Here is a 42,840-nt window from a genome sequence, read left to right as displayed (position 1 = left end):
TCGGTGCTGTCCTGTCTCAACTCCGGCCTGTACACCGCCTCACGCATGGCGTTCTCGCTGGCCCGGCGCAGCGACGCCCCCGCCTCCTTCGGCCGCACCACGCGGCGCGGCGTTCCGCAGGCGGCCATCCTGGCCTCGGTGGTCTTCGGCTTCGTCGCGGTCGCCTTCAACTACCTGTGGCCGGACACGGTCTTCCAGTTCCTGCTCAACTCCTCCGGTGCGATCGCCCTGTTCGTGTGGCTGGTGATCTGCTTCTCGCAGCTGCGGATGCGCAGGATCATCGAGCGGGAGACCCCGGAGAAGCTCGTCGTCAGGATGTGGCTCTACCCCTACCTGACCTGGGCCACCATCGCCCTGATCACCTTCGTCCTCGGCTACATGCTCACCGACACGGCCGACGGCGGCGGACGCGACCAGGTGGTCCTGTCCACCCTGGTGGCGCTCGCTGTGGTCGTCTTCGCGCTGGCCCGCGAGCGGGTGGGCCGGAAGCGGGACGCGCTGGTCTCGTCGTAGGACCGGGCACTTGCGGGTGGTATCGGGCCGTCTCAGGGCCCGGTGCCACCCTCTGCCAGCTCCTTGATCGCCTGCAGGCGGTCCTCCCAGCGGGCGGCGAGTTCGTCCATCCAGCGCGTGGCCTGCTTGAGCGGCTCCAGGTGGGCCTCGTAGCGGACCTCACGCCCGGCCCGGTGCGCGCGGACCAGTCCCGCACGGTCCAGGACGGACAGGTGCTTGGCCACCGCCTGCCGGGTGACGGGCAGGCCGGCCGCCAGGGACGTCGGCGTCGCGCCGCCGTCGCGGGTGAGAGCGGCAAGGATCTCCCGGCGGATCGGGTCGGCCACGGCCACCAGGACGTCGTCCGGGGCCGGAAGACCCTCGGCGGTATGCGTCACGCCTCGGCCCGCTCGCAGTCCGCGCGCAACTGGTCCAGCTTGCCGGGCCAGTTGCCGCTGTTGGCCCGATGACGCACGGCCGCCTCGTCGGCGGGCAGGCCCAGCCGCGCGAAGCCGCTCTCGACCATGATCAGCCGGGTGCCCGCCGAGGACTCGTCCTCGGTCAGGGTGAACTCGACCAGGGTGGCGTTGGTGTCGTCCGGTTCTTCGCCCGCGGCGCCCTGGGACCACCGCCAGGAGAGGCGGCGCGGCGGCTCCACCGCCTCGACGCGGGCCGGGATGACTCCATGCACCCCGTGGTCGAAGACGAGCAGGCCGCCCGGGCGGAGATCGACCTTGACCGGCTCACCGTTGCCGAACCAGCGGCCGAGGAAGGCGGGTTCCGTGAGCACGGTCCAGACCCTCTCCCGGGGTGCGCCGATCACGATGGAACGTTCGATCATGTCGGGGATCACGGCAGCCTCGTCTCCTTCGGATCATCTGGATCATCCGGATCGGACGCCCCGGATGCGCAACCCAACGGTTGCACATCGTCACCCAACGCGCAACTGGCTGGTTGCACATCTGCTCTACGCCACCACCTCGACCGGCGCCGCACCCCCCTCGCCGTCCCGCTCCGCGCCGTTGCGCTCCTCGAACTGCGTCCGATGAAGCTCCGCATACCTCCCGCCGGCCAGCAGCAGTTCCTCGTGCGTGCCCCGTTCCACGATCAGCCCGCCCTCGATCACCAGGATCACGTCCGCCGCCCGCACCGTGGACAGCCGGTGGGCGATCACGACCGCGGTGCGACCCTCCAGCGCTTCGGCCAGGGCCTCCTGGACGGCGGCCTCCGAGGTGTTGTCGAGGTGGGCGGTGGCCTCGTCGAGGATGACCACGCGCTGACGGGCCAGCAGCAGCCGGGCGATGGTCATGCGCTGGCGTTCGCCTCCGGAGAGACGGTAGCCGCGTTCGCCGACGACCGTGTCGAGACCGTCCGGCAGGGACCGTACGAGATCGTCGAGACGGGAGCGGCGCAGGGCGTCCCACAGTTCCGCCTCGGTGGCGGTGGGGGCGGCGAGCAGGAGGTTGGCGCGCACCGTGTCGTGGAAGAGGTGGCCGTCCTGGGTGACCATGCCGAGGGTGGCGCGCAGGGAGGCGGCGGTCAGGTCGCGGACGTCGGTGCCGCCGACGCGTACGGCGCCCCCGTCGACGTCGTAGAGGCGCGGAAGCAGTCCGGCGATGGTCGACTTGCCCGCGCCGGAGGAGCCGACGAGTGCGACGGTCTGGCCCGGTTCGGCGCGGAAGGAGATGCCGTGCAGGACCTCGGCGCCGCCCCGGGTGTCCAGACTCGCGACCTCCTCCAGGGAGGCCAGGGAGACCTTGTCGGCGGACGGGTAGGCGAAGCGGACGTCGTCGAACTCGACGGAGACCGGGCCTTCGGGCACGGCGCGCGCGTCCGGTTTCTCCTCGATCAGGGGCTTGAGGTCGAGCACCTCGAAGACCCGCTCGAAGCTGACCAGGGCGCTCATCACCTCGACGCGCGCCCCGGCGAGCGCGGTCAGCGGCGCGTACATGCGGGTCAGCAGCAGCGCCAGCGACACGACCGCGCCCGGTTCCAGGCTGCCGCGCAGCGCGAACCAGCCACCCAGGCCGTAGACCAGGGCGAGGGCCAGGGAGGAGACCAGGGTCAGGGCCGTGATGAACACCGACTGGGCCGTCGCGGTGCGCACGCCGATCTCCGCGACCCGGCGGGCGCGGGCCGCGAACTCCACCGACTCCTCCTCCGGCCGCCCGAAGAGCTTGACGAGCGTGGCTCCCGGGGCGGAGAACCGCTCGGTCATCCGGGTGCCCATCGCCGCGTTGAGGGTGGCCGCCTCCCGCTGCATACGGGCCATGCGGCTGCCCATGCGCCGGGCGGGGATCACGAACACCGGCAGCAGCACCAGCGCGAGCAGGGTGATCTGCCAGGACAGCGTGAGCATGACGGCGAGCGTGAGCAGCAGGGTGACCAGATTGCTGACCACTCCGGACAGGGTGTTGCTGAACGCACGCTGCGCGCCGATGACGTCGTTGTTGAGACGGGAGACCAGCGCTCCCGTACGTGTGCGTGTGAAGAACGCGACCGGCATCCGCTGCACATGATCGAACACAGCCGTGCGCAGATCGAGGATGAGTCCCTCCCCGAGCGTCGCCGAAAGCCTCCTGCCCAGGATGCCGAGGGCCGCCTCCGCGACCGCGATGAGCGCGATGAGCAGGGCGAGGCGTACGACCTTGGCCTCGTCGCCGCCCGACACGATCGCGTTCACGACACGCCCGGCCAGTACGGGGGTCGCGACGGCGAGCAGCGCGGTCACCACCCCGAGCACCACGAACTGCGCCATGCGGGCGCGGTGCGGGCGGGCGAAGGCGGCGATGCGGCGCAGCGTGGCGCGCGCCAGAGGGCGCCGCTCCTGCTCGGCGTTCATGACACTGTGCAACTGCATCCAGGCGGTGGTCTCCATGCTCATGAGAGAGACCGTAGGACCTCAAGCAACATTGAGGTCAATGTTTTCCTGGCCTCCCCCGCGAAGGACCCGATGACCGTACGCAAGCCGCTGTCCCCGCTTCAGCCGCTGTCCCCGCTTCCGCAACCCGCCGTTGGCGCGGCCTGGAAACCCTCTGCGGATGTGACTGCGGTACACCTTCCCCAAGGGCCACTCCCCCGAGGACGATTCCCCAGACGCGTCCCGGCCCGTGTGCTCCGGCAGATCCTGTGTCTGCTGCCGCTGCTGCTCGTGTCCGTCGTGGCCGTGCAGCACCGCTCGGTCCTCGTCGAGGGCTTCGGCCATCTGCGGGCCGCCGAGTGGCCCTGGCTGCTGGCTGCGGCCGGCGCCACCTGTCTGACCTGGGTGGCGGCCGCCTTCACCCGGCAGGGCGCGGTCGTCGACCGGCTGCCCAAGCGGCGGCTGCTCGCCACGCAGTTCGCGGCGGGCTCGGCCAACCACCTGCTGCCGACCGGCCTCGGCGCGGGCGCGGTGAACCTGCGCTTCATGACCGTGTGCGGGATTCCGCTCGCCCGTTCCTCCGCCGCGCTGGCGCTGTATCTGCTGGCTGAGTCGGTCACCCGGGTCGGCCTGCTGGTCGCACTGCTGCTCGCCTTCCCCGACGCGCTGCGGTTCGGCAACCTGCTGCCCGAGGGCTCCGTGGGGCCGCTGCTGCTCACGGTCGGCGCGGTCGCGGCCGTGGCCGCGGGGCTCCTGCTGCTCGTCCGCCGGGTGCGGACGGCCGCAATGTCCTTCCTGCGCACGGCACTGTGCGAGCTGCGCTCGGTGCACACCCGTCCGTCCCGGGCGCTGGCCCTGTGGGGCGGTTCGCTCGCCTTCCCCGCGCTGCAGGCGGCGGGGCTGGTCCTGGTCGGTCTTTCGCTGGGGCTGCCGGTGCCGCCCGTGCACATGGCGGTCGCGTATCTGGCGGCGACGGTCGCCGTCGCGCTGGTGCCGACGCCGGGCGGGCTCGGCTCGGTGGAGGCGGCGCTGGTCGTGGCGCTGGTGGCGGCGGGCGGTCCGGTGGCCGTGGCGACGGCGGTGGTGCTCGCCTACCGGATCATCACGGTGTGGCTCCCGCTGCTGCCGGGCGCGCTGACGCTGGGTGCGCTGGTACGGCTGAAGGTGATCTGAACCGGCTCCCGGAGCTCACCAGGGAATCGGTTTCCCGTCCCGGAAGAACCCACCGGTCGGCCCGGCGTCAGGCAGCGTGGCCGCCCACACGATCCCGGCGGCCCCTTCGGCGACGGGGCGTCCGCCATGGCTGCCCATGTCGGTGGCCACCCAGCCGGGACAGATCGCGTTGACCAGGATGCGATGCCGGCGCAACTCCCCGGCCAGCAGGCAGGTCAGGGCGTTGAGCGCGGCCTTGGAGACGCTGTAGGCAGGAGTGCCGCCGCTCATCGACTGCAGCGAACCGCCCTCGCTGCTCACCATCACGACCCGCGGATGCGGGCTTCGCTGCAGCAGCGGCAGCAGCGCCTGGGTGACCCGCCAGGCCCCGAACAGATTGGTGTCCAGGGCCCGTTGGACCTCACCGAGATCGGCCGATCGGGCCTGCGCCCAGGTGTCGTACAGGATCGCCGCGTTGTTGACGACCACGTCCACGCGCCCCAGGTTCCCGCTCACCCAGTCGGCCATGGCGGCCACGCTCGCCGCGTCGGAGACATCGAGCTGCACCGCGCTCACCCGCTCGCCGCCCGGGTCGATGCGCGCGGCGGCGGAGCGCCCCTTGGCGAGGTCGCGGGAACCGAGCACCACGTGGTGGCCGCGGCCGGCGAGCTGCCGTACCACCTCGTACCCGATACCGCGGTTGGCGCCGGTCACGAGGGCGACCGGCGCCGCGCCCGCATGTGCAGCTGCCATCAGGAACACTCCCTCTGTACGGTGTTCCAGCCTCGCACAGCCGTTCCACGAACGCCCCGCCGGTCGCCGCCCGCGCCGGCACTGTCGGAGAAAGGTGCTGCAGCATGCCGGTCCGTACCGAACGCCAGGGACACGTCACGACGGTCGTCCTCTCCCGCCCGGACGTGCGCAACGCGGTGGACGGTCCGACGGCCGCCGAACTCGTCGCCGCCTTCCGGGAGTTCGAGGCGGACGACGAGGCGCGGGTGGCGGTGCTGTGGGGCGAGGGCGGCACGTTCTGCGCGGGCGCCGATCTCAAGGCACTCGGCACCGACCGCGGCAACCTGGTCGCGGAGGACGGCGACGGCCCGATGGGACCGACGCGGCTTCGGCTGTCCAAGCCGGTGATCGCCGCCGTCGCGGGGCATGCCGTGGCCGGTGGCCTCGAGCTGGCGCTCTGGTGCGATCTGCGGGTCGCCGAGGAGGACGCCGTCTTCGGCGTGTTCTGCCGCCGCTGGGGCGTCCCGCTGATCGACGGCGGCACGGTACGGCTGCCCCGGCTGATCGGGCAGAGCCGCGCCCTGGACATGATCCTCACGGGGCGGGCCGTGCAGGCCCGGGAGGCGTACGACATGGGGCTGGCCAACCGGCTCGTCCCCACCGGCACGGCACGCACCGAGGCGGAGACCCTGGCCGCCGAGATCGCCCGCTTCCCGCAGGCATGCCTGCGGGGCGACCGGGCGTCGGTACTGGAGCAGGACGGGTTGGCAGAGGAGGAGGCCATGCGCGGCGAACTCCGTTACAGCATGGGGGTGTTGGCGGAGGGTCTGGAAGGGGCGGCGCGGTTCGCGGCGGGTGCGGGGAGGGGCGGGTCGTTCACGGACGTGTGACGGATGAACCTGCGGTGGAGCCGGAGACGTGCGGCTTCGAAGACGTGACGAAGTCGTAGAGCCGCGTCCGGGATGCCTCTCGCTCCTGATCGAGCTCCGTGCGTGTCTCCGCGCGGTTGATTCGGTCGATCGACTTCAGCGCATGCCGACTGGCTGCGACCAGCCCTGGCTCATCGGTGAGCAGTTCCACCCGGAACATCGCCTCCAACGCGGCGGCCCTCAACCTCTGTTCCTCCCTCCGCAGGCCACGCAGATCGGATTCGGCCTGCTGCTCGTGCTTCGCGAACCAGAGGTCCAGCTGGCCACGGCGATAGTTCGCGAGCGCACCCGCGAAGGCGCAGTAGGCGTCGATTCGCTCCTGCCGCAGCCGCTCGCTCCGCGTGAACTGCTCGGCCCGGCCGGCAGTGCGCCGCTGGAACAGGTACGTCAGCCCGGACCCCAGGAGCGTGCCGAGCACGGCTATGACGCTCGTCGCAACAACTTCCATGTCCTACAGATACATCGAGAGCGGTCGCGAAGGTCCCATGGATCATGTGCGGACCTTCACCGTAACCGGCCCACCCGTCGGATCGACCCGGCCGTTCCAGCGGGCCGTCAGTCTGATGGGGCGGTTCGGGACGGCCGTGTGGAGGCGTTGGCGGTGCAGTACGTTGCCATTCTGGGTGATGTGGAGGATCGGGGGGTACAGCAGCGTCGTCGTGCGCAGGACGTACGGGTGGCGGTCGGTGGAGCTCACGCGGTTCGGGGCTATCCAGCGCAAGGGCGGCTCCACGGCCAAGGGCACGCCGACCGGCCAATCGGCGCCCGCGAGCCACTCCCGGAGGGCCGCGGCCACATGCGCACCCTCGCCCTCGGCCGTCGCCGGACTCTCCACGGCGTGCAGCACGCTGCCGACGGCGAGTCCTCGGGCAGGCGAACAGAAGCGGCGCTGGTGGCAGCGACCCCGCTGACAGCGCACACCGCCGCGGGGCCACGAACAGCGTGAGCGCCGCTGGACAGAACAGGCTGTGAACACGGCTTGACGTAGGTCATCCAGGTATGTTCGCGACCTTCATCCATCGCGGGCCGTGAGTTCACTCTTGCCTTGCAGGACTGTCCGGGCCACGCAGGCCTGGCGTGTCGGCGTGGCCAGGAGGGTAGAGCTCTCTCGGACGTGCCGTTGGCCCGGGGGTGCATGTGGACGCGCAATTATGGCTGGGCCTGGTGGGCGCGCTGATAGCCGTCGGCGGGTTGTACTACGCGTGGCGTGCATTGGACCAGGCTGTCGTCGGAGAGTCTCGAGCGTCCTTCGTCAAGGAACGGACGGACCTCCGTCAACGGTTCGGGCAGCTGTGTGAGATGGCCGCTGACATGCATGTTCTCGCCCGCCCTTCACTGGAGCGGATCGGCGGTACCTCGTTGCTGTGGGAGGAGAGCATGCGCCCGCCGGCTCCTGTTCCGTTGTCGGCGGTGATGTTGGAATGGCAGGACACGCCGCCTCCCGCCAACCTGCCGTTGCTCCAGGCGGCACGGCGTTGCCTGCCCAAGGAGTCGAAAGCGAACCGTTACGAACGCTATTCGTCGGCCATGGGAGCCCTGGCGCGTCCCACCCTCTTCGAAGATCGCCCGTCCTTTCGCCTTGTGCGGACCGACTGGTCTCATCCGGGAGGGCCTCGTCTGGTCTTCGGCAGCGGTCAGTACTTCGATCTCATCGATCAGAACGAGGCTGTGGCTCACGAACTTGCCGTAGCCACGAGACGGACGCCCGAAGAGAGACCTCCCTGGCGAGCGGTACCAATGCGCAGGCTCCTGGCCGACGATCCGCTTTCGCTCGCGAAACGGGTCGTTCTCCCTGCCGTCGGCACACTGACTCTGCGCCGTACTCCCGATGGCCAGGGCACGTTCTTTCTCCTCTACCGAGGGGCCGGGCAGGTAGCCACGGGAGAAGGCACCTATGGGCCACTCCCCGCCGGCATGGTTCAGCCTGCGTCGTTCTCGCCTCTGGCGCACCGTCGGGACCTGGATCTCTGGCGGACCATCATGCGTGAATACAACGAGGAGTTACTAGGAGCGCCAGAGGCCAAAGGGGACTCGGGCACCGAAGTGGACTACGGGCAGCCTCCGTACAGCTCACTCAATGCTGCTCTGACGGACGGCTCGTTGCGTGTGTGGTGTCTGGGAATGGCGTTGGAGCCTTTGAACCTTGCTGTCTGCCTTCTGACCGTGGCGGTATTCGAAGCGGACACATTCGACAGGATCTTCGCTGAGGCGGTCGAGAGCAACGACGAAGGCCGTGTCATCAGCGGACCACGTTCAAACGGGACCATCACCGGACTGCCGCTCGACGATGCCAGCGTCAACGATCTCCCGTCGAACCGTATGTCGTCTCCCGCCGCAGGGTTGCTCCAACTGGCATTGCAACACAGGGACGTTCTGCTGGCGGCTCCCGATCCTTTCCAAGCATGAAGGGGCTGTCGACAGAGACGGCCGCCTGGGAGGAGCGCGGGTGGCTGGTCAGGGGAAGACGGACAGCGCTGCTGAGTTGTGAGATGAGAGGCTCTGGACGTTCAGTCGAACGCCACAACCAGGCGGACACCGTCATCACCGAAGCGGCCTGCCATGGCCTTCATCACGGCGAAGACATGTGGCCAGTGCGTTTCAGGGCCCAGGACGGCGCCGACGGTCAGCGGTTCGTATGTGCACATCACTTCGTCGGTGGTCCACTCCACGCGGCCTGTCGCGCTGTGCAGGTCCGCGGGTGGCGTGCCTACCGCGGACAGAGTCTCCGGTGGCCAGGAATCGGACACGAGTTGTTGGTGCAGTGTCGATGGCAGCGATTTCGTGCGCCAGGTGAGCCGGCCGATGAACTGATCGGGCGGGGTCGCGAGATCCATCGAAGCGAGCTCCGCCCAGGTGACCCAGGTCGCGCCGTGCAGGTCACCCGCTGCAACCCAGGGCCCCAACTGCGAACGCATCCCGCTCGACAGATCGACGGGAAGGCCGCGCTCCGGTGCGAGTGGTGGGAAGCCCGCGTCATTGCGCACTCCGAAGAGACAGCCGAAGGCCACGCAGTCGGTCTGATCATACAGCGGCCAAAGATCCATGGCGGCTACCCACGGCTCGCCGTCGTAGTAGTCGGTGTCGACGCCGGGGTGACGAAACTCGGTGCCGCCGTGGATGTCGGTACTCACGGTGCGGCACCGTAACAGCGCCGACCTGGACAGACACTCGAGTTTGTCGGCAGGCCAGCAACGGAGGCGGGCCGTGTCCCCGTCGATGCGCAGGATGCAGTCTCTGAAGCAGGCGAACCCGGTGCCGATGACGCCGCGCTCCGGGCAGACGACCAGTGCCTTGGTGCCGGACGTGTCCTGGTCGACCGCGAGCACCGCACCTGTCGTCGCGCTTCTCCCCCTCGAACGCCTTCGTGTCCACTGCCCTCGGCGATCACTGCGCGCCAGCCTGCCGCCGTACCGCGCGCCGCGTCAAGCAATGCCGATCGGGCCGTCGCCCGGCGCTGGCCGTCGTCTGAAACCGCACCGTCCGGGCGACCACCGGGTACGAACTCATGTGCGGAATAGGGCAGGATGAGCGGCTGCACATCCCGAACTTGGAGGTAGCCGGTGAACCGAGCGCTCACCGTGGACGACCTGGTCATCGCCTCAGTCGCGCTGGCAGCGGGCCTGTTGGCCGCGTTCCTGTTGCGCATGCTGCTGCGCTGGCTGGGCAAGCACGCCGACCGCACCCGCTGGAGCGGCGACGACGTCATCGTCGACGCGCTGCGCACGGTGGTGCCGTGGGCGGCGATCGTGGGCGGCGCGGCCTCCGCGGGAGCGGCGCTGCCGCTGACCAGGACGGTCCAGAACCACGTCAACCAGGTGCTGACGGTGGTGCTCATCTTCGTCGTCACGGTGACGGCGGCCCGGGTGATCGCCGGTCTGGTGCGGGCGGTCACCACCTCCCGCTCCGGGGTCGCCGGATCGGCCACGATCTTCGTGAACATCACCCGGGTGCTGGTCCTGGCGATCGGCTTCCTCGTGGTGCTGCAGACGCTGGGCATCTCGATCGCGCCGCTGCTCACCGCCCTGGGCGTGGGCGGTCTGGCGGTCGCGCTGGCGCTGCAGGACACTCTCGCCAACCTCTTCGCGGGCATCCACATCCTCGCCTCGAAGACCGTGCAGCCCGGCGACTACATCCGGCTGAGCAGCGGCGAGGAGGGCTACGTCGAGGACATCAACTGGCGTCAGACGACCGTGCGCGCGCTCTCCAACAATCTGGTCGTCATCCCCAACGGGGAGCTGGCGAAGGCGAACATGACCAACTTCATGCGCCCCGAGCAGAAGTTGACGATCCTCGTCCAGGTCGGTGTCGCCTACGACAGCGACCTGGAGCACGTCGAGCGCGTGACCATGGACGTCATCGCCGAGGTGATGACCCGGGTCGACGGAGCGGTCCCGGATCACGAGCCGGCGATCCGCTTCCACACCTTCGGCGACTCCCGGATCGGCTTCACCGTCATCCTGGGCGTGGGCGAGTTCAGCGACCAGTTCCGCATCAAGCACGAGTTCATCAAGGCCCTGCACAGGCGCTACCGCGAGGAGGGCATCCGCATTCCGGCGCCCGCGCGGACGGTGGCACTGCAGCAGGGTTCGGTGAGCATCCCGCAGCAGCGCGGTCCGCAGGAGACGGCCGTCGAGGCGGGCGAGGTGTCCTCGGCCCGCCTCGACTGAACGACTCCCCGGGGTCGGGGAGTCAACGCCCTCAGAGGGTCGCGGAGTTCTCGTGGTAGTGCCCGCCCCGGCGGCTGTGCGGTGAGGCCAGCGCCGAGTTCACCGGCTTGACCGTCCAGTCCGGGTGGCCGGGCATCCGCGGCGTCTTCGTACCGTAGAGCCAGTCCCTGAGGAAGCCGGACTGGTCCTGGCCGGAGACCTCCGAGGCGACGGCGATGTAGTCCTCCGTCGTCGCCGCGGAGTTGCGGTACCGGTCCAGGAAGCCGCGCTCGATGGCGTGGAAGACGTCCTCACCGACGACCTGGCGCAGCGCGTACAGGACCAGGACGCCGCCCGTGTAGCGCTGGCTGTCGAAGAGGTTGACCGCGTTCGGCGCGGCGACCGGGCCCGAGTCGTGCCGCCACTGGTCGCCGAGGCCGTACGTGTACTTCATACGGTCCTCGAAGGTGCTGTAGCCGAGCGAGTCGGTCCAGCCGCGCTCGTAGCGGTACAGCAGTCCGTAGTAGTCCGCGTGGCCCTCGTTCAGCCACAGATCGGCCCAGTTGGCGGGGCTGACGAGGTTGCCGAACCAGGAGTGGACCAGCTCGTGCATCATGTGCGAGCCGATCTTCTTCTCCTCCTGGAGCAGGAAGTTCGGCTTGTACAGGGTGAGGGTCTGGGTCTCCAGGCCCGTGAAGTCGAAGGCCTTCGGGTCGTCGGAGTTGCAGGGCAGCAGGCCGTACGTCTCGAAGGGGAACGCCCCGAGCCGCTGCTCCAGCCAGTCGACCAGCCCGGGGGTGAGCGCCAGCGCCGGTTCCAGAGCGGCGGCCCGGGCGGTCGGCACGACGTCGCGCAGCGGGAGCCCGTGCGGGCCCTGCCGGTCCTTGACCACGTAGTCGCCGACCGTGATCTGCACCAGCTCGGTGGCCATCGGCTCGCGGGAGCGGTACGAGTACGCGGTGCGGCCGTCGGCGAGGGTCTCGGTGCCGGTGAGCAGGCCGTTCGCGACGCCGCGCAGACCGGCGGGGGCGGTGACGCGGAAGCTGAAGTCCGCCTTGTCCAACGGGTGGTCGTTGCACGGGAAGACCGTGTGCGCCGAGTTCGGCTGCGGGCAGATCGCGAAGCCGTCCGGGGTGACGACCCAGGCGGTGTGCGGGAGGGTCCGGCTCGGATCGGCCCCGTACTCGACGCAGATCGTCACCCGGGCCTTCGCGGGCAGCGGGCGGAGGGGGGTGATGCGGAGCTTCTCGTCCGCCTGCTCGAAGGTGGCGGTGCGGCCGCCGACGCGCACGGAGCGTATGTCCAGGCCGAGGGCGTCCAGGGAGAGCCGGGTGAGCCCCTGGGTGGTGACGATCTTCAGGATCGCGGTGCCGTCGACGAGCTTGGTCGTGGCGTCGTAGGCGAGGTCGAGGTGGTAGGCGGCGACGCGGTAACCGTCGTTGCCGAGGCTCGGGTAGACGGTGTCGCCGAGGGCCTCGGCCCCCGGCGCGCCGGTGTCCCGCGGGGCTGCATGGGCCGTACCCCCGACGGCCATTGCCGCGGCCGTACCGATCAGGGCGGCCGGGGCCGTCACTCTGGTGCGATATCTCATGGTCAGCTTTCGCTCGGGCGGCCGGGTGGTCGGTTCCGGCCGTCGATGATCAGATGCACGATCTACATCCAGGACCAGGAGATCGGCCGTTTGGTTGCACCCCGCTGAGGCATTTCGGGTCCCGGAGTGTGGGACGTGTGGCCGGACCCCTGTCGAGCCCGCCTCGATCAGGAGATATCTTGATGTCGAGCAATGTTGCAGACGTGGAGCGGAGCACCCGGTGACTGACTCGACCATCTTCTATACGCACACTGACGAGGCCCCGGCCCTGGCGACGTATTCCTTCCTGCCGGTGGTCCAGGCGTACGCCTCGCAGGCGGGTGTCGCTGTGGAGACCCGTGACATCTCGCTGGCCGGGCGCATCATCGCCCTGTTCCCGGAGTACCTGACCGAGGACCAGCGGATCCCGGACGCCCTCCACGAGCTGGGCGAGCTGGCCAAGACGCCCGAGGCCAACATCATCAAGCTGCCGAATATCTCGGCGTCGATCCCGCAGCTGAAGGCCGCGATCGCCGAGCTGCAGGGCCAGGGTTACGCGCTGCCGAACTACCCGGACGACCCCAAGACCGACGAGGAGCGGGACGTCCAGGCCCGCTACGACAAGGTCAAGGGCTCCGCCGTGAACCCGGTGCTGCGTGAGGGCAACTCCGACCGGCGCGCCCCCGCCTCGGTCAAGAACTACGCCAAGACCCACCCGCACCGCATGGGCGCCTGGTCCGCGGACTCCCAGACCAACGTGGCGACCATGGGCGAGAACGACTTCCGCTCCACCGAGAAGTCCACGGTGATCTCCGAGGCCGGCGCGCTGCGCATCGAGCTGCTCGGCGAGGACGGCACCACCACGGTGCTGCGCGAGTCCGTACCGGTGCTCGCGGGCGAGGTCGTCGACGCCTCCGTGATGCGCGCCGCCGCGCTCAACGAGTTCCTCGCCGCGCAGGTCGCCCGCGCCAAGGCCGAGGGCGTGCTGTTCTCCGTGCACCTCAAGGCCACGATGATGAAGGTCTCCGACCCGATCGTCTTCGGTCACGTGGTGCGCGCCTTCTTCCCGAAGACCTTCGCGAAGTACGGCGAGACCCTCGCCGCGGCCGGTCTGTCCCCGAACGACGGTCTGGGCGGCATCTACAAGGGCCTGGAGGCCCTGCCGGAGGGTGCCGAGATCAAGGCCTCCTTCGACGCCGAGCTCGCCGAGGGCCCGGCCCTTGCGATGGTCGACTCCGACAAGGGCATCACCAACCTGCACGTGCCGTCCGACGTGATCGTCGACGCCTCGATGCCGGCCATGATCCGCACCTCCGGCCACATGTGGGGCCCGGACGGCCAGGAGGCCGACACCCTCGCGGTCCTGCCGGACTCCTCCTACTCCGGCGTCTACCAGGCCGTCATCGACGACTGCCGTGCCAACGGCGCCTACGACCCCGCCACCATGGGCTCGGTCCCGAACGTCGGCCTGATGGCGCAGAAGGCCGAGGAGTACGGCTCCCACGACAAGACCTTCGAGATCAAGAAGGCCGGCACGGTCCGTCTGGTCGACCAGGCCGGCAATGTCGTCCTGGAGCAGCCGGTCGCCCCCGGCGACATCTTCCGCGCCTGCCAGACCAAGGACGCGCCGATCCGCGACTGGGTGAAGCTGGCCGTCACCCGCGCCCGCGCCACCGGCGACCCGGCGGTGTTCTGGCTGGACGAGACCCGCGGCCACGACGCCGTGATCATCGAGAAGGTCAAGCAGTACCTGCCGGAGCACGACACCGAGGGCCTGGACATCCGTATCCTCGCCCCGGTCGAGGCGACCAAGCTGTCGATCGAGCGCATCCGCCGCGGCGAGAACACGATCTCGGTGACCGGCAACGTGCTGCGTGACTACCTCACCGACCTCTTCCCCATCCTGGAGCTCGGCACCAGCGCCAAGATGCTGTCGGTCGTCCCGCTGATGGCGGGCGGCGGCCTGTTCGAGACGGGCGCCGGCGGCTCCGCGCCGAAGCACGTCCAGCAGCTGGTCAAGGAGAACTACCTGCGCTGGGACTCGCTGGGCGAGTTCTTCGCGCTGGTGCCGTCCCTGGAGCAGTACGCCACGGCCACCGGCAACACCCGCGCCAAGGTCCTGGCCGACACCCTCGACCGCGCCACGGCGACCTTCCTCAACGAGGACAAGTCCCCGACCCGCCGCGTCGGCGGCATCGACAACCGCGGCAGCCACTTCTACCTGTCCCTTTACTGGGCGCAGGAGCTGGCGGCGCAGACCGACGACGCGGACCTGGCGAAGGCCTTCGCCCCGCTCGCGGAGACGCTCACCGCCAACGAGCAGAAGATCGTCGAGGAGCTGCTCGCCGTCCAGGGCAAGCCGGCCGACATCGGCGGCTACTACCAGCCGGACCCGGCGAAGGCCGCCGCGGTCATGCGCCCCTCGGCCACCTGGAACGCGGCGCTGGCGTCCCTGAGCTGACGCCCGGGCCCGACGGGCCCGTGAGGTTCCCCGCCCCGGCAGGCATCCCGCCTGCCGGGGCGGACCCGTCCCGTGCGCCGGCCACCCCGGCCGCCCGCGGCGTGAACGGCTGAGCGCCAGCGGTGAGTTGACGGGCCGTCACCCACCCTGGTGCGGTCAGGTGCGCGTTCGGCCTCGCCTCATGCCCCGATCTCCGCCTCACCCACGCCGGCGCGCTCAGGTCCCTGGAGGACACCCGCCTGGTCATGGAGGAGGCGGCCCGGGGACTGGAGGGCACAGAGGCGCGCAGCGCCATGGGGCAGGCCTACACCCGGCTGATCACGGAGCGGCCCGACCGGCTGGCATGCAACTCCAGTCCTACGTCACCGTGGCCGCCGCCGAGGCCGCGGGCGACCACACCTTCGGCGAGGAGATCCGGGCCGCCTGGACCAGGCTCTGGGAGACGGCGCACGCGCCATTGGGTGCCGACACCACCGAGACCTCGGCCTTCATGGCCTGCGGGATGCTGCTGGGCGCCCTGACGACGATGGGGTTTCCGCCCGGCCACCGGGTGTGGGAATGGGTCGGCTCGGCCCTCAAACCTCCGGCTGTGACTCCGAGTCCGACCACCGGGCCATGGTGAACGCCACCAACGGCCTACCACGGCAGGCGACCGACGGCCCGGCTCGGTCTACTGATCAGAAGGAGAGCGAACAGAGTCGGAGGAGGCCGTCAGATGGCTGTTGTGATGTCCCTGACCTGGGCAGGGGTCACGCCCCAGCAGTACGACACCGTCCGGCAACTGGTCGACTGGGAGCAGGACCAACCGGACGGCGCCGTCCTGCACGTGGCCTGGTTCGACGGAGGCGCGCTGCACGTCACCGACGTATGGAATGCCCAGTCCGACTTCGAGCGGTTCTTCGCCGGACGGCTGGCGCCCGCCGTCAAGGAAGCCGGCATCTCCGGCGAGCCGGAGTCCACGTTCTCGCCGCTCCACCGGCGTTTCGTGGCCTCGGGGGTCAGCGGCGGCGGCTGAGGCACGCCCAGCCGGTCCCCGAACAGGGGCTGACGGTTCACCACTCCCGGGTGGCGATCAACTTCTCCGCGTCCGCGCCCTCGAAGCCGTAGGCCTGGGCGATGAACCAGAAGTCGCCGCCGATCTCCTCCCGTGCCACGGTCTCGATCTCGCTTCCCGCCGCGTCGAACTCCGCCTCCAGGACGTTGAACTCCTCCGTGGCCGCCTGCGTCAGGACATAGAGCGCGGCGAGGTCGGCGGGCCGCTCGGCCTCGATGCGCTCGCACAGGGCCAGCAGGATCGCCTTGCCGCGGTCCAGCACCTGGTCGGGAAAGTAGTCGTCCTCGTACAGCACTTCCAGAAAGGCGTGCTTGGCGACCTGCTGATTGGTGATGCGCATGCCGCTCCCCCACCGGTGCTCGTTGAACGAAGCTCGGCCACACCGTATACGCTTCGCGGACGCACGGAAATCACGCGGCGACCGGTGGCAGGCTCCTGGCAGGCTGTGGCCATGGAGTTCTTCTGTTACCACCGTGACCGGCCCGGTTCCCTCGGCCTGCGTGAGGAGTTGGTTGAGGAGCACTGGTCCTACATGGACCGGTATGCGGCGCAGCTGATCGCCCGCGGCCCGACCTTCGCCGACGGCGGCGAGACGCCCTCCGGGAGTGTGCACATCGTCGACCTGCCCGATGCCGCAGCCGCTCGCGCGTTCGCCTTCGACGAGCCCAACTACCAGGCCGGGGTGTACCGGGACGTGCTGCTGCGGCGGTGGCGGAATCTGCTGGGGCGCACCATGTGGGAGTTTCCCGGTGGGGCGAGCGGCGGAGAGCGGTATCTCGTAGTCGGCCTCGGTTCCGGACCGGCGGCCGACCTCGAAGTGCCCGCCGACCAGGCCGAGTTGATCGCGTACGGGCCACTTTTGTCCGACGACGGCGTCACCTGGCTCGGTACGGCTGCGCTGCTGCGGGCTCCGAACCCGGACAAAGCCCGCGCCGTCCTCACCGCGGAGCGCTACGCAGACATCGAGGTCCACGACTGGGAATTCGGAGGACGGCGCTGATGAACGCCGCCGTACCGTCACCCTCCTTCGCGTTGCTGCCCGGCGCGGCCCGCTCCCCCGTCATCCTGCATGTGCCGCACTCGGCGCGGGAGATCCCCCCCGAGGTGCGGGCGGCGATCTTGCTGCACGGCCCCGCGCTGGAGCGGGAGTTGGACCACATCACCGACGCGCACACCGCGGAGCTCGCCGCGGCGGCGGCCGAGCTGGCAGGAGTCGCTCCCTGGCGGTTCGTGAACCGGCTCTCCCGGCTGGTCGTCGATCCGGAGCGCTTCCCCGACGAGCGGGAGGAGATGCTCGCCGTCGGGATGGGCGCCGTGTACACGCGAACCACGCACCGCCAGGCGCTACGGAGCGACGACACCGATCCCACGCCGCTGATCGAGCGGTACTTCAGGCCGTACGCGCAGGCCGTCACGGAGGCGGTGGCCGACCGGCTGTCCGTCACCGGGCGGGCCGTGATCGTCGACGTCCACTCGTACCCGAGCGCGCCGCTCCCCTACGAGCTGCACGCGGACGGCCCCCGGCCGCCGGTCTGCCTCGGCACCGACTCCTTCCACACCCCGCCGGAGCTGGCGGCAGCGGCACGGGAGGCGTTCGCGGCGTGCGGGAAGACAGGGCTGGACAGCCCGTTCAGTGGGACGTATGTGCCGTTGGAGTTCTACGGGAAGGATCCGCGGGTGAGCGCCCTGATGGTGGAGATCCGCCGGGACACGTACATGACCGAGCCGGGCGGGCCCGCCGGACCCGGGCTGACCCGTCTGGCGGAGGCGCTGGCCGCGCTCGTCGACGCCGTGACGGCCTGAAGCACAGGTTCCCACCCTCCGGCTGGAGCACTTCCGCGCGACAGGCGCCCGGGCCGCGGTGAGGGTGGAGGGCATGACTGAGGAGACCACCACGCTGACGGAGCAGGTACCGCCCCCGGTAAGGGAGTGGCCCGCGCACGACCTGGCCGGGACGGAGTTCGACCCGGTGCTCGCGGACCTCATGCGCGAGGGTCCGCTCACCCGTATCCGGCTGCCGCACGGCGAGGGCTGGGCGTGGCTGGCCACCCGCTACGACGACGTGAAGCTGATCACCAACGATCCGCGGTTCAGCCGCACGGAGGTCACCCACCGTCAGGTGACCCGGCTCGCCCCCAACTTCGCCCCCCGGCCGGGCTCGCTCGCCTGGGCCGACCAGCCCGACCACAACCGGCTGCGCAAGCCCGTCGCGGGCGCCTTCACGGTGGGCGCGATGAAGCGGCTGCGGCCCCGCGCGCAGCAGATCCTCGACGAGCTGCTCGACGGGGTCGTACGCGACGGGCCCCCGGCCGATCTCGTCGAGCGGGTCCTCGAACCCTTCCCGATCACCGTGGTCAGCGAGGTGATGGGGGTGCCCGCCGAGGACCGGGAACAGGTGCATGCCTGGACGCGGCAGATCATCTCCACCTCCGGCGGGTCCGAGGCCGCCGATCGTGCCAAGAAGGGCATGTACGGGTGGATCACCGACACCATCCGGGCGCGGGCCCACAGCACGGCCGAGGACGTGTACGCGTTGCTCGGCGGCGCCGTCGGCCGCGGCGAGATCAGCGAGGAGGAGGCCGTCGGCCTCGCCGGGCCCCTGCAGATCGGCGGCGAGGCCGTCACCCACAACTGCGGGCAGATGCTGTTCCTGCTGCTCACCCGGCCGGAGTTGAGGGAGCGGATGCGAGAGCCGCAGGCGCGCGGGCGGGTGCTGGACGAGCTGCTGCGCTACATCCCGCACCGCACCTCGGTCGGCCTGGCCCGCATCGCCCTTGAGGACGTCGAGCTGCACGGCCACCGCATCAGCGCAGGCGACCCGGTGTACGTCTCCTACCTGGCCGCCAACCGCGACCCGGACGTCTTCCCGGACCCGGACCGGATCGACCCCGACCGAGACCCCAACCCTCATGTGGCGTTCGGCAACGGCGCGCACTACTGCACCGGTGCCGTGCTCGCCCGTCTCCAGACCGAACTGCTCGTCGACACCGTGCTGGAGCGGCTGCCGGGCCTGCGCCTCGCGGTCCCCGCCGACCAGGTCGTCTGGCGCCGCAAGACCATGATCCGCGGGCCGCAGACCCTGCCCGTCACCTGGTGAGGGCAGGGTCCCGCGTCAGGCCGTCACCCAGTCCGTGACGAGCACTCCCTCGCCGGTCCGCAGCCGTAGCGCGAAGGGACCGGCGGGGGGTTCGTCGTAGGTGAAGCGCCCCATGTCGTCGGTGGTCAGCGGCGAGCCTGCCTGCGGGCCGCTGAGCACCTCGATGCCGGCCGTCTGCGGCGGCAGCACCTGTCCCATCAGCCCCTGTGCGGTCAGTTCGATGTCGACGGTCACCCCGCCCGCGTGGAACGTGAGCATCCGCGGCACGTCCGTCGCTCCCCTGACGGGGATGGCGTCGACCACCGAGTCGAAGGTCAGCTCGGCGATGCGGGCGTCGAGGTCGTGCAGTGCGAAGGCCTCGACGGCGATCTGCCGCAGCTGGGCCGGCACCGGGTCCAGGATGGCCGCAGCCCTGCGGAGTTCCTCCTCCAACAGGTCGTACGCCACCTCGTCGATGCCGTCGATGCCGTCGATGTCGTCCAGGTCGTCGAAGTCGTCGTTGTGGTTGGCGTTGTTCCCGTTGTTGCCGTCGTTCATGTCGGTCACACCGCTCCCCGTGCTTCCAGTCGTGCCCGCAGGCGCCGCAGACAGCGCTGGCGGAGCGGTCCGATGCTGCCCACGGCGATGCCCAGCGCCGCGGACACCTCCTGGTAGCTGGGCGGCGGCGAGGCCATCAGGACGCGCAGCAACTGCCTGCAGCGATCGCCGAGTTCCGCGAACTCCTGCCACAGGTGCCGGATGCGCTCGGTCTCGGCGGCCGCCTCCTCCAGGTCGAGGAACGACTGCTCGGGCGTACGGTCCTCACTGACCCGGTCGAGCAGCTGCGGATCGTCCGTCGGGGTCAGCCGCCTTAAGCTCTTGAGGACCTTCAGGGACTCGTGGCGCGCTGTGCTCGCCAGCCACGACCCGGCCTTGTCGGGTTCGCGGATGCGCCCCAGGTGCTGGGCGAAGCGGAACCACACCGTCTGGTACACCTCGTGCGCGTCGGCGTCGGAGAGCCGGTGCGCGCGCACGACGGACCACACCAGTGGGCTCAGCCCCTCCACGAGCGCCTTCCAGGCCGCCGCGTCGCCGTCGACGGCGGACTGGACCAACGCGCCGACATCTGCTCGGTCCACGGCCCCACCCCTCGTGTACGGCAAGTCATCGTACGCCGTGGAGGGGACCGTTCCGGACCTCATGCGAGAGGTGCCAACCGCGTGACGGGCGTGGGGTGCCATGTCGGCGGACGCAGCGCCGGCACATGCGCCCCGCGCACCTCCGCGTACGCCCCGGTCTCCGCGAGGAGCTTCGTGCGGGCGGCGCGCGCATCGGCCAGCTTGTTGGCCGTCATGTAGGCGACGACCATGCCCGCGGCGACCGGGGCGGCGAACGACGTGCCGCTCCAGTGGGCGTAGCCCTCGAACATCACCTGGTCCGCCTTGCCTGCGGTGGGGGTTCCCGTCGTGCTCAGCACGCCGGTGTGCCGCGGGTACTGGCAGGTGCACGCGTACGTGAAGTGGTACCGGCACTCGTCGTAGGTGGAGTGCTGATAGAGGTACGGCACGGGTGCGTCGAAGCCGGTCAGCGTGCTGGTCAGCCGCTCTCCGGGAGCGTAGGCCTTCACCCAGGAGCCGTAGTTGGAGAAGCAGGCGCCGAACTCGCCGTCGCTGCGCAGCGCTCCGACCGACAGCACGGTGTCCTCGTAGTCCGGCAGGTCGGCGTAGGCGGCGGGCCAGAACTTCGACGCGCTGGAGTTGTTGCCGGCCGCGGCGACCAGCAGGGTGCGCTGCTGCCGCAGTTCCTGCATGAAGCTCTGCACACCGAGCAGACCGTCGTCGCGGCCGCCCGCGGTGCCGGCGGAGAGGCTGATGACATCAGGCCAGCCGTGCTCGTCGACGGCGTCGAAGAGCCGCTGCCCGAACTGGTCCTCCAGGATCGCGCCCGCGTCGTTGAGGGTGTTGCGCACAGTGATGTTCGTGTTGGGTGCGACGGCCGCGAGGACACCCGCGATGAACGTGCCGTGGCCGACGTACTGCAGCAGGTTGCCCTGGGCGTCGGTCTCGGTGCCGTGCAGGTCGCCCTGGACGTGGGCGAGCAGCGGGACCATACCGTGGTCGTGGGTGAGACCGTTGTCGATGACGAGGACGCCGACGGCGGTGTCCGCGTCGTAGCCGGCCTCGGCCGCGGCCGGGTTGGTGCCCTGGGTGAGCGGGGCGGGCACGGGCTCGTCGCCGGGACAGGAGTTGACCGCGATCGACACCACGTGGTTGCGGCTGACCAGCCGGCGCCGGGCGCGCCCCTCGTGCTCGCGCATGGCCCGCAGGGCGTGCGCGACCGCGCGGTCGCCGCGCCGGTCGCCATGGCCGGGGTCGCCGACCTGGATACGGGTGATGCCCGAGCGGTTGGTCTCCGGGCCGACCCGCCGCACATGGTCGGCGGTCAGTCCGGTCGCCTCGGTGAAGTGGCCGCGCACGGTGTCCTCGACGAGCCGCGCCTCCTCACCGTCGCGGGCCAGGACCACGCCCTTCTCATAGATGAACTCCGCTGCGTCGTCGGGTCCCATCGCCAGGGCGACGTCGGGCATCGAACGCTGGATCTGGTCGAACTGCTCGTGGAATCGCTGAGGTGCCATGGCGTGTCCTCCCCCTTGAGGCGACAGTCGTCAATCAGAGTCGCCGAGCCGTCTATTGATACAGCGCCAAACCGGTGTGGGGCGCAACCACGGGCCACTACCATCCTTTGAGTGACAGCGGGAAGCGACTCGGTTCTCGAACTGCTGCCGATGGTGTTCGCCGACCCGGGCGAGGCTCTGGCGCGGGCACAGGCCGTGCTGGACAGCGATCCGACGCCGTGGCGCGCTTCCGTCGCGCATCAGGTGATCGGCATCTGGCAGCGGGACTGGGGCGACATGCGGATCGCGCTGCACCATCTGCGTCGCGCCCGCGATCTGGCGGCGCGCGCCCAGGCGCCCGACCGGGAGGGCGACATCCTGGCCACCCTCGGCGTGGCGCTGGTGCACTCCGGCCGCACCCGCCAGGGCCTGGAGGCCCTGGAGCGGGGTGTCGCCGTGAGCAGCGGGCACACCCGCGCGCGGGTCCTGTTCCGGCGGGCCTACGCCTCCTGGGTGCTGGGCCGGCACCGGGAGGCGCTGGAGGACGTACGCAAGGCGATTCCGGTGCTTCGGCAGGCGGACGACGTCATCTGGACGGCACGGGCGCTGACCCTGCGCGCCACGGTGCATCTGGCGCTCGGCGCGGTGGACCGGGCGGAGGCGGACTTCACCGCCGCGCATGCGCAGTGGGACACCACCGGCCAGGAGCACGACAAGGCCGACGTGGTGGAGAGCCGGGGACTTGCCGCGTTCCGGTCGGGCGACATCCCCCTCGCGCTGCGGCTGCTGGACGAGGCCGAGGAGCGCTACGCCAAGCTCGGCACGCCGTCGTTCATGCTCTACATCCGGCGCTGCGAGGTCCTGATGGCCGCCGGGCTCGCCCCGGAGGCGCTCGCCGAGGCCGACACGGCCATACGGGCGCTCGACGGCATCGGCGGGCAGTCCACCCGCAAGGCGGAGCTGCTGCTGGTCGCGGCCCGCGCGGCCCGTCTGGCGGGCGATCCGCACACCGCGATCGCACGCGCGGCGCTGGCCGTGCGGCTGTTCGCCGGGCAGCGGCGCACCTGGTGGGAGACGCATGCCCGACTGGTGCTGATCGAGGCGCGGGTGGCCACAGGGCGCCGCTCGGGACGCCTGGTCGCGGATGCGGCGGCGGTGGCCGAACGGCTCGCCTCGTTCGGCGCGCCGGCCGCCCCGGAGGCCTCGCTGCTCGCCGGCCGGATCGCGCTCGGTCTCGGCTGGACGGCGGACGCGGAACGGCATCTGGCCGTCGCCGCCCGCAGTCGGCACAGCGGGCCGCCGCTGGCGCGGATGACGGGCTGGGCCGCGCAGGCGCTGCGCGCGCGGGCCGCGGGATCCGGCCGGGGCGTCCTGGAAGCGTGCCGGCGCGGCCTCGACGTGCTCGACGACCATCGGATGACGCTGGGCGCCTCCGAGCTGCGGGCCCGCGCCACCGAACAGGGCGCGGAGCTGGCCGCGATGGCCCAGCAGGCCAGCCTCGACTCGGGCAGCCCGCGCCGACTGCTGATGTGGAGCGAACGCTGGCGGGCCACCGTCCTGTCCACGCCGCCCACCCGGCCGCCCGCCGACCCGGCCCTGCTCGGCAATCTGACCGCGTTCCGGGAGATCGCCGCCCGCGCGGAGGAGGCCCGCAGCGACGGCCGCCCGATCCCCACCCTGGAGCGTGAACAGCGGCGTCTGGAGCGGGAGATCCGCTCCCGGACCCTGCACATGCGCGGCGACGCGCCCGGCACCGAGGACCGCTTCAGGCCCGGCCGGCTGCTCGAACGGCTGGGCGAGGTGCGGCTGGTGGAGCTCGCCGTGCTCGACGGGCGGGTCCAGGTGCTGCTGTGCGGGCAGGGGCGGGTGCGGCGGTTCGAGGCGGGGCTGCTCGCCGACGCCGAGACCGAGGCCGAGCATGTGCAAGCCGGGCTTCGGCGGCTGGCCCACCCGGGCGCCGAAGCCCGCCTTCCGGTGGTCGAGGCCATGGGCCGCCGCCTGGAGGAGCTGCTGCTCGGCCCGGCCGCCGCCCACCTGGGCTCGGGCCCGGTGGTGGTCGTGCCGCCAGGCCGGCTGCACCGCGTGCCGTGGGCGCTGCTGCCCTCGCTTCGGGAACGGGTGCTGAGCGTGTCGCCGTCGGCGAGCAGCTGGCTGCGCGCCCACGAGACGGAGCCGCCGCCCGGGGGCCGCCACGTCCTGGTCCGCGGGCCGGGCCTCGCCACCGGCGGCGCGGAAGTGCCCGAACTCGCCGACCGCTACGGCAGACCGACCCTCCTGGAACACGACGACGCACGCGTGCCGCGCGTCCTGGAGGAACTGGACGGCGCCGCGCTGGCCCACATCGCCGCACACGGCACCTTCCGCGCCGACAGCCCCCTGTTCTCCGCGCTGCGGATGGCCGACGGCCCGCTCATCGTCCACGACTTCGAACGCCTGGACCGCAGCCCGTACCGGATCATCCTGTCCAGCTGCGACACCGCCCGCTTCGCCTCGGTCGGCGCGGACGAACTCCTCGGCCTGGTCACCGCCCTCCTTCCGCTCGGCACAGCCGGAGTGCTGGCCAGCAGCGCACCCGTCAACGACCACGCCGTGGTGCCGCTGATGCTCGCCCTGCACAAGGGCCTGAGCGCGGGCCTGTCCCTGGCCGAGGCCCTGCGCGACGCGCGCGCCTCACTGCCGGGGGATGCACTGCATCAGGCGACGGGGTGGGCGTTCACGGCGTTCGGGGCCGCCTGAACCGGCGGCGTGCGGGGGCGAGTTCTGTACTCGGCAGCCCAGGACGACAATCACGGAATGATCACCCTCCTTACACATCCTTCACATGTCGCCTTGTGGGGCACTACGGTCACTCCACCAGAAACACCCAGGGGGGACGAGATGACCAACCCGTACACGGCACCCATACCGCCGGCGCCACGCCCGCCGGACATCCGTCCGCTGCGCAAGCGCAAGCGCGTCTGGCTCGGCGGCGCGGGCCTCCTCTTCGCGGGCGCGCTCATCGCCTCCCCCGCGAACGACGGCAAGCAGCCCGTCGAGGCCAAGGTCAAGCCCGCGACGACGATCACGGCGACCGTGACGGCCACACCCGAGCCCGGCCCGACGGTCACCGAAACCCTCAAGGCCAAGGCCAAGCCCGGCCCCACGGTCACCGTCACCAGAACGGCCGCCGCCCAAGCCGCCGGGACGGGCAGCAACACCAGCAGCAACAGCGGCAGCAGCAGCCAGGACAGCGTGGCCACCTGCTCGATCAAGTCCAACTCGGGCAACTGCTACTCGGCGGGACAGTTCTGCCGCAACAGCGACCACGGGGCCGTCACCACCACCGCCGGCGGCACGCCGATCAAGTGCACGTACAGCTCGAACGCGTGGCGCTGGAAGTACGCCTGACGGGACACGCCCGGCGCTCCCGGCAGCGGTCGGCGGCCTGACCCCTCCCCCGAATACTGGGGGTCAGACCGCCGGTTCATGGGCGTGGCTCAGGCCGGCTGCGTGTCCGGCAGCTCGACGAGCCACGGCAGTGCACCCCGGTCGCTCGCACCGAGCCGGGCGTAGGCGCTGTAGAGGTGGTTGCCGACGGTGCGGATGGACAGCGTCAGCTGTTCCGCGATCTGTCGGTTGCTCAGGCCCGCGGCCGCCAGGGTGACGATCTGCCGCTGGCGGGCGGTCAGTTCACCCAGGACCAGCCCAGACAGGGCCGGGGTCCGGGCGCCCTGGCAGCGGCGGGCGAGGGCGACGGCACGCGTGCGTGAGGTGCGTGCGGCGCGCGGGTCGCGGTGCGCGCGTACGGCCTGTGCGTGCGCCTCGGCGGCGAACAGCAGGAACCCGCGCCCCTCCAGTGCCTCCGCGGCCCGGTCCAGCGCCGGACCGTCCCCACGGGCCAGCGCCTCGGCATGCAGGGCGAACACACCGTCGGCGGGGAGGCGTTCGGCGACCTTCTCGGGGGCGCCGAGGCGTACGGCGTCGTAGAGGGCGAGCGCGCTGTCCGAGCCGCCGGCCATAGGGTCGCCGCCGTCGTCGTACCGCTGCACCATGCCGTCGGTGGCGTCGCCGATCGCCGCGAGCGCCCCGTCCAGGTCCCCGCGGGCCGCGATCAGCCATGCGGAGGGCTCGTCCAGGTCCGGGCTGCCCGCCATGGCTTCCCGGGCGGTCGCCGCGTCCCCGGACTGCGCGGCGGCCAGGGCGAGTTCGGTGCGGCAGGGCGCATCCCCCACAGCGCCCCGCAGCCCTTCCCTCGCCCAGGCCGCCGCCTCCCGCAGCTCCCCCCGAAGCCGCGAGAACCGCGCCCGTACGGCCGCGTACCCGGCGGGCACGAGGGCGCCCTCCTGTACGAGCCACTCCCCCACGGGCGTCGGCAGCGGCCGTACGTCCGCCTGCTCGATCCGGCGGGTCAGCACGGCCGACTCGGCGGCGAGGGCCGCGGCGCACTGGGCCGGTGTGCGGGCCAGCCGCCTCGCCCGTAGCCTGCCGGCCGCGGCGCGCAGCACCGGTCCGTGCAGGGGGTGGGCGAGGCGGACGGCGCCCTGGTCCCCCTGGTCGTCGATGCGGATGACGCCGTCGGCCTCGAGGTCTTCAAGGATCCGCAGGTCGAAGTCGTCCATGTGCAGGGGAAGGGGCTCTGCGAAGGCCAGGCGTTCGAGCGTCTTGCGTTCCTCGGGGCAGGGACGTTCCAGGAGCTCCGCGGTGCGCCGACGGACGGCTGGCGTCACCGGCACCGGGCCCCGCCACGCCCATTCCTCCGAGTCCGGGAGGAGACGGGTCAGCAGGCCACCCGCGCGCACCGCGGCCACCAGTTCGCGCAGCAGCCGCAGATCTCCCTGGCACAGGTGGTGGAGGCGGTTCAGGGTGAGTGGCTCCATGCTGCCTCCGACGCCCGCCGCGAGGAGCTGTTCGGTGTCCTCGCGGGGCAGCGGCTCCAGGGCGAGGCGCGGCAGCAACTCACCGGTCCACAGCCGGGAGATCGCCCCGGGGCACGGGCCGCCGTCGGCGGCGACGACGACCAGGCGGGTGCGGCCGTGCACGGCCAGCTGGTGCACGAGGGCGGCCGAGGCGTCGTCGAGCAGATGCGCGTCGTCGACCACCAGCAGCCGTACCCCGGACAGGAGTTGGACGGCGCGGTGCAGGGAGACCGCCTCGGGCAGCAGATGGGCGAACGCGGCGAAGGGGATGTGCCTGGTCTCGGGTGTCCCGGCCGCCCGGACGAGGTCGCTGCCCCGTACGGCCTCGGTGACCAGCCGGGTCTTGCCGCAACCGGCCGGGCCGGTCACCACGATGCCGTGCCGGCCTGCGGTCAGGGAGCGGCGGATCAGCTCGAGCTCGTCCTCACGTCCGGTGAACTGCCAGGGCAGTTCAAGGGCCTTCGCGTCGCGTTCGAAAGTCGTCACGGGAGTATGAGCGCGAGTACTCAACCCTGATACAGGGTGACTTGAGTAGCCCCCGACTCAGGCGCCTGTGACCCTGGCCACGGCAACCTGTGCGCATGACCGGACGCTACTGCTCCCTCGCGCAGCAGTCGGCCCCCGCTTTCACACCGGGGCTGACCGCCGAGCGGCTCAGTGCGCTCATCGGCGGACGGTCGATGTGGGTCAACGGCACCGTGCTGCACTACTGGTTCTTCGACGGCGACAACGACGGGTCGGTCATTCCCGTACCCGGAACCGGTCAGTCCCGCCGGGTGTCGTGGGTCGGTGCCAAGGAGCAGCGGGACGTGGTGCGCGAGTGCTTCCAGGAGTGGCAGGGCCTCGGCATCGGCGTGTCCTTCGTCGAGGTCGGCGACCGCTCGGAGGCCGAGCTGCGCATCGGGTTCCAGCTCGGTGACGGCTCCTGGTCGATGGTGGGCAAGGACTGTCTGCAGGCCGGGCAGAACGAACGGACCATGAACTTCGGCTGGGACCTGACCGCGCCCGGGGAGCGCGGGACCGCCCTGCACGAGATCGGGCACGCCCTCGGCATGCTGCACGAGCACCAGAGCCCGTTCGCCGGCATCCACTGGGACGACGAGGCCGTCTACGCCGATCTGGCGGGCCCGCCGAACTTCTGGAGCCGGGACAGGACGTACTTCAACATCCTGCGCAAGCTCGACCCGGACGAGGTCAACGGCTCCGTCTGGGACCCGCAGTCGATCATGGAGTATCCGTTCTCGGACGGGCTGATCCTGGAGCCGGAGCAGTTCCGCGGGGGCCTGCACCCGCCCGGCACGCTCTCGCCGGCCGACAAGGAGTTCGTGCTGCGCTGGTACCCGCCGGCCGACGTGCCGAGGCCGCCCGCGCTGGTGCCCTTCCGCTCCGCGCCGCTGGGCCTCGGCGCCGGCGAGCAGGCCGACTTCACCGTCGATCCGCCGGAGACCCGCGAGTACACCATCGGCACCTTCGGCGCGAGCGACTGCGTCGTCGTGGTCTTCGAGGAACGGGACGGGGAGCCCCGCTACCTCGCCGGCCGGGACGACGGCGGAGCACCGCACAACGCCACCATCAAGGCCCGGCTCGTCAAGGGCCGCCGCTACTTTGTCCGAGTACGTCTGTACTCCGCGTGGGGTCCGGGGGAAACAGCGGTCATGTGCTGGTGACAGCACAGATCCGCGCCCACGCGGTCAGCCGGCCCACAGTCCGGCGCCGGGGGAGCGGTCGGGGAACGGTACCTTCGGGGGAGGGAACCGTTCCCCGATCCATGTCCGGGGTCGCTGCCGCAAGGAACCGTTCCGGGGCGATGTCGGTGGTGGCATGTGAGCGGACTCGCGCAGGCGCTCGCCGAAGCGCTGGAGCCGGAGAGCGGCTGGTACGCGGACTTCACCGCGGAGGACGAGCGCGTGGTCGTCCTGGCCGGGAAGGCCACGCGGCGGCAGTCGCACATCGGATCGGTCGGTATCGGCGCGGCGGGGCGCACCGAAGCGATCGCGTACGGGCGCTCGGCGGGGACTCCCGAGCGTCAGCTCGACTGGAAGGAGTGACCCGGGCCGGGGTCAGTCGCCGCCCTTGTCCACCGCCGCGTCCAGGAGGGGGCCCAGTTCCCGGGACACGCTCGTCAGGGCGCGGACGTTCTGCTCGGCCCGGGCGATGAGGATCGCCCCCTCCAGTGCTCCGATCATGAGCGTGGCGAGCGCCCCGGCCCGGTCTTCGGGTACGCCCATGTCCGTCAGGGCCCGGGCGGCCGAGCCGGTCCACGTGCCGAACGCGGCGGCCGCCGCCTCCCGTGTCGAGGCGGTGGAATCGGCGCAGTCCACCGTGGCTGCGGCCACCGGGCAGCCGCCCGCGAATCCGGCGCTCTCGTACTCGTCGGTCCACTGGCGCACCATCTCGGCGAACAGCCCGCCGGGTGTCGGCGTGGGCAGCGCGGCGAGGAAGCGGTCGATGCGGTTGCCGGCGTATCTCCCGGCCCAGCCCACCGCCTCGTTGACGAGCTGCTCCTTGCCGCCGGGGAAGTAGTGCTGGAGGGAGCCGCGCGGCGCCTGGGCGTACGCGGCGACCTCCCGCATCCCCGTGGAGGCGACCCCGTCGCGCCGGATGAGCTGGGCCGCACCGAAGACCATCCGCTCCCGTGGTCCACGCCGCGGCGCCCCTGCGGCCGTCATCCCCGGTCTCCTCCCATCCTCTCCATGCCTCGATGACTCCCTGCACTCTATGACCGCCGTCATAGTGCGGGCTACTATGACCGCTGTCATAGCCGAGCCGGCGCACTCGGTCTCCGCGTCGGCCGGATCGGTATCAGCCAGGGCGGTGGGACATCGTGTACGTGGGTTTCATCGGCCTCGGGGTCATGGGGCAGCCCATGGCGCTCAACCTCGCCCGCGCCGGGACACCTCTGATCGTCTTCAACCGCACACCGGCCCGGTGCGAGCCCCTGCGTGCCGCCGGAGCCGAGATCGCGGCCGGGCCCGTCAAGGTCTTCGACCGGGCGGAGACGGTGATCCTCATGCTGGCCGACGAGAGCGCCGTCGACGCGGTCCTGGGGTGCGGCACCCCGGATTTCGCCGCGCGGATCGCCGGGCGCACGGTCGTCCATATGGGCACGACCTCGCCGGAGTACTCGGCCGGGCTGCGGGAGGCCGTCCACGGCGTGGGCGGGCGTTACGTCGAGGCCCCGGTCTCCGGGTCCCGGGTCCCGGCGGAGCAGGGGCAGCTGGTGGCGATGCTGGCGGGGGACGACGAGGCCGTGGAGGCCGTACGGCCCCTGCTGGCCCCCATGTGCCGGGAGACGTTCGCCTGCGGGCCTGTGCCGGGCGCGCTGCTGATGAAGTTCTCGGTCAACCTGTTCCTGATCACGCTGGTCACCGGGCTGACCGAGGCTTTTCACTTCGCCGACCGGCATGGCCTCGACCCGCGGCTGCTGCGGGATGTCCTGGACGCGGGCCCGATGGCCAGCGCCGTCTCCCGGATGAAGGCACCCAAACTGCTGGACCGTGACTTCGCCGTCCAGGCGGCGGCCGCGGACGTCCTCAAGAACAACCGGCTGATCGCGGCGGCCGCCCGCAAGGCCGGTCTCGCCTCCCCTCTGCTCGACGTCTGCCACACCCTGTTCGGCGAAACCGTGGCGCAGGGCCATGGGGACGAGGACATGGTGGCCGTACTGCGGGCACTGGAGGCCCGCTCCGACGGCGGCGCTGCCGTATCCAACTGCGCCACGCCCGCCGCGTCCGATGTTTCGGCAGGGTTTCCGCCGCGGTAGGGCGCCCCGGCAATGGTCAAGACTTGTGCAGGAACGCTTGTGCGGTTGTGTGGCGGCGCCGATCATTGGCCGAATCGCACCCCTACCTCGCGCGCACGCAGGAGTTCTCGTGACCGTTGGCCAGATAGCGTCCGAGCCGGCAACGGCCCAGACGGAGCGGCAGAAGCTGCGCAAGCATTTCGGCCGCTTCGACATCCTCTTCTTCCTCCTGTGCACCATCGTCGGCGTGGACACCATCGGCACGGTGGCCTCGTCCGGTGCCGAGGCGTTCACCTGGCTGATCGTGCTCGCTGTCGTGTTCTTCGTGCCCTCCGCGCTGCTGACCGCGGAACTCGGGGCCGCGTTCCCCGACGAGGGCGGTCCCTACATCTGGACCAGCCGGGCCTTCGGGCGTCTCGCGGGCGCCGTCAACAACTTCCTCTACTGGATCACCAACCCGGTGTGGCTGGGCGGCACGCTCTCCGTCTCCGCCGTGACGGCCTTCACCACCTTCTTCAACGACGGCAAGGACCTGAGCACCCCGGCCTTCTACGTCTTCACCCTCGTGTTCGTGTGGGTGGGCGTGCTCGCCGCGATCCTCTCCTTCGACGTCGGCAAGTGGATTCCCACCATCGGCGCCTGGAGCCGTTTCGTCCTCCTCGGCCTGTTCACCGTCACCGTCGTGATCTACGGGATCAAGCACGGCCTGCACGGCTTCGGAGCCGGCGACTTCTCGCCGACGTACGCGGGCTTCGTCGGTCTGGTGCCGGTGCTGATGTTCAACTATGTCGGCTTCGAACTGCCCAACACCGCGGGCGACGAGATGACCGACGCCCAGAAGGACGTGCCCTTCGCCATCTTCCGCAGCGCCGCCCTCGCCGTGGCGCTGTACGCACTGCCGATCCTCGGCATCCTGCTCGTCCTGCCGGTCAAGGCCGTCACCGGTCTCGGCGGGTTCATCGACGCGATCCGGCAGGTCTTCACCGTCTACGGCGGCCACGTCGCCTCCGACGGCACGGCCACCCTCAGCGGCGCCGGCAGCCTGCTCGGCGACTTCGCCGCGATCATGTTCATCCTCACGGTGCTGTCCTCCGGCGTCACCTGGATCATGGGTTCCGACCGCGCCCTCGCCGTCTCCGGCTACGACGGCGCCGCGCCCCGCTTCCTCGGCGTCATCTCCAGCCGGTTCGGCACCCCCGTGCGGGTCAACATCCTCAGCGGCCTGGTCTCCACCGTCGTCCTGGTGCTGGCCCACGAACTGACCCACGGCAGCGCGGCCAAGCTCTTCGGCGCGGTCCTCGGCCTCGCCGTCTCCACCACGCTCGTCAGCTACCTGGGCATCTTCCCGGCCCTCGCGGTACTGCGCCGCAAGGCCCCGGACGTCCCCCGCCCGTACAAGGCGCCCATCCCCCGCACGATCAGCGTCGTCCTGACCGTGCTCATCCTGTTCGCCAGCGTGCAGCTGGTCGCCCCCGGGGTCGGCGACCACTGGTTCGGATCCGCCTACGCGCCGGACGGCTGGAGTCACGACGAGCGCTGGAAGTACCTGCTGACGGAGGCCGTCCCGCTCGCCGGGTTCATGCTCCTGGGCGTGCTCTTCTGGGCCTTGGGCAGGCCGACCCGGGCGTCGCTCACCCTTGAGAAATGACCTGATCCACTCCCCCGTGCCCTGCCGCGCGGGCTCATGGCCTCGGGTGCGGCGGCGGTCGGCTTCGGCCTCGCCGCCCGGAGCCGGGCCGTGACCGGTTCCGGGCGGCACCTCGCAGAGATCCCCGCGCCGGACGGGACGCTCGTCATGGACGAGACGTCACTGGCCGCCGCCTCCGACGACTGCGGCCACATCGTGCACCGCCGCCCCGCCGCCGTCCGCCGGCAGGAGGCGACCATTGCCCGGCTGCCGGCCGCGGAGACCGGAGCGGTGCATGTGCGGGTGGGCAATCCGTGGGTCGTCACGCGGGACGCCTGACGGGACACGGCGGCGCGGGCATGTGCCGTTGGCTGCTGAGGGCTCTCGTGACCGATCGTCATGCGTAGCGAGCTGCCGTGGAACGCGGTCCGGCGCAGGTCACCGCGCCGCCTGTCGCTGCTCCCGGATGCGCCGGGCGACCTCGCTGTTCTCGGTCTCCCACCATGGCCGTACGAGATCCGGCGACTCGGTCTGCCCCTCCGTCGGCGCCGCCGGGATCAGTTCCGTCGCCAGGCGGCGGTCCAGTGCTGCGGTCGTGGCGCGTTCGGTGCGGGCCCACTGGACCAGGATGGCGAGCAGGAAGGGCAGGGCCACCAGCTCGGCGATACCGACCATGGCGCCGCCGCCGAGCTGCTGGTCGTGGTGCACGTCCGGCGACCAGGGCGGGGCGTGGTGCAGATACCAGGCGCCGGCGATCAGCGTGCCGTGGGTCATGACCACGATGCCGGGGACGGCGTCGACGATGCCGTCGAGGAACACCAGCGCCGCCCGCACGGGATGGGTGCACCAAGCGGGCAGCGCCTCCTCGCGGGTGAGCACCGGCACCACGAACAGGCAGCCGGCGATCAGTAGGTGCAGATACATCAGCTGGTGCAGCCAGCCATGGCGCAGGGCCGTCTCGAAGTACGGCGTGAAGTACACGGTCAGTTCCGTCGCCAGCACCAGGGCCGTGCTGACCAGCGGGAAGGTGAGCAGGCGTACCAGACGACCGGTCATCGCCCGTTGGACACGCCCGGCGCCATCTTCGGGAAGGGCGCGCACGGCCAGGCGCAGGGGGTCGCCCAGCGCCAGGCCGAGCGGTGCGACGAGGTCGAGCAGGATGTTCTGTACGGCGGCCGGCCAGAACAGCACGTGGTCGTAGACGGCGAGGGCCGACATGGTCGCCACGACGAGGGTGCCGAGACCGAGCACCACGAAGGCGGCGATACGGACCACGGGCCAGCGTTCGCCCCGGCGCCGAAGCCGCAGCACGCCCCAGCCGTACAGGGCGCCCAACAGCACGACGAGGAGCAGCGCGGGCACGTCCGGTTGCCATGAGGACAGCAGCCGCCCCACGGTGAGTTCCGGCGGACCTGCCATCGCGCGCTCCCTCCACGGCGTGTCGGGCCACCCGACCGGACCCGGCCAGGCACTTTACGCCGCCCTCGACCGGCCGGACCGCGCTGTGCCCGGCGATCGGCGCCCGTCATACCGAGCTCATGCCGAACCCTTACCGAGGCGTTCGGCACCAGGTCGACGACGCCGAGGGGGATGTCAGGCCCGGGCCGGCTCCTCGCTGGTCGGCGTTCCCGGCAGCACCGGACCCCAGTCGAAGGGCGGGTCCGGGATGGACTTGCGCAGTGTCGGTGCCACCGCCGACTGGAACAGTTCCAGCGAGTCGCGGTGCTGGATGTCGGTCAGACCGCTCGCGTCCGCGTGCAGGTGGACCACCGTGTGGCCGAACTCCTCGTGGTAGCGGTGCACCTTGTCGATGACCTGCTGCGGGCTGCCGATCAGGGCGGAGCTGCGCTCGACGAAGTCCTCCAGGGTCTCGAAGACGACCGGTAGTCCCGCGCTCTTGAAGAACGCCAGGTTGGACTCGAAGATCGGACGGTAGGCGGCCAGCGCCTCCTGGGTGGTCGGAGCGACGAGGATGCCTGCCGTGCCCGCGCCGACCGCGATCCGTGCCGGGTCGTGGCCGTAGTGCTCCCAGCGCTCACGATAGTGGCGGATCAACTCGGCGTACGGCTCGATGGGGTTGGTGACGTTGGCCGAGAACAGCGGGTCGCCGTAGCGGGCGGCGAGGTCGACCGACTCCTTGCTGGTCGCGCTGCCGTGCCAGACCCGGATCGGCTGCTGGTAGGGGCGCGGCCACACCTCCGCCTCCACCAACTCGGGGCGGAAGCGGGTCGCTGCGGTCACCTTGTCCTGCCGCCAGATCTGCCGGAACACCTCGTAGCTCTCGGCGTTGCGCTCCCACTGGTCCTCGGGCGTGACGTGGAACAGGTCGCGCTGGGCGGCTCCGTTGCCCTTGCCGATGATCAGGTCGAGTCGGCCGCCCGAGAGGTGGTCGAGGGTGGCGTAGTCCTCGTGGGCGCGGACCGGGTCCAGCAGGCTGAGGGTCGTCACCGCGGTGAACAGCCGGATGCGCTTCGTCAGTGCGGCGATGTGGCTGAGCACGACCGGCGGCGAGGAGGAGATGAACGGCCGCTCGTGCCGCTCTCCCACGCCGAAGCCGTCGAAGCCCAGCTCCTCGGCGAGCAGGGCGTTGTCGAGCACCTCTCGGAACCGGTCGTGGGTGGACTTCCGCACCCCGGTGACCGGGTCCGGGCGGTGCACGATCAGGGTGATCGCGAGGAACTTCACGAGGCTGCCCGCTGGTCGTCGGCCACCTGGTCCGGGTGGGCGAGGCCCAAGTGGTCGCGGAGGGTCGGGCCCTCGTACTCCGTGCGGAAGACGCCCTGTTCCTGGAGCAGCGGGACGACCTTGTCGGCGAAGACGTCGAGGCCGCTGGGGGTGATGTGCGGGACCAGGATGAAGCCGTCGCTGGCGTCGGCCTGGACGTAGTCGTTGATGGTCTTGGCGACGGTGGCCGGTGAGCCGATGAAGTTCTGGCGGTTGCCGGTCTCGATGACGAGGTCGCGGATGGACCAGTTGTTGGCGGCGGCCAGCTCGCGCCACTCGCGGGCGGTGGCCAGCGGGTCGCGGTACATGCGCACCTGGGCGCGGCCCTTGGAGATGTGGTTGTCGCTGACCTCCGGGTCGATGTCGGGCAGCGGGCCCTCCGGGTCGTAGGAGGAGAGGTCCCGGTTCCAGACGAACTCCAGGTGCTTGATGGCGGTGGCCCCGCTGACCTGCTGGCGGCGCACCTCCTTGGCCAGTTCCTCCGCCTCCGCGTCGGTGTCGCCGAGGATGAAGCTCGCGGCGGGCAGGATGAGCAACTGGTCGTGGCTGCGCCCGTACTTGGCGAGGCGGTTCTTGACGTCCTTGTAGAAGGTCCGGCCCGCCTCCAGGGTGGCGTACCGGCTGAAGATCGCGTCGGCGGAGGAGGCGGCGAACTCGCGGCCCTCGTCGGAGTCGCCGGCCTGGAAGATGACCGGGCGGCCCTGCGGGGAGCGCGGCACGTTGAACTGGCCGTGGATGTCGAAGTGCCGGCCGGAGTGGACGAAGGACCCGGCCTTCGCGTCCTTCAGGAAGACGCCGGTCGCCTGGTCGGCGATGATCTCGTCGCCGTGCCAGGAGTCGAAGAGTTCGTGCGCGGTGGTGAGGAACTCCTTGGCGCGGGAGTAGCGCTCGTCCTGCGGGAGGAAGCCGCCGCGGCGGAAGTTCTCGCCGGTGAAGGCGTCCCAGGAGGTGACGACGTTCCAGGCGGAGCGGCCGCCGGAGAGGTGGTCGAGGCTGGCGAACTGGCGGGCCACCTCGTAGGGCTCGTTGAAGGTGGAGTTGATGGTGCCGGTCAGGCCCAGGTGTTCGGTGACGGCGGCCAGCGCGGCCAGGATCGTGAAGGTGTCGGGGCGGCCGACGACGTCCAAGTCGTAGATCTTCCCGCCCTGTTCGCGGAGCCTGAGGCCCTCGGCGAGGAAGAGGAAGTCGAACTTGGCGCGTTCGGCGGTCTGCGCGAAGTGGACGAAGGAGCTGAACTCGATGTGGCTGCCGGCCTTCGGGTCGCTCCACACGGTGGTGTTGTTGACGCCCGGGAAGTGCGCGGCCAGATGGATCTGCTTCAGGGGCTTGCTCATGTCGGTGCGGTCCTTCCGGCTCAGGCGGTGGCGGCGGCGTAGCGGTTGGCGGGGCGGGCAAGGCCCAGCAGACCGCGCAGGGTGTCGGCCTCGTAGGCGGTGCGGAAGGCGCCCCGGCGCTGGAGTTCGGGGACCAGGCCCCGGGTGATGGCGGGGAGGTCGTGCCCGGCGACGGCGGGCCGAAGCCGGAAGCCGCTCAGCCCCGCCTCCCCCAACTCCTGAAGCAGATCTGCGAGTTGGGCGGGCGTACCGGCGAAGATGCGTGCGTCGCTGGTGTACGGCTCTGCCGCGAGGGCGTCGAGGCGGGCGCGGCGGTCCTCGGCGGCGGACTGCTCGTCGTCGAGGAGGACGACCAAGTCGCCGAAGACGTGCACGAGTTCACCGGCGCGCCCCGCGGCCTCCTGTTCGGCGCGGATCTCGGCGACGATGGCACGCGCCTCGTCGGTGTCGTGCGGGGTGACGTATCCGACGTCGGCCTGGCGGGCCACCAGGCGGTAGGGGACGGTCTGGTGGGCGAGAGAGGTGACGAGGGGTTGGCCCTGCGGCGGGCGCGGGGTGATGGAGGGGCCTTTGACGCTGAAGTGCTTGCCCTCGAAGTCGATGTAGTGCAGTTTTTCGCGGTCGATGAAGCGGCCGGTGGTCACATCGCGGATCTCCGCGTCGTCCTCCCAGCTGTCCCAGAGCCGGCGCACGACCTCGACGTAGTCGGCGGCCTCGTCGAAGAGGTCGGTGAGCCGTTCCTGTCCGGCCGGGCTCCGGAGTTCCTCCAGGTTGATGGGCGGAAAGGTGCGGCGGCCGAAGTGGTCGGCCTCGTGCGGGCGGGCGGTGATCTGCACGCGCAGCCCGGCGCGGCCGGTGCTGACGTAGTCGAGGGTGGCGATCGCCTTGGAGATGTGGAACGGCTCCGTGTGGGTGGCGATCACGGTCGGCACCAGGCCGATGTGCCGGGTGAGGGGCGCGATGCGGGAGGCGATCAGTACGGCGTCGAGGCGACCGCGTACCTCGTCGGTACGGCCGTCCAGCTCGCCGTAGTGCGAGGACTGGAGGCCGAGGCCGTCTTCGAGGGTGACGAAGTCGAGCAGTCCGCGCTCGGCCTCGGCGACCTGGTCGGCCCAGTATCCGGCGGTGAACAGGTCCCGGGGGCGGGCGACTTGCTCGCGCCAGGAGGCGGGATGCCAGCCGGTGCCGTCGAGGGCGACGGCAAGGTGCAGGTGGGAAGCGGGAGTTGAGGACACGAGGGTGCCTTCCTGGAGGTCCGTACGAGATCGCCGGCCCGCTGGATCGGGGCACAAGGCGGCAGGGGAAACCGGTCAGGAGCAACAGAGGGCGCCGGCCACGCGCTGGAGGTCGATATGGGGCCGGGAATGGAGGCGGACACGGCGGCGCGGATTGTGGGCGCGGACGCAGAGTGCACGTGTCACGTCCCACACCTCCGCCTGAACGTGCGAACAGTCAGCCTTCGACAAGGACAACGCCACGGCTATGCCGTTTCTTCCAGGGCGACGGCTCCGGTCGGCCGTACGAGCGAGAACACCGTGCGGCGGCGCAGGGTGAAGCCGATCGACTCGTAGAGCCGGATGGCGTTGGAATTGGTGGCCCTGGCGTGCAGGAAGGGGCGCTCGCCGCGCTCCTTGATGCCGGCTGCGACGGCGCGGACCAGGCGGGTGGCCAGGCCCCGGCCTCGGTGGGCGGGGTCGGTGCACACGGCGCTGATCTCGGTCCAGCCGGGCGGGTGGAGGCGTTCGCCGGCCAGGGCGATCAGCCGGCCGCGATGGCGGATGCCGAGGTAGGTGCCCATTTCGACGGTGCGGGGCAGATAGGGGCCCGATTCTGTGCGGGCGACCAGGTCGAGGATCTCGGGGACGTCTTCGGCGCCGAGCCGTACGGCTTCGGGGTCGGGTTCGGCGCGCAGGCTCGTGTCCACGAGCTGGACGCCGTGTCCGGTGCGCAGGATCTCCCATCCGGCCGGTGCCTCGGTCACTCCGCGCACCGAGGCGGTGCCGTCGGGGCCGACGAGGGTGGCCAGGTCGGCCCAGGCCCGCGGGTCGCCGGTGTCGGTGACGGCGTAGAAGGGGGCCACGTCCTGCCGGTAGCGGGCGGCGCGGCCGACGCGCTCGGCGAAGTGGGCGTGCGGGCCGGTGAGGGCCGCCCAGGCGGGGTTGTCCAGAAGGCGTGAGGAGGTGGCTTCGATGCTGGTGGCGGACATCGTGGGGCGGTCTCCGAGAGGGCAAGGGGCTCCGGGAAGTGCGGGTGCGTTCCCGCGCCGATGCGGCAGCGGCTGGTGTCGCGGCGGCGGGCGGCGTGTGTGCGTGCCTGAACTTCCGTGGAACCGCTCGGGCGCGGGGACCCCGCCGCGGGGCGGCGGCGGGGTCCCCTGTCTGGGGCGGGTCAGGAGTTGTCGAGCGGCAGGCCGGGCGGGTTGACCTCGGACTTGGCGACGGCCTCGTTGGAGAGGTTCCAGGCCTTCAGCCACTTCGCGTACTGGCCGTTCTTGATCAGGTGGTTGATGGCGTCCGCGAGCGGCTTGGCGAGGCCGCTGTCCTTCTTGGCGGTGGCCGCGATCAGGCCCTGCAGCGAGGCACCGGCGCCGGAGTAGGTGCCCGCGTTGCGCGTCGGGTTGGGCGTCTTCGCGGACTGGGTGATGTGGTACGCGATGCCGGGGTTCGGTCCGAAGAAGGAGTCGATCTTGCCGCTGTTCAGGGCCAGGTAGGTGCCGTTGCGGTCCGGGTAGTACTTGACGGTGAGCTTCTTGCCCTCGCTCTCCAGCTTCTTCTTCCACTCCAGGAGGATCTTCTCCTGGTTGGTGCCGGCACCGACGGAGACGGTCTTGCCCGCGAGGCTCTCGTAGTTGCCGTCGAAGTTCCACTTGCTGGACTTCAGCACCTCGAAGCCGAGGTTGTCCTTGCGGTAGGAGGCGAACTCGTACTTCTTCTTGCGCTCCTCGGTGTCGGTGACGTTCGAGAAGGCCACGTTCACCTTGCCGCTGTCGATGCCGACGAAGAGGTTCTCCCAGGTGAAGTTCTTCAGCTCGGGCTTCAGGCCGAGGACCGCGGCGACCAGGCGGCCGAAGTCGGGCTCGGCTCCGGTGAGGGTCTTCTGGTCGCTGCCGACGTAGGCCAGCGGGGCGAACCCGGCGGGCAGGGCGCCGATGCCGATCTCCAGCTTGCCGCTGCTCTTCACGGACTTGGGCAGCTCCGCGCTGATCGACTTCACCTCGGAGACCTTGAGGCCGGTCTGCTCGGCGGCGCCGTTGGAGAGCTGTCCGACGGTCACACTGCCGGCCGCGCCGGTCGTGGTGGCGGCGTCGCTGTCCCCACCGCAGGCGGCGAGCCCACTGGCGAGGGAGGCGACCGCGGTCGCCGCGGTGATGCCGCGTATCAGGCTGCGTCGGGTGAAGTGGACAGACATGGCCGTTCCTTGTCGCTCAGGAGGGTGATGAGGGTGGTGGCGTGGGGGGAAATCGTGGGTGCGCCGGGCGCGTGCGGTGGGTCAGAGGACCTTGCTGAGGAAGTCCCTGGTGCGCTCGTGCCGGGGCTTGTCGAGGACCTCGGAGGGCGGGCCCTGTTCGACGATCCTTCCGCCGTCGATGAAGACGACCCGGTCGGCGATCTCGCGGGCGAAGCCGATCTCGTGGGTGACGATGACGAGGGTGGTGCCGCTGGTCGCCAGGTCCTTGATGACGGCGAGGACTTCGCCGACGAGTTCGGGGTCGAGGGCGGAGGTGGGCTCGTCGAAGAGGATGACGCCGGGGCGCAGCGCGAGGGCGCGGGCGATGGCGACGCGCTGCTGCTGGCCACCGGAGAGCTGGCGCGGATAGGCGCCGGTCCTGTCGGCGAGACCGACCCGGCCGAGCAACTCGCGGGCCAGTTCCTGGGCTTCGGGCTTGCTGAGCCTGCCGGTGGCGACCGGGGCGGCGGCCACGTTGTCCAGGACCGTCAGGTGCGGGAAGAGGTTGAAGTTCTGGAAGACGAAACCGATCCGGCCGCGCTGGGTGAGGATGGCCCGCTCGCTGAGCTCCTTCAGCCGGTCGCCGTGCCTCTTCACGCCGATCAGTTCGCCGTTGATGCTGACGTGGCCGATCTCCGGCTTCTCCAGGTGGTTGATGACCCGCAGCAGGGTGGACTTTCCGGAGCCGGACGGTCCGAGGATGACGGTCACCTCGCCCGGCCGCACCGTCAGGTCGATGCCGTTCAGCACGCGGTGGGCGCCGTACCACTTGTGCACGTCGTGCACCTCGACGGTCGCGGCCTCGACGCCGGCCAGCGGTTCGAGGGTCTCGGCGCTCATACGGCGGCCTCCCTGCGGATACGGGCTCGCAGGTCGGTGAGACCGGTGCGGAGCTTCTGCAACGGTGTCGGCGGCAGGGAGCGGGTGGCGCCCCGGGCGAAGTACCGCTCGACGTAGAACTGGATGACGGAGACGACGCTGGTCAGGATCAGGTACCAGACGGTGGAGACCAGCAGCAGCGGCACGATGTCGCCGGGGTAGGTGGCGCCCATGGACTGTGCGGTGCCGAACAGGTCGAGCAGCGAGACGTAGAAGACCAGTGAGGTGCTCTTGATCAGGCCGATGAGCTGGTTGACGTAGTTCGGGGTGATCGAGCGCAGCGCCTGCGGGAAGACGATCTTCGTGAACTGGTAGCCCTTCGGCAGTCCGAGGGCGGCTGCCGCCTCTTGCTGGCCCTGGTCGACGGAGAGGATGCCGCCGCGGACGACCTCGGCCGCGTAGGCCGCCTCGTTGAGGCTGAGGCCGATGACGGCGACGACCATGTCGGTGGCGAGCTTGGACTCGTCGAAGGTGAGGAAGGCGGGTCCGAAGGGGACGCCGACGCTCAACGTCTCGTACAGGGCACTGAAGTTGTAGAGGAAGAGCAGTACCACGATGAGCGGGATGGAGCGCAGCGCCCAGATGTAGGTCCAGCTGACGGCGCGCAGCACCGGGCTCTTCGAGAGCCGGGCCAGGGCGAGGACGATACCGCCGGCCAGGCCCAACACCGCGCTGTAGGCGGCGACTTCGAGGGTGATGAGCAGGCCGTCGAGGATGTTGGGCCGCAGGAACCAGTAGCCGAAGCGGTCCCACTGGTAGAACGGGTTGGTCGTCAGGCCGTGTACGAACTGGGCCGCGAGGACCAGGACGACGGCGGTGGCAATCCAGCGTCCCGGCCTGCGCAGCGGCAGAACTCGCTGTGCCGCGAGGGGCTTTGACGGTTCGTCGGCGGGCGGCGCATCGGCGAGGGCGACGGCGGCGCCAGGGGGTTCACTCATGGTGGGCTCCGGCGGAGTGGGACACCCCGGCGGGCCGCGGCAGCCGTGCGCTGGAGCGGCTTGCTCAGCGCACGGATGTGCAGGGGCACCGGGGGTGTGGAGGACAACGACACACCGCGCGGGCGGTGTTCGTCAGGGAGTGCGGGGGCTGCGGTGAGGTGTCAGCCCCGACAGCGGGCACAGCCCGGTGCGGTACACAGTGCGCTGTTCACGCGGAGCAGATCGACAGCGCGGTCGGCGGCGAACAGGTTCAGCAGGCTCGCGTACGGCTGTACGCAGCCCTGAGGGCGGCGGACGGCCGTCCTGGGAGCTGCGTGCATGGCGTCACCATCACTGTTCCGGCCCTCGTGGGCCTCGCGCTTACCGAAAGGTGGGCAAAGTTAAGACAGTAGCCGGAGGGAATGTCAACGCCGGTCCACCGAGTGGAACGGCTAGCGGGCGGCGTGTGCCGTCCAGTCCAGGATCTGGACGGCGGCTCCGGCGGCCTCCAGGCCCTGGCAGCGGGCATGGTGGCGCCGGGCGATGCCGTCCAGGTCGAGATGGGTGCCGAAGGCCGGATGGGCGGCCAGACGGCGGGCGTAGGCCCACAGAGTGGGATGGTCGGCGATCCGCTGGACGGCGGAGGCGTCCAGGTGATTGCGGTGCACGGTGTCGAGTTGGACCAGCCCGACCCACAACTCGACGTCCGCGGCGGTGATTTCGTCACGGATCATGTGCGTCCGTCCGACCAGCCACCGCTCCAGCGCACCGAGCGTTTCGAGCAGCGTCTCCAGCGCCGCCGCACGCTCCGACTCCTCACCGCCGGCCGATCCGGCGCGCTGCGCGGCCTGTTGGATGCCGTGCGCGCACATCCGCTCGACGGCCTCGATCTCCGACTCCGCGCCGCACGGATACGGCGAGGGCCGGTCGCTGCCGAAGCGGCGGGCGAGGTCGCGCATGATGTCCGGGGCGTGCGTGCTGACGATCCGCCCGGACCAGTCGTCGCTGAGCACGGGCGCGAGGGCCGGGCCGGTGTAGTGGTGGGCGCTCGCCTCGTACAGCGGGCGCAGGGCGCAGTGGCTGCCGTCGGGGGTGTCGGGGACGGCGGGCAGGAAGGTCGCCGGACAGACGGTGTCCAGGCCGAGCAGGCTGTGGGTGACGGCGATGCGCAGGCCGTCGGGACACGCGGTCGACAGATGGAGGCGGTAGCGGCCCGGTACGGCGTAGTGACCGCTGCGGGCGTCGCTGCCGATGCGGCCGCGGAAGGCGGGCGCGGGCTGGGCGGAGGTGTGGGCGGCGAGAGGCGTGACAGACATGGATCTCCCCGGGAGAGGGCGCGGACGTACGCGCGGCGGAAGCGACGTCGGGCAACTCAGCCCTGGGGGCTGATCGCACTGCAGACACGCTGCAGATCGATGTGACGGCGGGAGGTGAGGAGAGGCGGACGGATCACTCGGACGGTGACCGGCTCAAGGCGCCCCATGCGTTTCCCTACCTATTCACTAGGATTCTCTCCTGGAGTGTCGTTCCGGCTCGGAGCCACGTCAAGAGGGCCGTCCCGCAATGCGGACAGCGCGGTGGACACAGCCCCCGCCTAGGGTCTGTTGTGAAAGTGCTGGTCACAGCCACTCATTGAGGACTGCGACCAGCACGGTCGCTTCGTAGCGGACCGCGAGTTTGTCGTACCTC

General features: G+C 70.8%; 43 protein-coding genes. 18 read left to right on the top strand and 25 right to left on the bottom strand.

What is annotated here, in order from left to right:
• A partial coding sequence (locus ACWDAG_RS45205) for an amino acid permease (protein WP_450701407.1) occupies positions 1–513 on the top strand: 513 nt, incomplete at its 5' end.
• A 32-nt stretch (positions 514–545) separates the two neighbouring features.
• On the opposite strand, the gene ACWDAG_RS45200 is transcribed toward ACWDAG_RS45205, so the two are convergent.
• The 3 genes from ACWDAG_RS45200 to ACWDAG_RS45190 all read right to left on the bottom strand — a co-directional run bounded on the left by ACWDAG_RS45200 (position 546) and on the right by ACWDAG_RS45190 (position 3,370).
• Positions 546–890, bottom strand: coding sequence for an ArsR/SmtB family transcription factor (locus ACWDAG_RS45200; protein WP_450701406.1), 345 nt, complete (start codon positions 888–890; stop codon positions 546–548).
• Positions 887–1,345 (bottom strand): SRPBCC domain-containing protein, encoded by a 459-nt coding sequence (locus ACWDAG_RS45195; RefSeq protein WP_450701405.1) that lies wholly within the window; start codon positions 1,343–1,345, stop codon positions 887–889. The genes ACWDAG_RS45200 and ACWDAG_RS45195 overlap by 4 nt, the downstream gene beginning before the upstream one ends.
• Positions 1,346–1,459: 114 nt before the next feature.
• The gene (locus tag ACWDAG_RS45190) at positions 1,460–3,370 is read right to left on the bottom strand and encodes an ABC transporter ATP-binding protein (RefSeq protein WP_450701411.1); all 1,911 of its coding nucleotides are present in this window, start codon (positions 3,368–3,370) and stop codon (positions 1,460–1,462) included.
• Between the two features lie 165 nt (positions 3,371–3,535).
• On the opposite strand from ACWDAG_RS45190, the gene ACWDAG_RS45185 reads away from it, so the two are divergent.
• Entirely contained in the window at positions 3,536–4,525 is a 990-nt protein-coding gene (locus ACWDAG_RS45185) for a lysylphosphatidylglycerol synthase transmembrane domain-containing protein (protein WP_450701404.1), read from the top strand.
• A 15-nt stretch (positions 4,526–4,540) separates the two neighbouring features.
• Here the strand turns inward: ACWDAG_RS45185 and ACWDAG_RS45180 are convergent, their stop codons facing one another.
• Complete coding sequence (locus ACWDAG_RS45180; protein WP_450701403.1) at positions 4,541–5,257, bottom strand: SDR family oxidoreductase; 717 nt, start codon at positions 5,255–5,257, stop codon at positions 4,541–4,543.
• A gap of 104 nt (positions 5,258–5,361) precedes the next feature.
• Here ACWDAG_RS45180 and ACWDAG_RS45175 point away from each other — a divergent pair, with 104 nt between their 5' ends.
• Positions 5,362–6,126 (top strand): crotonase/enoyl-CoA hydratase family protein, encoded by a 765-nt coding sequence (locus ACWDAG_RS45175; RefSeq protein WP_450701402.1) that lies wholly within the window; start codon positions 5,362–5,364, stop codon positions 6,124–6,126.
• On the opposite strand, the gene ACWDAG_RS45170 is transcribed toward ACWDAG_RS45175, so the two are convergent.
• Together ACWDAG_RS45170 and ACWDAG_RS45165 are read right to left on the bottom strand one after the other, a co-directional pair.
• Positions 6,113–6,583 (bottom strand): hypothetical protein, encoded by a 471-nt coding sequence (locus ACWDAG_RS45170; protein ID WP_450701401.1) that lies wholly within the window; start codon positions 6,581–6,583, stop codon positions 6,113–6,115. The genes ACWDAG_RS45175 and ACWDAG_RS45170 overlap by 14 nt on opposite strands.
• Before the next feature lie 72 nt (positions 6,584–6,655).
• A complete protein-coding gene (locus ACWDAG_RS45165; protein WP_450701400.1) occupies positions 6,656–7,012 on the bottom strand; it encodes a hypothetical protein in 357 nt (118 codons plus the stop codon).
• 290 nt (positions 7,013–7,302) lie between these two features.
• Here ACWDAG_RS45165 and ACWDAG_RS45160 point away from each other — a divergent pair, with 290 nt between their 5' ends.
• The gene (locus ACWDAG_RS45160) at positions 7,303–8,571 is read left to right on the top strand and encodes a transcriptional regulator (protein ID WP_450701399.1); all 1,269 of its coding nucleotides are present in this window, start codon (positions 7,303–7,305) and stop codon (positions 8,569–8,571) included.
• Positions 8,572–8,672: 101 nt separating this feature from the next.
• Here the strand turns inward: ACWDAG_RS45160 and ACWDAG_RS45155 are convergent, their stop codons facing one another.
• Entirely contained in the window at positions 8,673–9,491 is an 819-nt protein-coding gene (locus tag ACWDAG_RS45155; protein ID WP_450701412.1) for a hypothetical protein, read from the bottom strand.
• A 234-nt stretch (positions 9,492–9,725) separates the two neighbouring features.
• Between ACWDAG_RS45155 and ACWDAG_RS45150 the strand changes: the two genes are divergently transcribed.
• Positions 9,726–10,832, top strand: coding sequence for a mechanosensitive ion channel family protein (locus tag ACWDAG_RS45150; protein ID WP_450701398.1), 1,107 nt, complete (start codon positions 9,726–9,728; stop codon positions 10,830–10,832).
• 31 nt (positions 10,833–10,863) lie between these two features.
• Here ACWDAG_RS45150 and ACWDAG_RS45145 read toward each other — a convergent pair whose 3' ends face one another.
• Complete coding sequence (locus ACWDAG_RS45145; RefSeq protein ID WP_450701397.1) at positions 10,864–12,402, bottom strand: M1 family metallopeptidase; 1,539 nt, start codon at positions 12,400–12,402, stop codon at positions 10,864–10,866.
• Positions 12,403–12,622: 220 nt separating this feature from the next.
• On the opposite strand from ACWDAG_RS45145, the gene ACWDAG_RS45140 reads away from it, so the two are divergent.
• From ACWDAG_RS45140 to ACWDAG_RS45130, 3 genes are all read left to right on the top strand, one after another.
• Positions 12,623–14,842, top strand: coding sequence for an NADP-dependent isocitrate dehydrogenase (locus ACWDAG_RS45140; RefSeq protein ID WP_450701396.1), 2,220 nt, complete (start codon positions 12,623–12,625; stop codon positions 14,840–14,842).
• A 343-nt stretch (positions 14,843–15,185) separates the two neighbouring features.
• Positions 15,186–15,464: a hypothetical protein gene (locus ACWDAG_RS45135; RefSeq protein ID WP_450701395.1), complete on the top strand. Its 279-nt coding sequence runs from the start codon at positions 15,186–15,188 to the stop codon at positions 15,462–15,464.
• A 93-nt stretch (positions 15,465–15,557) separates the two neighbouring features.
• Positions 15,558–15,857 carry a hypothetical protein gene (locus tag ACWDAG_RS45130; protein WP_450701394.1) on the top strand — a complete coding sequence of 100 codons (300 nt, stop codon included), beginning with the start codon at positions 15,558–15,560 and terminating at the stop codon, positions 15,855–15,857.
• Positions 15,858–15,894: 37 nt separating this feature from the next.
• Here ACWDAG_RS45130 and ACWDAG_RS45125 read toward each other — a convergent pair whose 3' ends face one another.
• Positions 15,895–16,236 (bottom strand): DUF5713 family protein, encoded by a 342-nt coding sequence (locus ACWDAG_RS45125; protein ID WP_450701393.1) that lies wholly within the window; start codon positions 16,234–16,236, stop codon positions 15,895–15,897.
• A 111-nt stretch (positions 16,237–16,347) separates the two neighbouring features.
• On the opposite strand from ACWDAG_RS45125, the gene ACWDAG_RS45120 reads away from it, so the two are divergent.
• The 3 genes from ACWDAG_RS45120 (at position 16,348) to ACWDAG_RS45110 (ending at position 18,993) form a co-directional block, all read left to right on the top strand.
• On the top strand, positions 16,348–16,896 hold the full coding sequence (locus tag ACWDAG_RS45120) for a YciI family protein (RefSeq protein ID WP_450701392.1): 549 nt from the start codon (positions 16,348–16,350) through the stop codon (positions 16,894–16,896).
• A complete protein-coding gene (locus ACWDAG_RS45115) occupies positions 16,896–17,699 on the top strand; it encodes an N-formylglutamate amidohydrolase (protein ID WP_450701391.1) in 804 nt (267 codons plus the stop codon). The genes ACWDAG_RS45120 and ACWDAG_RS45115 overlap by 1 nt, the downstream gene beginning before the upstream one ends.
• 73 nt (positions 17,700–17,772) lie before the next feature.
• Positions 17,773–18,993: a cytochrome P450 gene (locus ACWDAG_RS45110; protein ID WP_450701390.1), complete on the top strand. Its 1,221-nt coding sequence runs from the start codon at positions 17,773–17,775 to the stop codon at positions 18,991–18,993.
• Positions 18,994–19,008: 15 nt separating this feature from the next.
• On the opposite strand, the gene ACWDAG_RS45105 is transcribed toward ACWDAG_RS45110, so the two are convergent.
• The 3 genes from ACWDAG_RS45105 to ACWDAG_RS45095 are packed head-to-tail and all read right to left on the bottom strand — an operon-like array spanning position 19,009 to position 21,607.
• Positions 19,009–19,530, bottom strand: coding sequence for a hypothetical protein (locus ACWDAG_RS45105; protein WP_450701410.1), 522 nt, complete (start codon positions 19,528–19,530; stop codon positions 19,009–19,011).
• Between the two features lie 5 nt (positions 19,531–19,535).
• On the bottom strand, positions 19,536–20,111 hold the full coding sequence (locus ACWDAG_RS45100; protein WP_450701389.1) for an RNA polymerase sigma factor: 576 nt from the start codon (positions 20,109–20,111) through the stop codon (positions 19,536–19,538).
• Between the two features lie 59 nt (positions 20,112–20,170).
• Complete coding sequence (locus tag ACWDAG_RS45095; RefSeq protein WP_450701388.1) at positions 20,171–21,607, bottom strand: S8/S53 family peptidase; 1,437 nt, start codon at positions 21,605–21,607, stop codon at positions 20,171–20,173.
• A 150-nt stretch (positions 21,608–21,757) separates the two neighbouring features.
• Between ACWDAG_RS45095 and ACWDAG_RS45090 the strand changes: the two genes are divergently transcribed.
• Together ACWDAG_RS45090 and ACWDAG_RS45085 are read left to right on the top strand one after the other, a co-directional pair.
• On the top strand, positions 21,758–24,322 hold the full coding sequence (locus ACWDAG_RS45090; protein ID WP_450701409.1) for a CHAT domain-containing protein: 2,565 nt from the start codon (positions 21,758–21,760) through the stop codon (positions 24,320–24,322).
• A 141-nt stretch (positions 24,323–24,463) separates the two neighbouring features.
• Positions 24,464–24,973, top strand: a complete 510-nt coding sequence (locus ACWDAG_RS45085) for a hypothetical protein (RefSeq protein WP_450701387.1) — start codon at positions 24,464–24,466, stop codon at positions 24,971–24,973.
• An 89-nt stretch (positions 24,974–25,062) separates the two neighbouring features.
• On the opposite strand, the gene ACWDAG_RS45080 is transcribed toward ACWDAG_RS45085, so the two are convergent.
• On the bottom strand, positions 25,063–26,967 hold the full coding sequence (locus ACWDAG_RS45080; RefSeq protein ID WP_450701386.1) for a LuxR family transcriptional regulator AbsR2: 1,905 nt from the start codon (positions 26,965–26,967) through the stop codon (positions 25,063–25,065).
• A 95-nt stretch (positions 26,968–27,062) separates the two neighbouring features.
• Here ACWDAG_RS45080 and absR1 point away from each other — a divergent pair, with 95 nt between their 5' ends.
• The gene (gene absR1, locus ACWDAG_RS45075; RefSeq protein WP_450701385.1) at positions 27,063–28,148 is read left to right on the top strand and encodes a beta-glucuronidase AbsR1; all 1,086 of its coding nucleotides are present in this window, start codon (positions 27,063–27,065) and stop codon (positions 28,146–28,148) included.
• Between the two features lie 156 nt (positions 28,149–28,304).
• On the top strand, positions 28,305–28,529 hold the full coding sequence (locus ACWDAG_RS45070; RefSeq protein ID WP_450701384.1) for a hypothetical protein: 225 nt from the start codon (positions 28,305–28,307) through the stop codon (positions 28,527–28,529).
• A 12-nt stretch (positions 28,530–28,541) separates the two neighbouring features.
• Here the strand turns inward: ACWDAG_RS45070 and ACWDAG_RS45065 are convergent, their stop codons facing one another.
• Positions 28,542–29,150 (bottom strand): TetR/AcrR family transcriptional regulator, encoded by a 609-nt coding sequence (locus ACWDAG_RS45065; RefSeq protein ID WP_450701383.1) that lies wholly within the window; start codon positions 29,148–29,150, stop codon positions 28,542–28,544.
• Positions 29,151–29,302: 152 nt separating this feature from the next.
• Between ACWDAG_RS45065 and ACWDAG_RS45060 the strand changes: the two genes are divergently transcribed.
• The 3 genes from ACWDAG_RS45060 to ACWDAG_RS45050 all read left to right on the top strand — a co-directional run bounded on the left by ACWDAG_RS45060 (position 29,303) and on the right by ACWDAG_RS45050 (position 32,189).
• On the top strand, positions 29,303–30,244 hold the full coding sequence (locus ACWDAG_RS45060; protein ID WP_450701408.1) for an NAD(P)-dependent oxidoreductase: 942 nt from the start codon (positions 29,303–29,305) through the stop codon (positions 30,242–30,244).
• Between the two features lie 109 nt (positions 30,245–30,353).
• Positions 30,354–31,871, top strand: coding sequence for an APC family permease (locus ACWDAG_RS45055; protein WP_450701382.1), 1,518 nt, complete (start codon positions 30,354–30,356; stop codon positions 31,869–31,871).
• A gap of 36 nt (positions 31,872–31,907) precedes the next feature.
• Positions 31,908–32,189 (top strand): hypothetical protein, encoded by a 282-nt coding sequence (locus ACWDAG_RS45050; protein WP_450701381.1) that lies wholly within the window; start codon positions 31,908–31,910, stop codon positions 32,187–32,189.
• A gap of 99 nt (positions 32,190–32,288) precedes the next feature.
• Here the strand turns inward: ACWDAG_RS45050 and ACWDAG_RS45045 are convergent, their stop codons facing one another.
• The 11 genes from ACWDAG_RS45045 to ACWDAG_RS44995 all read right to left on the bottom strand — a co-directional run bounded on the left by ACWDAG_RS45045 (position 32,289) and on the right by ACWDAG_RS44995 (position 42,634).
• Entirely contained in the window at positions 32,289–33,269 is a 981-nt protein-coding gene (locus tag ACWDAG_RS45045) for a cytochrome c oxidase assembly protein (protein ID WP_450701380.1), read from the bottom strand.
• A 174-nt stretch (positions 33,270–33,443) separates the two neighbouring features.
• On the bottom strand, positions 33,444–34,535 hold the full coding sequence (locus ACWDAG_RS45040) for an LLM class flavin-dependent oxidoreductase (RefSeq protein ID WP_450701379.1): 1,092 nt from the start codon (positions 34,533–34,535) through the stop codon (positions 33,444–33,446).
• Positions 34,532–35,908: an NtaA/DmoA family FMN-dependent monooxygenase gene (locus ACWDAG_RS45035; RefSeq protein ID WP_450701378.1), complete on the bottom strand. Its 1,377-nt coding sequence runs from the start codon at positions 35,906–35,908 to the stop codon at positions 34,532–34,534. Before ACWDAG_RS45035 ends, ACWDAG_RS45040 begins: the two co-directional genes overlap by 4 nt.
• 20 nt (positions 35,909–35,928) lie before the next feature.
• Entirely contained in the window at positions 35,929–37,143 is a 1,215-nt protein-coding gene (locus ACWDAG_RS45030; protein WP_450701377.1) for an LLM class flavin-dependent oxidoreductase, read from the bottom strand.
• A 75-nt stretch (positions 37,144–37,218) separates the two neighbouring features.
• On the bottom strand, positions 37,219–37,329 hold the full coding sequence (locus ACWDAG_RS45025; protein ID WP_450701376.1) for a putative leader peptide: 111 nt from the start codon (positions 37,327–37,329) through the stop codon (positions 37,219–37,221).
• 59 nt (positions 37,330–37,388) lie between these two features.
• Positions 37,389–38,114, bottom strand: a complete 726-nt coding sequence (locus ACWDAG_RS45020; protein ID WP_450701375.1) for a GNAT family N-acetyltransferase — start codon at positions 38,112–38,114, stop codon at positions 37,389–37,391.
• Between the two features lie 182 nt (positions 38,115–38,296).
• Positions 38,297–39,316, bottom strand: coding sequence for a transporter substrate-binding domain-containing protein (locus tag ACWDAG_RS45015; protein WP_450701374.1), 1,020 nt, complete (start codon positions 39,314–39,316; stop codon positions 38,297–38,299).
• Between the two features lie 81 nt (positions 39,317–39,397).
• A complete protein-coding gene (locus ACWDAG_RS45010) occupies positions 39,398–40,195 on the bottom strand; it encodes an amino acid ABC transporter ATP-binding protein (protein WP_450701373.1) in 798 nt (265 codons plus the stop codon).
• Positions 40,192–41,172, bottom strand: a complete 981-nt coding sequence (locus ACWDAG_RS45005) for an amino acid ABC transporter permease (protein WP_450701372.1) — start codon at positions 41,170–41,172, stop codon at positions 40,192–40,194. Before ACWDAG_RS45005 ends, ACWDAG_RS45010 begins: the two co-directional genes overlap by 4 nt.
• A gap of 431 nt (positions 41,173–41,603) precedes the next feature.
• Complete coding sequence (locus tag ACWDAG_RS45000) at positions 41,604–42,467, bottom strand: glutathione S-transferase family protein (RefSeq protein WP_450701371.1); 864 nt, start codon at positions 42,465–42,467, stop codon at positions 41,604–41,606.
• A gap of 56 nt (positions 42,468–42,523) precedes the next feature.
• Entirely contained in the window at positions 42,524–42,634 is a 111-nt protein-coding gene (locus ACWDAG_RS44995) for a putative leader peptide (protein ID WP_389088082.1), read from the bottom strand.
• Positions 42,635–42,840 lie beyond the last annotated feature (206 nt).

The sequence above is a fragment of the Streptomyces sp. NPDC001157 genome, from assembly GCF_053598255.1.
Note: the sequence above shows the minus strand (reverse complement) of the source record. Positions and strands in the feature narration are given on the sequence as shown.

Excerpts from the sequence above, each read along its gene's own strand:
- ACWDAG_RS45050 (WP_450701381.1), top strand. The coding sequence starts at position 31,908 with ATGGCCTCGGGTGCGGCGGCGGTCGGCTTCGGCCTCGCCGCCCGGAGC.
- ACWDAG_RS45135 (WP_450701395.1), top strand. The coding sequence starts at position 15,186 with ATGCAACTCCAGTCCTACGTCACCGTGGCCGCCGCCGAGGCCGCGGGC.
- ACWDAG_RS45105 (WP_450701410.1), bottom strand. The coding sequence starts at position 19,530 with ATGAACGACGGCAACAACGGGAACAACGCCAACCACAACGACGACTTC.
- ACWDAG_RS45175 (WP_450701402.1), top strand. The coding sequence starts at position 5,362 with ATGCCGGTCCGTACCGAACGCCAGGGACACGTCACGACGGTCGTCCTC.
- ACWDAG_RS45000 (WP_450701371.1), bottom strand. The coding sequence starts at position 42,467 with ATGTCTGTCACGCCTCTCGCCGCCCACACCTCCGCCCAGCCCGCGCCC.
- absR1 (WP_450701385.1), top strand. The coding sequence starts at position 27,063 with ATGACCGGACGCTACTGCTCCCTCGCGCAGCAGTCGGCCCCCGCTTTC.
- ACWDAG_RS45015 (WP_450701374.1), bottom strand. The coding sequence starts at position 39,316 with ATGTCTGTCCACTTCACCCGACGCAGCCTGATACGCGGCATCACCGCG.
- ACWDAG_RS45090 (WP_450701409.1), top strand. The coding sequence starts at position 21,758 with ATGGTGTTCGCCGACCCGGGCGAGGCTCTGGCGCGGGCACAGGCCGTG.
- ACWDAG_RS45035 (WP_450701378.1), bottom strand. The coding sequence starts at position 35,908 with ATGAGCAAGCCCCTGAAGCAGATCCATCTGGCCGCGCACTTCCCGGGC.
- ACWDAG_RS45010 (WP_450701373.1), bottom strand. The coding sequence starts at position 40,195 with ATGAGCGCCGAGACCCTCGAACCGCTGGCCGGCGTCGAGGCCGCGACC.
- ACWDAG_RS44995 (WP_389088082.1), bottom strand. The coding sequence starts at position 42,634 with ATGGGGCGCCTTGAGCCGGTCACCGTCCGAGTGATCCGTCCGCCTCTC.
- ACWDAG_RS45130 (WP_450701394.1), top strand. The coding sequence starts at position 15,558 with ATGGCTGTTGTGATGTCCCTGACCTGGGCAGGGGTCACGCCCCAGCAG.
- ACWDAG_RS45110 (WP_450701390.1), top strand. The coding sequence starts at position 17,773 with ATGACTGAGGAGACCACCACGCTGACGGAGCAGGTACCGCCCCCGGTA.
- ACWDAG_RS45115 (WP_450701391.1), top strand. The coding sequence starts at position 16,896 with ATGAACGCCGCCGTACCGTCACCCTCCTTCGCGTTGCTGCCCGGCGCG.
- ACWDAG_RS45005 (WP_450701372.1), bottom strand. The coding sequence starts at position 41,172 with ATGAGTGAACCCCCTGGCGCCGCCGTCGCCCTCGCCGATGCGCCGCCC.
- ACWDAG_RS45190 (WP_450701411.1), bottom strand. The coding sequence starts at position 3,370 with ATGGAGACCACCGCCTGGATGCAGTTGCACAGTGTCATGAACGCCGAG.
- ACWDAG_RS45045 (WP_450701380.1), bottom strand. The coding sequence starts at position 33,269 with ATGGCAGGTCCGCCGGAACTCACCGTGGGGCGGCTGCTGTCCTCATGG.
- ACWDAG_RS45065 (WP_450701383.1), bottom strand. The coding sequence starts at position 29,150 with ATGACGGCCGCAGGGGCGCCGCGGCGTGGACCACGGGAGCGGATGGTC.
- ACWDAG_RS45180 (WP_450701403.1), bottom strand. The coding sequence starts at position 5,257 with ATGGCAGCTGCACATGCGGGCGCGGCGCCGGTCGCCCTCGTGACCGGC.
- ACWDAG_RS45120 (WP_450701392.1), top strand. The coding sequence starts at position 16,348 with ATGGAGTTCTTCTGTTACCACCGTGACCGGCCCGGTTCCCTCGGCCTG.
- ACWDAG_RS45085 (WP_450701387.1), top strand. The coding sequence starts at position 24,464 with ATGACCAACCCGTACACGGCACCCATACCGCCGGCGCCACGCCCGCCG.
- ACWDAG_RS45125 (WP_450701393.1), bottom strand. The coding sequence starts at position 16,236 with ATGCGCATCACCAATCAGCAGGTCGCCAAGCACGCCTTTCTGGAAGTG.
- ACWDAG_RS45020 (WP_450701375.1), bottom strand. The coding sequence starts at position 38,114 with ATGTCCGCCACCAGCATCGAAGCCACCTCCTCACGCCTTCTGGACAAC.
- ACWDAG_RS45145 (WP_450701397.1), bottom strand. The coding sequence starts at position 12,402 with ATGAGATATCGCACCAGAGTGACGGCCCCGGCCGCCCTGATCGGTACG.
- ACWDAG_RS45095 (WP_450701388.1), bottom strand. The coding sequence starts at position 21,607 with ATGGCACCTCAGCGATTCCACGAGCAGTTCGACCAGATCCAGCGTTCG.